Source organism: Pseudomonas sp. GW821-FHT10B02, from assembly GCF_059415665.1.
Map to the genome: position 1 here is coordinate 112,776 of NZ_JBWKNR010000005.1, position 54,825 is coordinate 167,600.

General features: G+C 61.9%; 57 protein-coding genes, 1 pseudogene and 3 riboswitches (2 of these 61 running past the window's edge). Of the genes and pseudogenes, 27 read left to right on the forward strand and 31 right to left on the reverse strand.

Annotated features, from left to right (window positions below; genetic code table 11):
• A protein-coding gene (locus tag AC07OF_RS10105) for an MFS transporter (protein WP_157192759.1) crosses the window boundary here: on the forward strand, positions 1–220 show its 3' portion. 971 nt of this gene lie to the left of the window's left edge; the window shows 220 of its 1,191 coding nt (coding positions 972–1,191); its start codon lies beyond the left edge, outside the window; the stop codon is at positions 218–220.
• On the opposite strand, the gene AC07OF_RS10110 is transcribed toward AC07OF_RS10105, so the two are convergent.
• Entirely contained in the window at positions 214–1,245 is a 1,032-nt protein-coding gene (locus AC07OF_RS10110; protein WP_157192760.1) for an alpha/beta hydrolase family protein, read from the reverse strand. The two genes, AC07OF_RS10105 and AC07OF_RS10110, sit on opposite strands and share 7 nt — an antisense overlap.
• A 141-nt stretch (positions 1,246–1,386) precedes the next feature.
• Complete coding sequence (locus AC07OF_RS10115) at positions 1,387–1,998, reverse strand: FMN-dependent NADH-azoreductase (RefSeq protein ID WP_038611233.1); 612 nt, start codon at positions 1,996–1,998, stop codon at positions 1,387–1,389.
• A 128-nt stretch (positions 1,999–2,126) separates the two neighbouring features.
• Between AC07OF_RS10115 and AC07OF_RS10120 the strand changes: the two genes are divergently transcribed.
• Both AC07OF_RS10120 and AC07OF_RS10125 read left to right on the forward strand, forming a co-directional pair.
• Positions 2,127–3,035, forward strand: coding sequence for a LysR substrate-binding domain-containing protein (locus AC07OF_RS10120; protein ID WP_157192761.1), 909 nt, complete (start codon positions 2,127–2,129; stop codon positions 3,033–3,035).
• Complete coding sequence (locus AC07OF_RS10125; RefSeq protein WP_157192762.1) at positions 3,028–3,387, forward strand: MmcQ/YjbR family DNA-binding protein; 360 nt, start codon at positions 3,028–3,030, stop codon at positions 3,385–3,387. Before AC07OF_RS10120 ends, AC07OF_RS10125 begins: the two co-directional genes overlap by 8 nt.
• Here AC07OF_RS10125 and AC07OF_RS10130 read toward each other — a convergent pair.
• Both AC07OF_RS10130 and AC07OF_RS10135 read right to left on the reverse strand, forming a co-directional pair.
• On the reverse strand, positions 3,380–3,826 hold the full coding sequence (locus tag AC07OF_RS10130) for a DUF1294 domain-containing protein (protein ID WP_495072837.1): 447 nt from the start codon (positions 3,824–3,826) through the stop codon (positions 3,380–3,382). The two genes, AC07OF_RS10125 and AC07OF_RS10130, sit on opposite strands and share 8 nt — an antisense overlap.
• 5 nt (positions 3,827–3,831) lie before the next feature.
• Entirely contained in the window at positions 3,832–4,662 is an 831-nt protein-coding gene (locus AC07OF_RS10135; protein WP_157192764.1) for an undecaprenyl-diphosphate phosphatase, read from the reverse strand.
• Positions 4,663–5,052: 390 nt separating this feature from the next.
• Between AC07OF_RS10135 and AC07OF_RS10140 the strand changes: the two are divergent.
• The 4 genes and pseudogenes from AC07OF_RS10140 to AC07OF_RS10155 all read left to right on the forward strand — a co-directional run.
• Positions 5,053–5,739, forward strand: a pseudogene (locus AC07OF_RS10140) (cache domain-containing protein); the annotation flags it as partial.
• 123 nt (positions 5,740–5,862) lie between these two features.
• On the forward strand, positions 5,863–6,597 hold the full coding sequence (locus AC07OF_RS10145) for a methyl-accepting chemotaxis protein (protein WP_408635425.1): 735 nt from the start codon (positions 5,863–5,865) through the stop codon (positions 6,595–6,597).
• A gap of 170 nt (positions 6,598–6,767) precedes the next feature.
• Positions 6,768–7,334: a nicotinamide riboside transporter PnuC gene (gene pnuC / locus AC07OF_RS10150; protein ID WP_495072838.1), complete on the forward strand. Its 567-nt coding sequence runs from the start codon at positions 6,768–6,770 to the stop codon at positions 7,332–7,334.
• Positions 7,331–7,882, forward strand: coding sequence for an AAA family ATPase (locus AC07OF_RS10155; RefSeq protein ID WP_495072839.1), 552 nt, complete (start codon positions 7,331–7,333; stop codon positions 7,880–7,882). The genes pnuC and AC07OF_RS10155 overlap by 4 nt, the downstream gene beginning before the upstream one ends.
• Before the next feature lie 22 nt (positions 7,883–7,904).
• Here AC07OF_RS10155 and AC07OF_RS10160 read toward each other — a convergent pair whose 3' ends face one another.
• The gene (locus AC07OF_RS10160) at positions 7,905–8,201 is read right to left on the reverse strand and encodes a hypothetical protein (RefSeq protein ID WP_157192768.1); all 297 of its coding nucleotides are present in this window, start codon (positions 8,199–8,201) and stop codon (positions 7,905–7,907) included.
• Here AC07OF_RS10160 and fapA point away from each other — a divergent pair.
• The 6 genes from fapA (at position 8,200) to fapF (ending at position 13,652) form a co-directional block, all read left to right on the forward strand.
• Positions 8,200–8,616, forward strand: coding sequence for a functional amyloid chaperone FapA (fapA, locus tag AC07OF_RS10165; protein ID WP_408635426.1), 417 nt, complete (start codon positions 8,200–8,202; stop codon positions 8,614–8,616). The two genes, AC07OF_RS10160 and fapA, sit on opposite strands and share 2 nt — an antisense overlap.
• Before the next feature lies 1 nt (position 8,617).
• The gene (gene fapB, locus AC07OF_RS10170) at positions 8,618–9,190 is read left to right on the forward strand and encodes a fibril amyloid subunit FapB (protein WP_157192770.1); all 573 of its coding nucleotides are present in this window, start codon (positions 8,618–8,620) and stop codon (positions 9,188–9,190) included.
• A 52-nt stretch (positions 9,191–9,242) separates the two neighbouring features.
• Positions 9,243–10,787, forward strand: coding sequence for an amyloid-like fimbrin subunit FapC (gene fapC, locus AC07OF_RS10175; RefSeq protein WP_157192771.1), 1,545 nt, complete (start codon positions 9,243–9,245; stop codon positions 10,785–10,787).
• Positions 10,788–10,851: 64 nt separating this feature from the next.
• Complete coding sequence (gene fapD / locus AC07OF_RS10180) at positions 10,852–11,532, forward strand: fibril amyloid maturation endopeptidase FapD (protein WP_157192772.1); 681 nt, start codon at positions 10,852–10,854, stop codon at positions 11,530–11,532.
• 45 nt (positions 11,533–11,577) lie between these two features.
• Positions 11,578–12,324: a fibril amyloid subunit FapE gene (gene fapE / locus AC07OF_RS10185; RefSeq protein WP_157192773.1), complete on the forward strand. Its 747-nt coding sequence runs from the start codon at positions 11,578–11,580 to the stop codon at positions 12,322–12,324.
• A gap of 47 nt (positions 12,325–12,371) precedes the next feature.
• Positions 12,372–13,652: a fibril amyloid transporter FapF gene (fapF, locus tag AC07OF_RS10190; protein ID WP_157192774.1), complete on the forward strand. Its 1,281-nt coding sequence runs from the start codon at positions 12,372–12,374 to the stop codon at positions 13,650–13,652.
• 60 nt (positions 13,653–13,712) lie between these two features.
• Here the strand turns inward: fapF and AC07OF_RS10195 are convergent, their stop codons facing one another.
• Positions 13,713–15,038, reverse strand: a complete 1,326-nt coding sequence (locus AC07OF_RS10195; protein WP_157192775.1) for a sigma-54 dependent transcriptional regulator — start codon at positions 15,036–15,038, stop codon at positions 13,713–13,715.
• A gap of 313 nt (positions 15,039–15,351) precedes the next feature.
• Here AC07OF_RS10195 and AC07OF_RS10200 point away from each other — a divergent pair, with 313 nt between their 5' ends.
• The gene (locus AC07OF_RS10200; RefSeq protein WP_038611268.1) at positions 15,352–15,618 is read left to right on the forward strand and encodes a DUF1652 domain-containing protein; all 267 of its coding nucleotides are present in this window, start codon (positions 15,352–15,354) and stop codon (positions 15,616–15,618) included.
• A gap of 134 nt (positions 15,619–15,752) precedes the next feature.
• Here AC07OF_RS10200 and AC07OF_RS10205 read toward each other — a convergent pair whose 3' ends face one another.
• The 4 genes from AC07OF_RS10205 to cobW all read right to left on the reverse strand — a co-directional run bounded on the left by AC07OF_RS10205 (position 15,753) and on the right by cobW (position 22,256).
• Positions 15,753–16,319 carry a vWA domain-containing protein gene (locus tag AC07OF_RS10205; protein WP_495072840.1) on the reverse strand — a complete coding sequence of 189 codons (567 nt, stop codon included), beginning with the start codon at positions 16,317–16,319 and terminating at the stop codon, positions 15,753–15,755.
• Between the two features lie 98 nt (positions 16,320–16,417).
• Positions 16,418–17,422, reverse strand: coding sequence for a magnesium chelatase ATPase subunit I (locus tag AC07OF_RS10210; RefSeq protein WP_495072841.1), 1,005 nt, complete (start codon positions 17,420–17,422; stop codon positions 16,418–16,420).
• Between the two features lies 1 nt (position 17,423).
• Positions 17,424–21,185 (reverse strand): cobaltochelatase subunit CobN, encoded by a 3,762-nt coding sequence (gene cobN, locus AC07OF_RS10215; RefSeq protein ID WP_495072842.1) that lies wholly within the window; start codon positions 21,183–21,185, stop codon positions 17,424–17,426.
• A 3-nt stretch (positions 21,186–21,188) separates the two neighbouring features.
• Positions 21,189–22,256: a cobalamin biosynthesis protein CobW gene (cobW, locus tag AC07OF_RS10220; protein ID WP_038616639.1), complete on the reverse strand. Its 1,068-nt coding sequence runs from the start codon at positions 22,254–22,256 to the stop codon at positions 21,189–21,191.
• A 95-nt stretch (positions 22,257–22,351) separates the two neighbouring features.
• Positions 22,352–22,564: riboswitch (cobalamin riboswitch) on the reverse strand.
• Positions 22,565–22,907: 343 nt separating this feature from the next.
• Between cobW and AC07OF_RS10225 the strand changes: the two genes are divergently transcribed.
• The 9 genes from AC07OF_RS10225 to AC07OF_RS10265 all read left to right on the forward strand — a co-directional run bounded on the left by AC07OF_RS10225 (position 22,908) and on the right by AC07OF_RS10265 (position 28,567).
• Entirely contained in the window at positions 22,908–23,660 is a 753-nt protein-coding gene (locus AC07OF_RS10225; protein ID WP_157192779.1) for a 2OG-Fe dioxygenase family protein, read from the forward strand.
• Between the two features lie 285 nt (positions 23,661–23,945).
• The gene (locus AC07OF_RS10230; protein ID WP_157192782.1) at positions 23,946–24,863 is read left to right on the forward strand and encodes a sugar phosphate isomerase/epimerase family protein; all 918 of its coding nucleotides are present in this window, start codon (positions 23,946–23,948) and stop codon (positions 24,861–24,863) included.
• Positions 24,853–25,551 (forward strand): AzlC family ABC transporter permease, encoded by a 699-nt coding sequence (locus AC07OF_RS10235; protein ID WP_157192783.1) that lies wholly within the window; start codon positions 24,853–24,855, stop codon positions 25,549–25,551. The genes AC07OF_RS10230 and AC07OF_RS10235 overlap by 11 nt, the downstream gene beginning before the upstream one ends.
• Positions 25,538–25,864, forward strand: a complete 327-nt coding sequence (locus tag AC07OF_RS10240) for an AzlD domain-containing protein (protein WP_476446969.1) — start codon at positions 25,538–25,540, stop codon at positions 25,862–25,864. Before AC07OF_RS10235 ends, AC07OF_RS10240 begins: the two co-directional genes overlap by 14 nt.
• Positions 25,865–25,898: 34 nt before the next feature.
• Positions 25,899–26,120: riboswitch (cobalamin riboswitch) on the forward strand.
• A gap of 121 nt (positions 26,121–26,241) precedes the next feature.
• Positions 26,242–26,427, forward strand: coding sequence for a CbtB domain-containing protein (locus AC07OF_RS10245; protein ID WP_038611292.1), 186 nt, complete (start codon positions 26,242–26,244; stop codon positions 26,425–26,427).
• 10 nt (positions 26,428–26,437) lie between these two features.
• Positions 26,438–27,130, forward strand: a complete 693-nt coding sequence (locus tag AC07OF_RS10250) for a CbtA family protein (RefSeq protein ID WP_495072843.1) — start codon at positions 26,438–26,440, stop codon at positions 27,128–27,130.
• Between the two features lies 1 nt (position 27,131).
• The gene (locus tag AC07OF_RS10255) at positions 27,132–27,533 is read left to right on the forward strand and encodes a cobalamin biosynthesis protein (RefSeq protein ID WP_495072844.1); all 402 of its coding nucleotides are present in this window, start codon (positions 27,132–27,134) and stop codon (positions 27,531–27,533) included.
• Between the two features lie 27 nt (positions 27,534–27,560).
• Positions 27,561–28,307 (forward strand): precorrin-4 C(11)-methyltransferase, encoded by a 747-nt coding sequence (cobM, locus tag AC07OF_RS10260; RefSeq protein WP_157192787.1) that lies wholly within the window; start codon positions 27,561–27,563, stop codon positions 28,305–28,307.
• A 14-nt stretch (positions 28,308–28,321) separates the two neighbouring features.
• A complete protein-coding gene (locus AC07OF_RS10265; protein WP_157192788.1) occupies positions 28,322–28,567 on the forward strand; it encodes a DUF1272 domain-containing protein in 246 nt (81 codons plus the stop codon).
• 121 nt (positions 28,568–28,688) lie between these two features.
• Here the strand turns inward: AC07OF_RS10265 and AC07OF_RS10270 are convergent, their stop codons facing one another.
• The 20 genes from AC07OF_RS10270 to AC07OF_RS10365 all read right to left on the reverse strand — a co-directional run bounded on the left by AC07OF_RS10270 (position 28,689) and on the right by AC07OF_RS10365 (position 50,573).
• On the reverse strand, positions 28,689–29,531 hold the full coding sequence (locus AC07OF_RS10270; protein WP_157192789.1) for a CsgG/HfaB family protein: 843 nt from the start codon (positions 29,529–29,531) through the stop codon (positions 28,689–28,691).
• 27 nt (positions 29,532–29,558) lie between these two features.
• Entirely contained in the window at positions 29,559–29,978 is a 420-nt protein-coding gene (locus tag AC07OF_RS10275) for a curli assembly protein CsgF (protein ID WP_157192790.1), read from the reverse strand.
• The gene (gene csgE, locus AC07OF_RS10280; RefSeq protein WP_157192791.1) at positions 29,975–30,370 is read right to left on the reverse strand and encodes a curli production assembly/transport protein CsgE; all 396 of its coding nucleotides are present in this window, start codon (positions 30,368–30,370) and stop codon (positions 29,975–29,977) included. Before csgE ends, AC07OF_RS10275 begins: the two co-directional genes overlap by 4 nt.
• Entirely contained in the window at positions 30,367–30,897 is a 531-nt protein-coding gene (locus tag AC07OF_RS10285) for a type II secretion system protein (protein WP_495072845.1), read from the reverse strand. Before AC07OF_RS10285 ends, csgE begins: the two co-directional genes overlap by 4 nt.
• Entirely contained in the window at positions 30,872–31,246 is a 375-nt protein-coding gene (locus tag AC07OF_RS10290) for a type II secretion system protein (RefSeq protein WP_038616643.1), read from the reverse strand. The genes AC07OF_RS10285 and AC07OF_RS10290 overlap by 26 nt, the downstream gene beginning before the upstream one ends.
• 5 nt (positions 31,247–31,251) lie before the next feature.
• A complete protein-coding gene (locus AC07OF_RS10295; RefSeq protein ID WP_495072846.1) occupies positions 31,252–31,725 on the reverse strand; it encodes a type II secretion system protein in 474 nt (157 codons plus the stop codon).
• A gap of 3 nt (positions 31,726–31,728) precedes the next feature.
• Positions 31,729–33,552, reverse strand: a complete 1,824-nt coding sequence (locus AC07OF_RS10300) for a secretin GspD/PilQ domain-containing protein (protein ID WP_157192794.1) — start codon at positions 33,550–33,552, stop codon at positions 31,729–31,731.
• Entirely contained in the window at positions 33,549–34,049 is a 501-nt protein-coding gene (locus AC07OF_RS10305) for a hypothetical protein (RefSeq protein ID WP_495072847.1), read from the reverse strand. Before AC07OF_RS10305 ends, AC07OF_RS10300 begins: the two co-directional genes overlap by 4 nt.
• Positions 34,049–34,597 (reverse strand): GspMb/PilO family protein, encoded by a 549-nt coding sequence (locus AC07OF_RS10310; RefSeq protein WP_191832618.1) that lies wholly within the window; start codon positions 34,595–34,597, stop codon positions 34,049–34,051. Before AC07OF_RS10310 ends, AC07OF_RS10305 begins: the two co-directional genes overlap by 1 nt.
• Positions 34,584–35,126 carry a PilN domain-containing protein gene (locus tag AC07OF_RS10315; protein WP_495072848.1) on the reverse strand — a complete coding sequence of 181 codons (543 nt, stop codon included), beginning with the start codon at positions 35,124–35,126 and terminating at the stop codon, positions 34,584–34,586. Before AC07OF_RS10315 ends, AC07OF_RS10310 begins: the two co-directional genes overlap by 14 nt.
• A 1-nt stretch (position 35,127) precedes the next feature.
• Positions 35,128–35,916, reverse strand: a complete 789-nt coding sequence (locus AC07OF_RS10320) for a hypothetical protein (protein ID WP_157192798.1) — start codon at positions 35,914–35,916, stop codon at positions 35,128–35,130.
• Complete coding sequence (locus AC07OF_RS10325; RefSeq protein WP_476446966.1) at positions 35,897–37,600, reverse strand: GspE/PulE family protein; 1,704 nt, start codon at positions 37,598–37,600, stop codon at positions 35,897–35,899. Before AC07OF_RS10325 ends, AC07OF_RS10320 begins: the two co-directional genes overlap by 20 nt.
• 53 nt (positions 37,601–37,653) lie before the next feature.
• Entirely contained in the window at positions 37,654–38,187 is a 534-nt protein-coding gene (locus AC07OF_RS10330) for a response regulator (RefSeq protein ID WP_038611340.1), read from the reverse strand.
• 229 nt (positions 38,188–38,416) lie between these two features.
• A complete protein-coding gene (locus tag AC07OF_RS10335) occupies positions 38,417–39,061 on the reverse strand; it encodes a SurA N-terminal domain-containing protein (protein ID WP_476446965.1) in 645 nt (214 codons plus the stop codon).
• Positions 39,058–40,593 carry a cytochrome c/ABC transporter substrate-binding protein gene (locus tag AC07OF_RS10340; protein WP_495072849.1) on the reverse strand — a complete coding sequence of 512 codons (1,536 nt, stop codon included), beginning with the start codon at positions 40,591–40,593 and terminating at the stop codon, positions 39,058–39,060. Before AC07OF_RS10340 ends, AC07OF_RS10335 begins: the two co-directional genes overlap by 4 nt.
• 5 nt (positions 40,594–40,598) lie before the next feature.
• Entirely contained in the window at positions 40,599–41,273 is a 675-nt protein-coding gene (locus AC07OF_RS10345; RefSeq protein ID WP_476446963.1) for an SCO family protein, read from the reverse strand.
• Positions 41,270–41,929, reverse strand: coding sequence for an SCO family protein (locus AC07OF_RS10350; RefSeq protein ID WP_157194748.1), 660 nt, complete (start codon positions 41,927–41,929; stop codon positions 41,270–41,272). The genes AC07OF_RS10345 and AC07OF_RS10350 overlap by 4 nt, the downstream gene beginning before the upstream one ends.
• Before the next feature lie 2 nt (positions 41,930–41,931).
• Complete coding sequence (locus tag AC07OF_RS10355) at positions 41,932–43,920, reverse strand: cytochrome D1 domain-containing protein (protein ID WP_157192802.1); 1,989 nt, start codon at positions 43,918–43,920, stop codon at positions 41,932–41,934.
• Between the two features lie 17 nt (positions 43,921–43,937).
• Positions 43,938–49,811 carry a manganese-oxidizing multicopper oxidase MnxG gene (mnxG, locus tag AC07OF_RS10360; protein ID WP_495072850.1) on the reverse strand — a complete coding sequence of 1,958 codons (5,874 nt, stop codon included), beginning with the start codon at positions 49,809–49,811 and terminating at the stop codon, positions 43,938–43,940.
• 156 nt (positions 49,812–49,967) lie between these two features.
• Positions 49,968–50,573, reverse strand: coding sequence for a lytic transglycosylase domain-containing protein (locus AC07OF_RS10365; protein WP_495072851.1), 606 nt, complete (start codon positions 50,571–50,573; stop codon positions 49,968–49,970).
• Between the two features lie 177 nt (positions 50,574–50,750).
• Between AC07OF_RS10365 and gspG the strand changes: the two genes are divergently transcribed.
• From gspG to AC07OF_RS10385, 4 genes are all read left to right on the forward strand, one after another.
• Positions 50,751–51,173, forward strand: a complete 423-nt coding sequence (gene gspG, locus AC07OF_RS10370; protein WP_157192805.1) for a type II secretion system major pseudopilin GspG — start codon at positions 50,751–50,753, stop codon at positions 51,171–51,173.
• 15 nt (positions 51,174–51,188) lie between these two features.
• Positions 51,189–52,376, forward strand: coding sequence for a type II secretion system F family protein (locus AC07OF_RS10375; protein ID WP_157192806.1), 1,188 nt, complete (start codon positions 51,189–51,191; stop codon positions 52,374–52,376).
• Between the two features lie 38 nt (positions 52,377–52,414).
• Positions 52,415–52,529, forward strand: a riboswitch (TPP riboswitch).
• Between the two features lie 79 nt (positions 52,530–52,608).
• On the forward strand, positions 52,609–53,256 hold the full coding sequence (locus AC07OF_RS10380; RefSeq protein WP_495072852.1) for a TenA family protein: 648 nt from the start codon (positions 52,609–52,611) through the stop codon (positions 53,254–53,256).
• A 3-nt stretch (positions 53,257–53,259) separates the two neighbouring features.
• Positions 53,260–53,919 carry a TenA family protein gene (locus tag AC07OF_RS10385; RefSeq protein WP_157192808.1) on the forward strand — a complete coding sequence of 220 codons (660 nt, stop codon included), beginning with the start codon at positions 53,260–53,262 and terminating at the stop codon, positions 53,917–53,919.
• A gap of 670 nt (positions 53,920–54,589) precedes the next feature.
• On the opposite strand, the gene AC07OF_RS10390 is transcribed toward AC07OF_RS10385, so the two are convergent.
• Positions 54,590–54,825, reverse strand: the 3' end of a protein-coding gene (locus AC07OF_RS10390; protein ID WP_495072853.1) for a hypothetical protein. Its footprint extends 1,258 nt past the window's final position; the window shows 236 of its 1,494 coding nt (coding positions 1,259–1,494); its start codon lies off the right edge, out of view — the gene reads right to left on this strand; the stop codon is at positions 54,590–54,592.

The window sequence follows — 54,825 nt, forward strand, 5'->3', positions numbered from 1 at the left end:
GGGCGTGGAAGCCATCAAGCAAGTGCCGGTGGCCAGCCGCGGTGCAGGCCTGGGTGCCTATGCGGTGTTCTTCGACCTGGCCCTGGCCATCGCCGGACCGTTGATGGGCGCGGTGGCCCTGCACCTGGGCTATGCCTGGATTTTCTGCATCGCCGCCCTGCTGTCACTGGCCGGGGTCGGCCTGACGCTGGTGCTGTCACATCGTGCCCGCAGTTACTGATCGGCAGTATTGAGGCCAACCCGGCCGGCACGACCCAGGGTGCGGCTGAAAAAGTGCGCGGCTTCGGCCTGCAATGACAAGTGAATACCTTCACGGTCGACGCCGTCGGGGTCATTGCACAGCGCCGCCATGTGCTCACGCTGTTCATCGTCGCACGGTGCCATGAAGACGAAATGCCCGGCCCCGGCCAACAGCCGGTAGTTGGGTGTCACCGGTAGTTTGCGCGCCAGTGCCTGGGCATTCTTGTCGATGGCCAGCAGCTGGTCTTTGTCGCCACTGTAGATCAATGCAGGGACCTTCACCTGGGCCAAGGCATGACGGCCGAACATCAAGCTCAACGGTGCCATCAGCAACAATGCATGGATGCGCGGGTCGGCCTCGGCGCTCAGGTCGGCGCGGTCGGCGATCAGCACACCGTTGGTCTTGCAGGCATCGGCGTCCAGCGGCCGCTCCAGGCAATAACGGCGCAGGCGCTCAAGATCGGGCTGGGCGCCGGACAGTATCAAGGCGGTTTCACCCCCCGCCGAGTAACCGATCATGCCCACCTGGTCGCCACTGACATAGGGAGCCAGCAAAGGATCGGCAAGGCTTGCGGTAATCGCGGCACTGATTTGCAGCGGTCGCCCATAAAGGTTGCTCAAGGTGCCCAGGCGACTGTGATCGTGGGCGTTGTCGCCCGGATGGGTGACCGCCACCACCACAAAACCGCGACGCGCCAGTGCACTGGCCAGGTCATGCAAGGCCAGCGGCGTACCGGTATTGCCGTGAGACAGCATCAACAGTGGGTAGCGGCCAATGGCAATCGGCGCACCTTCACTGCCATCTACCCGATAACCGTCGATGCGACTAGTGCGCTCAGGGCCGCTGGAAGGATAGAACGCCAGTGCGTGCATCGCTCGCCCATCCAGCGGGTCGGCGAAGACCAGACGGTGCAAGCCGACACTCCTGTGTTGCGCTGGTTCAGCCTGCGCCATGCCTGCAATGCCAAGCCAGCACAGCAGCCACAACAGCGCGATTTTGCCCATCTGCTTTCACCCTTCCCGGCGGGTCAACTGCCAGGTACCGATCCAGCATAGAGCGAGGCATGACGGCGCGGATGAAAGCTCAATGAAAAAACCGACAGCAGACTTAGCCTGCTGTCGGTTCGGGTCACGCGCTGGTACTGATCAGGCGGCAGCGAACAGCTCGTTGCTGATCTGTGCCTGGGCGGCGCTCAGGGCATTGGCGCGATGCTCTTCGCCGTAGGCCAGGCCGTGGGCACGCACGATTTCCAGGTCGGTGATACCGATGAAGCCGAGGAACACCTTGAGGAAGTCTTCGTGACCAGCACCGGTCGGTTGACCTGCGTGCAGACCACCGGCAGTGGACACCAGGATCACCTTCTTGTCGCCGCACAGGCCTTCAGGGCCGGCTTCGGTGTAGCGGAAGGTCTGACCGGCTACCGCAACGCGGTCGATCCAGGCCTTGAGCTGAGTCGGGACGGTGAAGTTGTACATCGGCGCAGCAATCACCACTGCGTCGGCAGCCAGAAACTCCTGCAGGGTTTCGCTGCTCAGCTGGGCTTCGTGCTGCTGTGCAGCATCACGCAGTGCTTCCGGGGTACCGGCAGCAACCAGGGTGGCGGCAGAGAAGTGGCTGATGGCGTCGGCAGCCAGATCACGGTAAACCACTTCCAGCGATGGATCGGCGGCTTTCCAGGCGTCAACCACGCTGCGGCTCAGCTGACGGGAGGCGGAATTGTCGCCCAGGATGCTCGAATCGATATGCAACAGTTTCATGGGACTCTCCTGATTGAAGACCGCATCTGGGCGATCACGATGGGGAGAATCCTACCTGGGCGGCGAATAGCTGATAAGTCAGCAAAAATGCGTTAGTTTGTCCTACTGACAGGACAATGGTGCTCGCCATGCAAGACCTCAACGATCTCTTCTACTTCGCCAGGGTGGTCGAAGCCGGTGGTTTTGCCGCCGCCGGACGCTTGCTCGGGATCCCCAAATCGCGGCTGTCACGGCGTATCGCCGAGCTGGAAGAACGCCTGGGCACGCGCCTGCTGCAGCGCACCACCCGCCAGCTCAAGTTGACGGCGGTGGGCGAGCGCTACCTGCGTCATTGTCAGGCCATGCTGCTGGAAGCGGAGATGGCCGACGAGGCGGTAGCCAGCATGACCAGCGAACCCCGAGGCCGCCTGCGGGTGTCGTGCCCGGTGGGTTTGGCGCACTCGCTTTTGCCGCAGGTGATCAGCGAATTTCTCGAGCTGTATCCGCAGGTGCAACTGGACATGGTCCTGCTCAATCGCCGCGTTGACCTGATCACCGAAGGCATCGACGTGGCCCTGCGTGTACGCGACCTGGGCGATGAAGACCCGGCCCTGGTCACCCGCCGCCTGCGCCAGGCACAAATGTACCTGGTGGCAGCGCCGGCGTTTGCTGCTCGCCATGCCCCGGTTACACCCGAAGACCTCAGCGGCCTGCCGATGCTCGGTGCCGTGGACGCCGACCGCCTGGTTCACCTGCGCCTGCTCGACAGCCGTGGCCACAAGCACGAACTGGCCATGGAAGCACGCCTGGCGATTGACGACTTTCTCGTGCGCAAGGCGGCAGCAGTGGCTGGCCTGGGCTTTACCGCCCTGCCGATCATGCACTGTGAGGAGGAACTGGCCCGTGGCGAGCTGGTGCGGCTGCTGCCAGACTGGTCACTGCCCGGGGGCTATCTGCAAGCGGTCTATCCTCATCGGCGCGGCCTGCTGCCTGCTGTGCGGGTATGGATCGACCATCTGGTGGCGGCGTTTGCCGACTGTGGGGAACGTTATGTCTAAGGGCAAGATGAGTGAAGCGCAGGTGGCGGACTTTTGCCTGAGCCTGCCCGGTGCACGGGAAGACTACAAATGGGGCGGTGTGCGGGTGTTCTCGATCGCCGGCAACAAGATGTTTGCGGTACTGGATCTGGCCGGCGCCGGCTTGTCATTCAAAGTCGACAGTGACCTGTTCCTTGGTTACGCCGACCGCCCCGGCGTGCGCCCGGCGCCGTACCTGGCGAGGGCTCACTGGATCAGTATGACGCCCCCCTACCCTATGGGCCGCGAGGAACTCTGCGACCTGCTGCAGCGCTCCCACCAACTGGTAGTCAGGCGCCTGCCAAAGCGCCTGCAGCCAGGCCTGCTTATCTGAGCAGCGGCGCCAGGGCGCTGCCCAGCCAACGACCACCGAGCAACAGGTGGTCAACCCAGAACAACTGATGCAAGGCGACAATGGCCCAGAAACTCAGCTGAAACGACAATTTGCGGGTTTTATGCCGAAAAGCCTGCTGAGCCAGCAGTGCTCCGGGCCAGCCGCCGCACAACTCGCTGGCATGCAGCACCTTTTCCGGGGTGCGCCAGCCCTGAGTGCGTGCCTGCTGCTTGTCACGCCAGTACAGCGCAAAACTCACCAGGCTGGCCAGCGGATAAGCCACCGCAGGCAGCCAGGACTGCCCACTGATCAGCATCTGCAACGCCCCACCCAGTGGCAACAGGCACAGACCGACGAAGACCAACAGTTTGCTACGCCGGTGCTGGACAGTGGAACTTGCGCTACTCGCACGCCGGACGGTGGGTTGTGAGCGGCTCATCGGACTCAACCTTGCGCCGTGGCCCAGTCGACCCAGCCGAACTGCCAGGTCGCCAGGATGATCAGGCCGAAGACAATCCGGTACCAGGCGAACATGGCATAGCTATGGTTGGCAATGAAACGCAGCAATGCGCGTACAGCGATCATGGCGAAGATGAACGAGACTACGAAGCCAATGGCAAATACCGGAAAGTCGCCAGGCTGGAACAGCTCGTGATACTTGTAGCCCGAATACACCGCTGCACCGACCATGGTCGGCATGGCCAGGAAGAACGAGAACTCGGTCGCGGCTTTGCGCGACAAACCGAACAGCAGGCCGCCAATGATCGTCGAACCGGAACGCGAAGTCCCCGGGATCATCGCCAGGCACTGGACAAAACCGATCTTCAGCGCGTCGGACCAGCGCATGTCATCGACCTGGTCGACCTTGATCACATGCTGACGGCGCTCGGCCCAAAGCATGATCACCCCACCCACTACCAGGGCGGCAGCTACAGTGATGGGGTTGAACAGGTAATGGTGAATCAGGTCGGCAAACAGCACCCCCAAGACCACCGCCGGAGTAAAGGCGATCAACAGATTGACCGTAAAGCGTTGCGCTTGCTGCTCTTTGGGCAAGCCCAGCACTACGTCGAAGATCTTGCGGCGAAACTCCCAGACCACGGCAAGGATCGCGCCCAGCTGAATGATGATGTTGAAGGCCATCGCCCGCTCACCACCGAAGTTGATCAGGTCCGCGACAATGATCTGGTGACCGGTACTGGAAATCGGCAAGAACTCGGTCAAGCCTTCGATAACACCCAAAATGACGGCCTGCAAGCCAGTCCAAAGATCCATTATTCCCCCACGAAGCGATGCCGATGGCATGCCCCCGTTGTAGTTTGCATAAGCCAGAGCCGATTCGAATGCCCGGTGGTTTTACCGCGACAGTTGGTGGCGCAGTCGACAGAAAAGTTCAGTCACCCTTCAGGAATGTCCCGACCGGGCCGAAATCCTATCAGACCTCTTGTATAAACGCTGCTGGTTGGCACTACACACCTTGCTGGACAAGGCACTTAGTCCTTGGTCGAGTAGGTGGTTGGCAAAAAGCATGCTGGGATGCGCTAGACAATAAAAAGAATCCGGGGTGACCGTTGCATGAAGACTCTACGAAATATGTCTATCAGCCGCCGCTTGTGGCTGATTCTGGTACTGGCCGTGGTGATGTTGCTGACCTTGGGCTTGCTGATGCTCAGGCAGATCCACGGCGACCTGTATCAGGCCAAGGCCGAAAAGACCCAACATGTGGTAGAAACCGCCGCGGGCGTACTGGCCTACTATCAAGGCCTCGAGGCGGCCGGCACCCTGACCCGCGAAGCTGCCCAGCAGCAAGCCTTGAGCGCCGTGCGCAGCTTGCGCTACGACCAGAACGACTACTTCTGGATCAACGACCTGGGGCCGAGGATGATCATGCATCCGACCAACCCCAAACTCGATGGCCAGGACCTCTCCGCGATCCGTGATCCGGACGGCTTTGCCGTTTTCAACGAAATGGCCGCGCTGGCCAAAGCCCGCGGGGCTGGCAGCATCGACTACCGCTGGCCCAAGCCCGGCGCCAGCGAGCCGGTCGAGAAAACTTCCTACATCCAGTTGTTCAAACCTTGGGGCTGGGTGATTGGCTCGGGGATCTATATCGATGACATGCAAAGCGAATTCATGCGCCAGTTGCGCGATGCCTCGCTGCTGGGGCTTGGCATTGCCCTGGTCATGACCCTGCTGGTGCTGCTGATTGCCCGCAGCATCGCTCGTCCTTTGCAGGAAGCGGTGGACGCCATGGCCATGATCGCCAGCGGCGAGAGCGACCTGACCCGCCGGCTGGACACCCATGGCCGCGATGAAGTGACCCAGCTGGGCGAACACTTCAACCGCTTTACCGGCAAGTTGCAGGGGGTGATCGGCCAACTGCAGGGCGCAGCGCATGCCTTGGGGCAATCGGCTGTGGATGTCGGCAGCAACGCCAACCAGGCTCAACAGCACAGCGAACAGCAGTCTGCGCAGATGGAGCAAGTAGCCACTGCAATCAATGAAGTGACCTACGCCGTGCAGGATGTCGCCAGGAATGCAGAACAGGCCTCCAACGAAATGCGCGACGCCCAGCACCGTGCCGAACAGGGCCAGCAAAGTATCCATGGCAGCCTGCAGCAGATCGATCAGCTGTCAGGCACCATTGATGAAGCGGTCAGGGTGATCCAGACCCTGGCAAGCCAGAGCACCCGGATCGGCAGCGTCCTGGAGGTGATTCGTTCGATTGCCGAACAGACCAATTTGCTGGCCCTGAACGCGGCCATCGAGGCAGCCCGCGCCGGCGAACAAGGCCGTGGCTTTGCCGTGGTAGCCGATGAAGTACGCCTGCTGGCCCAGCGCACCCAGCAGTCGACAGCCGAAATCCAGAGCATGATCGAGCATTTGCAGGGGCAGTCGGAGGCGGCGGTCAAGGCTATCGATGCCAGCAGCACGGCTTCACGCCAGACCATCGAACAGGCCAATGAGGCAGGTGTCAGTCTGGATGCTATCAGCCAGGCCCTGCACAACCTCACCGCCCTCAACGCCTCGATTGCCAGTGCCACCCTGCAGCAGTCGCATGTGGTCGAAGAGATCAACCGCAACGTCACTGAAACTGCTGACCTGTCGCGCCAGACCGCAACAGCGGCGCAGCAGTCGAGCAGCGCCGGGGTGGCGCTGAACCAGTTGCGTGAGCAGCTGGACCGGTTGCTGGGGCAGTTCCGGGTGTAATGCAAACCAGTGGGAGCGGGCTTGCCCCGCGATTGCGATCTGTCAGGTACATCGCATCGCGGGGCAAGCCGGCTCCCACCGTAAGTCCCCTCTCACTGCCAGAGCTGTGGCATCTGCCGTGCCACAAGGTACAATCCCCGCCCTCTTCCCGAACCTGCCAAGGAACGCCGATGTCCGGCCTCGAACTGTTCGCCGCCGTGCTCGGCGTTATCGCCGTGTGGCTCACGACCAAACAGAACCCCTGGTGCTGGCCTATCGGTCTGGTGATGGTGCTGCTCTACAGCTGGATCTTCTTTGAAGTGCGCCTGTACTCGGACATGCTCCTGCAACTGGTCTATGCCGTGCTGCAGCTCTATGGCTGGTGGCAATGGACGCGCCCGGACAGCCAGCGCGAAGCCCGTCAGGTAACCCAACTGGATACCCAGGCGGTGCTGTTCGGCCTCGGCCTGGGGTTGCTGGGCAGTCTGGCGCTGGGCGCAGCCATGGCCAGCTGGACCGATGCCGCGCAACCTTGGCTGGATGCGGCGCTGACCGCTTTCAGCCTGGTCGCGCAGTTGTGGATGGCACAGAAGCGCGTGCAGTGCTGGCCGCTATGGATCGTGCTGGACGTGATTTTCGTCGGCCTGTTCCTCTACAAAGCGCTCTACCTGACTGCAGCACTCTATGCCCTGTTCACCTTGATCGCCGTGCAGGGCTGGCGTGAATGGCGCCGCGATCCGGCGCTGGTCAACGCATGAAGGTCCTGGTCCTGAGTGGTCCCGAGTCCAGCGGCAAGAGCTGGTTGAGCCATGAAATCCAGGCCCACTTCGGTGGGGAACTGGTCAGTGAGTATGTTCGTCACTTTATCGACGAACAGCGCCGCGACACCTGTTATGCCGATATTCCGGCAATCGCTCGCGGCCAGCTGGCCTGGGAAGACGCCGCCCGTGCCCGCCAGCCCGAGCTGTTGATCCTCGACACACACCTGTTGAGCAACCTGCTCTGGAGCCGGGTACTGTTCGGTGATTGCCCGGCCTGGATAGAACAGGCCCTGCTTGCGCGCCGCTATGACCTACACTTGCTGCTCGACCCTGCCGGTGTCAGCTGGGTCGGCGATGGTCAGCGCTGCCAACCCGCCCTGGAACAACGTCAGGGATTTTTTGCTGACAGCCTCGATTGGCTGCAGCGCAATCGCCAGCCTGTGCAGGTCATTGGCGGTGACTGGGCCCAGCGCAGCGCGGCAGCCCTCAATGCCGTGCAGCATTTACTCAGTGGCAAACCCCCGGCATGCGCCACCGAGTGTTAGAGCACTGATACACCCCACTGGGTCAAATGCCCCGTATTTGCGCGACATCCCCCAAAATCGGTGGTGGTGTTAATCCGCTGATACAACCCACGAAAAACCCTTCCGGCGCAGCCAGCGGCCTGCCAAGCGAGCGATTGGCAAGCTTGTGTCTCATGATTGATACAGCAAAATTCCGACGCGCGCCGATTACGCCTTCAACCTGTTGATTCCTAATCAATAACAAAAACCGGCACACCTTCTGCTGTCTTCCACGCAACGCTGAAAAGCGCCAGCACACAGAAGAAGGAATTGCCGCCGTGGAGAAATTCAATAAAGGCATGTATCGCATCCTGCTGCTCGGGTGCGCGCTGGGATCAAGCTTCAGCCTGCCTGTTCAGGCCGAGAACGGGATCGTCGTCATTACCCGAGATGTGCAGCCGCGCATGGCAATCCGCGCACCGCTGGTTCCCGATCCTAACCCGGTCACCGTCAACACCAACCCATCCGCCCATATCCTCAAGCAAACAAACGAATTGAGCGATGGTGATTTCGCCGGCATCAGCAGCGGCGCAGGCATTAGCTCACTGGTCACGCAACAGACCAACAACCTGGGCGGTCATATCAGCAACCAGACTCAATTGCCCAATCTCGCCGGTGGACGTTCCACAGGCGGCGGCAACGGCATCTCCAACATGGTCAACTCAAGTGTCCAGAAAGGCCTGGCACCCCTGCAAATCCTGACAGGAGGCAAGTGAGATGAGGCACTCGCTGCTGATTCTGGCCACCTTTTGCAGTGCACCGGCCTTCGCCCAATCCCCAGTGATCGACAACGCCACCATCGACAGCTCCGGCAAGCAGTACCAGGGCAACCTCAGCGTCAACCAGGCTGCCGGTGATCTACAGCAACAGGTCAACGTGCGGGCCTTCGCCGTTGGCCATGGCGCCAGCGCGACCACCGAGGTTCGCCAACGCCTGCGCACCCGTGTCGACCCCGCCATCGATGCCCACTCCAGCATCCAGGGCGACGCCTTCAGCAACGGCAATGGTGCGCTGGGCGTCAACCAGAGCACCGGCACCAGCAACCAGCAAGCCAACGCACTGCGTATCAGCCTCAGTACTCAGCCGCAAAGTCTCGACGACAGCGTCCTCATGCAACAGAACGTGACGCTGATCAATGGCTCCGATCCAACTGACTCTGCACCCGGCCATCGCCAGGTCACTACCAGTGACCAGGCATTCACCGGTAGCCGTGGGGTGATTCAGTTGAATCAGAGCGCCGGGGTGGGAAACCGAATGGCCAACACCCTGAGCGTACGGGTCGTGGACTGACCCAAACAGGTAAGAACAACACTTAACCTAAAATAAAGTACGGAGAATCACCATGAAACCCTCGATGGCACTCAAGCCTCTGGTTTTCGCAATTGCTGCGGTCATGGCTGTTGCTGTACAAGCTGATCAAAATGATCGACGTGGCAATGGCCACCATCACGGTGGCAGCAACCACACCCCTCCTCCAAAAGCGTTCTATGTCGACGCCACTGCCAATGCGCACGACAGGCAAACCAGCACCGGTAACAAAATCCGTAACGAAGGTACTATCAACGAAGCCGAAATGAACGAGTCCGCTTCCGGCACCAGCGGCAACGTCGGCGTCAACGTGGCTGCCGGTGCAGGCAACCAGCAAGACAACGCGGCCGCCATCGCCAACGCCGGCGCTGACTCCAGTGCCATCGACAACAGCTTCGTGTTCGGCACATCCGAAGCTACCGCCAGAGTCAACCAGTACAGCAACAACAACAAGGTCTACAACTTCGGCACCCAGAACTCTGCGGTAATGAACGGATCGGGTAGCGAAGGTAGCGGCAACATGGGCATCAACATTGCTGGTGGCGACCTCAACCAGCAGAAAAACACCATGGCAATTGCCAACACCAATGCTCCGCTGGGTAACGCAACCGCCACCGCCTCTGCCAACCAGAACGGCCCTGGCCTGGAAGTGGTCAACAGTGCCGATCGGACCTATCGTATCGATACACTGACGTTCACCACCACCAAGAGCGGGTCGTCCTCCCGTGAAGGGACCTTTGACGCAAGCATAGATAAGAGCTCTTCTGCGAGCTCAAGCGAAAGCGGCTCGTGGAGCGCTGATGCCAGTGGTTCCAACAGCTGGAATGCCAGCGGATCCAAAAGCTCATCTGCCAGTGGTTCCAACAGCTCGTCGGCCAGCGGCTCCAACAGCTCGTCTTCCAGCGCTTCTCTCAGCGCGTCTGCCAGTGGTACTAACAGCTCGTCTGCAAGTGGCACCAACAGCCGCGATCACAGCTCTAGCTCGAACACCACGCTGAGCGCTTCGCTGGACGCTTCTGTAGAAGCCAACCAGTCCTCTACCCGTACCTTCAACGATAACGAGTTCACCCGCAGCCGGAGTGCGGACGCTTCTCTTACTGCAAGCCTGGATGCATCAATCGATAAATCGCACGAATCCTCGTCGAACTCTTCGTACGACAGGACCCGCGACTCTTCGTTTGATCGGTCGCTGGACGTCTCGTTCGACAAGTCTCGCGAGTCTTCGTACGACAAATCGCGCGAGTCTGCCTACGACAAGTCGCGCGAATCGGCGTGGGACAAGTCTTTCGAATCTTCGTTCGAAAAATCGGCCTCCGCCTCGTATGAAAAAGCCAAAGAATCTGCTTCCGAGTCTTCGGACAGCATTTCGAAAAGCTACAGCGAAGCCGACTCGTTTGAGCTGAGCAACAGCATCTCGTTCCAGGTGCTGACCCCAACTGGCTGGGCTAACCCTGTGACCAACACTGCAACCCTCAATGGTTCGGTGAATGGCAACAGCGGCAACCTCGGCGTCAACGTGGCTGCCGGTGTCGGCAACCAACAAAGCAACTCGCTGGCCATCTCCAACCAATCGTTCTGATTGTTGTGGCCTGGAGGCCCCCTTCGGGGGGCCTTTTCTCAACCGAACCAGAAGGCGTCCAACTATGCGCATCATCGCCTTGGCGTTTTTGCTTTGCCTGGCCAGCCAGAGTGAAGCGGCCCAGATGCCACTTGCCGTGTTACCGGGTGGTGCGGTGATATTCAAGCCGATCCAGAGTGTACGTGAGCGCAAGTTCGCCGACCTGGTGCAACAGAAAACCGACTTCAGTTGCGGCGCTGCGTCGCTGGCAACGATATTGCGTCAGGCCTACTGGCTGGACGTGAATGAAGAACAGATCATCGAAGGCATGCTGGCACACGCCGATCAGGACCTTGTACGGGTTCAGGGCTTCTCCATGCTCGACATGAAGCGTTACGTGGAAAGCCTGGGCATGCGTGCCCGCGGTTACCGGGTGGCCCCCGAGACCTTGCACAGTATCCGCATTCCGGTGGTGGTACTGATGGACGTGCGTGGCTACAAACATTTTGTGGTCTTGCAACGCGTCGACAAAGGCTGGGCGTACGTCGGTGATCCAGTGCTCGGTCATAAACGCTACAAAGTCGACGACTTTATCAAAGGCTGGAACGGCATCATCTTCGCCGTTATCGGCAAGGGTTACGACAAAACCAATGCCCTGCTCGATCCCCCCATGCCGCTGACCGCCAAGAACCGCATCAACGGCTTCAGCCCAGTGCAAGACACAGAGTTGATGGATTTCGGCTTCATCCAAAGCGACTTCTTCTAATGACTCTTCTAATGATAAAGGAGCACGAGGCTCCAGGAGCATCCAATGAAGACTCCAATCTGGCTAGTCGTGGTTTGTCTGGCCGCCAGCCTGCCAAGCCAGGCCCAGACTTTCAAACCCATCGAACTTAAGGATCAGGAACTGGCGAACCTGCGCGGCCGCTATGTCATGCCGGGGCGGATCATCAGTTTCGGCGTTGTCATGACCAGCACCTGGCAAAATGCCAATGGTGAAGTGATCGGGGCAACCTCCTCGATGCAGATTCAACAATCGACCATCAAGCCCCAGTTCTATGTGTCGATGATCGACGAAAAAGGCAGCGGCACGGCGCGTTCGCAAACACCCGGCACCGGCACTGTCACCGGTGGCAGCGGTCTCAACAGCACCGAAGGCGTCACACAAGTGGTGCGGGCCGCTGGCGACAACAACACTGCCTACAATGCCGTGGATATAAACGTCACCAAGGCCAACCAGGCGCCAGCTACACAACAACGGGGCGAGGCACTGGCCGCAGGTTCGACGTTAGTCGGCGCCAATGGTGCAGGCTCGCTGAGCGTTTCCTCGACCGGTACTGGTGTACAACTGAACATCATGGCCAACAACAACCAGGGCAGCACTGTGCAACGCCTGGCCCAGGGTGGGCTGATGCAGAACACGACGTTGCTCGGCGGCGGCAATCAGGTCAGAAACCTCACCTCCCTCAATGTCGTGCTGCGTGACAACGTGCCGACAGCCGAGTCGCTGAACGGCAGCCTGGACCAGCTCAAAGGAATTCGCACTCTCGGATTCTGATCTACGCTCAGTCTCATCAAATGTAGTCAGAAGGGACGGCTAACCCCATGCACCGATCGTTAACGTTCAGAGCTATCGTCTGTTTGAGTAGCCTGACCCCGGCGACATTGCTCTACGCAGCCCCGGACCCTCAGGTCGAAGCATTAAAACAAGAACTCATGGAGTTGAAACAGCGTTACGAAGCACAACAACAAGCGCTGATGGTACTTGAGCAGCGTGTGCGCCAGGTCGAAGAAACACCCGTGACACCGGCTCCCAAACGCCTGACCAAATCCCCCGCCGAAACCGTCAGGGGCGGCCAGACAGTGGCCGCAGGCGCGCCAGGAACCACCGGCAGTTCCTACGGCCAATCGCTGAAAGAAGATTCGGAACCGGCACAAAGCGTTTCCAACCTGTATGACGAAGCCAGCGGCTTCTTCGGTGGCGGCAAGTTCAGCGTCGAAACCGGCCTGACCTATACCCACTACGATACCCGTGCCTTGGTACTCAACGGCTTCCTGGCCCTGGATTCGATCTTCCTCGGTAACATCAACCTCGACCGGATCAAGGCCGATAACTGGACCCTGGACCTGACGGCCCGCTACAACCTTGACCAACGCTGGCAGTTCGATATCAACGTCCCGGTGGTCTACCGTCAATCCACCTACTCCTCTGGTGGCGCTGGTGGCGCCGGCCCGGTGACCTCCGACGCTACCGTCACCCGCGACCCGACCATCGGCGATATCAACGTCGGTGTCGCCTACAAATTCCTCGATGAATCGGAGAACCTGCCTGACGCAGTCGTCACGTTGCGGGTCAAGGCCCCGACCGGTGATGACCCCTATGGCATCAAGCTGGTCAATGACCCCAGCAACGACAACCTGTCGGTACCTGAAGATCTACCAACCGGTAACGGTGTCTGGGCGATCACGCCGGGTATATCGCTGGTCAAGACCTTTGACCCGGCCGTGCTGTTCGGCAGTCTGTCGTACACCTACAACATGGAAGATTCGTTCAGCGACATCAGCCCCACGGTCAACAGCAAAGTGCCGGGCGACGTAAAACTCGGCAACTCCTGGCAGGTCGGAGCCGGTATTGCATTTGCCTTGAACGAGAAAATGAGTATGTCGTTTTCGTTCACCGACCAATTTGCCAGCAAAAGCAAAATCAAGCCCGATGGTGGCGACTGGCAGTCGATCACCAACAGCGACTACAACTCGGCGAACTTCAACATCGGCATGACCCTTGCCGCCACCGACAACCTGACAATCGTCCCGAACCTCGCCATTGGCCTGACCGAAGACTCGCCAGACTTCTCCTTCAGCCTGAAGTTTCCGTACTACTTCTGATGTTGGCGCCCATGAAAAAGCCCGCTTCGGCGGGCTTGATGCATTGTGGGCCGGTGCTGCTCAGCGAATCTGATGCTTATGCAGCAAGCGGTAGAAGGTAGGCCGGGAAATCCCGAGTACTTTGGCGGCAATACTCAGGTTATCGCTGTGCCGATTGAGCACATCGCATAACGCCTGGTGCTCGGCCCGATGTTTGTAATCCTCGAGGGTACCCATGCTCGAGGTGAAAGCATGCTGGCTGAGCAACCCCAGATCCTGCGCCTCGATCTGCCGGCCTTCGGCCAGCACCAGGCCACGCCTGACGCGGTTGGCCAGTTCGCGCACATTGCCTGGCCAGTCGTGTTTGCCCATCGCCACCAGGGCGTCCTCGCTGAAACTGCGCGGGCGTCGTCCGGTTTCCAGGCTGTAGAAATGGGCAAAGTGGTTGGCCAGCATCGACAGGTCGCCATGCCGGTCACGCAATGGCGCAGTGACCACTTGCAGGACATTGAGCCGGTAATACAGGTCCTCACGAAAGCGCCCGCGGGCGATAGCGTTTTCCAGGTCGACGTGGGTTGCCGCCAGTACCCGCACATCGACGCTGATCGGCTGGCCGCCGCCGACCCGTTCAATGTGTTTTTCCTGGAGGAAACGCAGCAGGTTGGCCTGCAACTCCAGTGGCAGGTCACCAATTTCGTCGAGAAACAGGGTGCCGCCGTTGGCAGCTTCGATGCGGCCTATCTTGCGCTGGTGCGCCCCGGTAAACGCGCCCTTTTCATGACCGAACAGCTCGGACTGTATCAGGTGCTCCGGAATCGCCCCGCAGTTGATCGGCACAAAAGGTTTGTCATGGCGCTGTGACTGGCGGTGCAGGGTTCGCGCCACCAGCTCCTTGCCTGTGCCACTCTCGCCACGAATCAGCACCGGCGACTCGGTGGGCGCCAGTTTGCTGAGCAGTTTGCGCAACTCGCGAATCGGACGGCTGTCACCCAGCAACTCGTGCGCAAGTTCAGCTGCATGAACGTTGCCCTTGCCACGCAGGCGCGCCATACCGAAGGCCCGGCCAATGGTGACCTGCACCCGCGAGACATCGAACGGCAGGGTATGGAAATCGAAAAACCATTCGCAGACAAAGTCACCGACATTCTGCATGCGCAGTTCTTCGGGGCTGAGCACCGCAATCCATTCGGTATTGCTGCGGCTGATGAGGTCTTTGACCGCATCCGGGCGCTGCAGGTGCATGGCCTGCAGGCGAAGCAGGCCGACATCACAAGGATGTTCCGGGGCCGAAGACAAGGTACAACTGTGAACGTCCCAGCCAACATTACGCAGGCCAGGCAACAAACGGTGACAATCATCGCAAGGATCGACGATCAGCAGGCGGCGGTTGGATGCAGGTTCAAGCATGACCTTTCCTTGGCGCCAATTGTTGGAAATTTATGTAGAAACAGCAAGTTGGCGGGCCCGTCTGTAACAGTAGCAACGATGCGTCAAACGCCCACTACCGTCTGTCCGCAAAGTGTCAAGACTTGGGCGCGCCAGGGAATTTCCTTGAACTTTCAGCGTCTCACCCGGCACTTGTCAGCGCTTTTTTTGCACTCAATCAAAAAAACTTCAAAATACGTGTGACTCAACCCTGTACTGCGTGCATCAGTACAAGTAACTCACCGCTAATGCGGTTGTTTATTATCTTGTTTGGGCCCACAGAGAGACCGAACCCATGAACGCCCCGCTCCGTGTCAACGAAGCACTGCTGATTGCCGACCACGCCTTCGAACCCTTCCAGTGTGTTGCCTGGGATTCGCCTAACGGTACAGGTGAACTGAGCCTGGCAGTGATCGACCGGACCAGCACCCGCATTGGTGGCAAGCAGGTGCCGTGCAGCACCTATTCCGACCCCGACCAACTGGCCAGCCTGATTGAAGAGATGCGCGCCGAGTTGCAAAAACAAGGTTGCCACCTGCAACCCTGGTCGATGCCGAAGTAAGTATCAGCGGTACCTGCTTACTATGATGGCCGCGCATCTTCATGATGCGCGGCAAGCAAGTTAACTGTTTCAAAAGTTATACTGCGACATCAAGTCGCAGCGACACTTCCGTACAGTTTCTGTACGCGCCTTATTTATCCAAGCACCTTGAAACTTTCAATCGACCGGTAGTCGGCCTGTAACTGCTGCGCCAATAAACGCGCGCGTCCCAAACGCACTGGCGAACGCTCGATATCCACTAACAGGCTCGGGCATGGCAACGGTTGCAACGGCTCCCAGGCGTTAAGCCGACCGTCGGTCAGCACCAGGCAGTGCTGCTGTTCATGCGGATACTGACGCTGGCGTGCCTGTAGCCAGTGCCGCGCCTGCTCCAAAGCGGCCAGCAAGGGCGTCCCGCCCCCTGCACCGAGGCTGTCGAGCCAAGGCTGCAAAGCCGCCGAGGCTTTCAGGCCATGGCGCTGCCAGCGTGGCGCATGGCCACTGGCAGTGAGCAGGGTCAGGCGCGCACGTTGCCGGTAAGCCTGATCGAACAATCCGGCCAGCAGGCCCTTGGCCTGGCTCAAGGCCTGATACCGCCGGGTCGAGGCCGAAGCATCGACAATCACCAACCACAGCTCATGAGCACTGGCCGTGCGTTGCTGCCAGCACAGGTCACGGCGTTGACGCGGACGGCCTTTGAGCAAGGTAGCCGGCCAGGCCACGGTTGTGCCCTGTGCTGCCTCGCGGACACGCCCGCGTGGTCCTTGCTTGATCGCACCCTGGCGGGGTTTGGCATCCGCCGTCCGGGGGCGACGGATGCTCAGGGCTTTTTTGCCCAGTTCGGCACCTCACGGCGGGCACCGGTCGCTGTCGCTTGCGGCGGCATTTCGCCCCAGGCGCCCTGCCCTTGCCGGGTGTTCGAGCCGTGGCCACCTTGAGGTTCCGGTGCCGGGCTGTGCACTGGCGGTTGTGGCGCCTCGCGACGGCGATGGCGCAAGGCAAACTCGGCCACTGCCTCTATATCCTCTGCCTCGATCTGCCCGGCACCGCGCCAGGCGGTATGCGCGCGGGCGGCGCGCAGCCACACCAGGTCGGCGCGCAAGCCATCGACCCCGGCAGCAAAGCAGCGCTCGGTGATCTGCGCCAGGGCCTGATCGTCCAGGGCAATCTGCGTCAACTGCTCACGGGCGGCCTGACAACGGGCGCGCAATTGCGCTTGCGCTTCGGCCCACTGCAGGCAAAAAGCCTCAGGGTCGGCGTCGAAGTCCAGCCGCCGGCGGATAATCTGCCCACGGGCCTCGGGCGCCGGTTGGCCGTCGAGGGCGACGTTCAGACCAAAGCGATCGAGCAACTGCGGGCGCAGTTCGCCCTCTTCCGGGTTCATTGTGCCGATCAGCACGAACCGTGCACTGTGGCGGTGGGAGATGCCATCGCGCTCGACCCGGTTGGTACCGCTGGCCGCAACGTCCAGCAGCAGGTCGACCAGGTGATCGGCCAGCAGGTTGACCTCATCGACATACAGCACACCACCATCGGCCTTGGCCAGTACGCCTGGAGAGAACTGCGCCTTGCCCTGGGCCAGCGCGGCGTCCAGGTCAAGCGTACCGATCAGGCGCTCTTCACTGGCGCCCAATGGCAAGGTCACGAACGGCCCTTCACCGAGCAGATCGGCCAGGCCGCGAGCCAGCGTACTCTTGGCCATACCGCGCGGGCCTTCGATCAATACGCCACCGATTTTCGGATCGATGGCGGTCAGGCACAGCGCGAGCTTCAACGCTTCGGCGCCGACCACCGCAGACAGCGGAAAATGTGCAGGTTCAGTCATCTCAAGTCTCTTCTTCACCGTCCAGCAATTGCTCTTCGAGGGCCTCTCGGTAGTCCCCCGGTTGCTCCCACAGGCCACGCTGCTGGGCTTCGAGCAGGCGTTCGGTGATGTCGCGCAAGGCCTGGGGGTTGTGCTGACGGATAAAGTCACGGGTCGCCGCGTCAAGCACATAGGCCTCGGCCAGCGACTGGTAATGGTGATCGTCAATCAGGTGCGTGGTGGCATCGAAGGCGAACAGGTTATCGACGGTGGCCGCCAGCTCGAAGGCACCTTTGTAGCCGTGACGCTTGACCCCGTCTATCCATTTCGGATTGAGCGCACGGGCGCGGATTACCCGGTTGAGCTCTTCTTTCAAGGTGCGGATACGCGGGCGGTCCGGCTGACTGTGGTCACCGTGGTAGCTCGCCGCTGGCTTGCCGCCCAGGCTTTCCACCGCCGCCAGCATGCCACCTTGAAACTGGTAATAATCGTTGGAATCGAGCAAGTCGTGCTCGTGATTATCCTGGTTCTGAATCACCGCCTGCACCTGGCTCAAGCGCCGGGCAAAGTCGGCGCGCGCCGGTGTGCCTTCATCTGCGGCGCCGTAGGCATAACCGCCGTGGTTGAGGTAAACCTCGGCGAGGTCCTTGCGCTCGTGCCACAAGTGCCCGTCGATTGCGTTCTGCACGCCGGCGCCATAGGCCCCGGGCTTGGCGCCGAAAATCCGCCAGCCGGCCTGCCGCGCCGCCTGCTCCTGGCTCATGCCCTGACGCTCGAATTCGGCACGCTCGCTGCGCACCCTGGCGGCGAGCGGGTTGAGGTCATCAGGTTCGTCCAGCGCGGCCACCGCCTGCACCGCCGCATCGAACAGCTTGATGAGGTTGCCGAAGGCATCGCGGAAGAACCCCGACACACGCAAGGTCACATCCACCCGTGGCCGATCCAGCAGGCTCAACGGCAGGATCTCGAAGTCGTCGACCCGCTGGCTGCCGCTGGCCCATACCGGGCGCACGCCGAGCAGGGCCATGGCCTGGGCGATATCGTCGCCGCCGGTACGCATGGTCGCCGTGCCCCACACCGACAGGCCGAGCTGGCGCAAGTGATCGCCGTGGTCCTGCAGGTGACGTTCGAGTATCAGGTTGGCCGAGGCAAAACCGATACGCCACGCCGTGGTGGTCGGCAGGTTACGCACATCGACGGTATAGAAGTTGCGCCCGGTCGGCAGCACATCAAGGCGCCCGCGACTGGGGGCGCCACTGGGGCCGGCCGGAACGAAGCGGCCTTGCAAGGCGGCCAGCAGCCCTTGCAGTTCAGCCGGGCCACAGGCATCCAGTTGCGGCGCCACGGTTTGCTGCAGCGCCTCGAGCACGGCGCGCACGTCTGACCACTGCGACTCCTGCGGCACCTGAGCGCTACCAGCCAGCGTGTGTGCAATGTAATGGGCGGCGAGCAGTTCAAGGCGTTCACGGGTATCTCCCGTGGTACGCCACAGCGCCTCATCCTGCGCCTGCAACAGCACCGGACGCGGGCCGTTCCAGGGCTCGCCAAGGTCGCAATCGAGTGGATCGAACCCCAGCGCCAGCGCTCTGGCCAGGGCCCGCAGCAGACTGGCATTGGCACCGCGGCCATCACCACGCTCGACCCGCAACAGTGCCAGCAAGGTATCGATGCGCAAGCGCCCGCTCGGCGACTCGCCAAATACATGCAGGCCATCGCGGATCTGCGATTCCTTGAGGTCGCACAAGTAGGTGTCCAGACGCGGCAACCACACGGCAGCATCGTCCAGTGCGCCTTCCAGTTGCAGCTCGCGGTCAATATGGTTGTCGCGCACCAGCTCGAGAATATCCCGCTGCAACTCGCGGGCTCGACGTGGATCGAGCAATTGCGCTTCGTAATATTCGTCAGCCAGTGCTTCAAGGTGACGCAACGGCCCGTAGGTTTCAGCGCGGGTCAGCGGCGGCATCAGATGATCGATAATCACCGCCTGGGTCCGACGCTTGGCCTGGGCGCCCTCACCCGGGTCGTTGACGATGAACGGATAGATATTGGGCAGCGGCCCGAGCAACGCGTCCGGCCAGCAACTGGCGGACAAGCCGACGCCCTTGCCCGGCAGCCACTCGAGGTTGCCGTGCTTGCCGACATGGATCAAGGCGTCGGCGGCAAAGCCGTGGCGCAGCCAGAAATAGAACGCCAGGTAGCCGTGCGGCGGCACCAGATCGGGATCGTGGTACACCGCGCTCTGATCCAGTTGATAGCCACGGGCCGGCTGGATGCCGACAAAGGTCAGGCCAAAGCGCAGACCGGCGACCATCATCCGCCCGCTGCGGAACATCGGGTCCTGCTCCGGCTCGCCCCAACGCTCGCGCACGGCGTCCTGATTGGCCTGGGGCAAGGCGGCAAAGGCGGCACGATAGTCTTCCAGCGCCATGCTTTGCAGGCAGGGGCGCTGGTCCAGGCTGTCCAGATCGTTGCTGACGCCGCCGAGCAGTGCCTGGATCAGCGCCGTGCCGCTGTCGGGCAAGGCGCTCAGCGGATAGCCTTGGGCTTGCAGGGCGCGAAGGATGTTCAAGGCTGCCGCTGGCGTGTCCAGACCGACGCCGTTGCCGATGCGCCCGTCACGGGTCGGGTAGTTGGCCAGGATCAGGGCGACGCGCTTGTCCTGATTGGGCAACTGCGCCAGCGCGCACCAGCGCCGCGCCAGTTCAGCGACAAAGTCCATGCGCTCGGCATGCGGGCGATAACAGACTACATCCGACTGGCTGCGCTCGCTGCGCCAGGCCAGGTCCTTGAAGCTGATCGGCCGGGTAATGATGCGCCCGTCCAGCTCCGGCAAGACGATGTGCATGGCCAGGTCGCGGGCGCCCAGGCCTTGCTCGCTGGCCTGCCAGCCCGGCTCGTTGTCCTGGGCGCAGATCGCCTGCAGCACCGGAATATCCCGGCGAAACGGGCGCAAGTGCGGCTGCTCGGGGCTGGACTGGGCAAAGCCGGTGGTATTGATGATCAATGCGGCGTCGACCTGATCGAGCCAGTCTTCGACCTGACTCAGGCAACCGGCCTCTTTAAGGCTGGCCACTGCAATCGGCAAAGGATTGAGCCCGGCCAGTTGCAAGCGCTCGCAGAAGGTATCGATAAAGGCAGTGTTGGCCGCCTGCAGGTGCGAGCGATAGAACAGGATCGGCACCACCGGCTGTTCGACCTGCCACGCGGAAAACCAGTCAGCCAGATCGGCACTGGCTTTGCGCGGGTGATACACCGCCGTGCGTGGCAGCTGTTGCGGCTCGCTCCAGGGGTAATCGCGCTGCAGCCACTGGCTGGCCAGGCAATTGAACAGGTTCAGGGCATTGGCCTTGCCGCCCTGGCGCAAGAAGTGCCAGAGCCGCTCGGCCTGCTCTGCCGACACGGTACTCAGGCTGGTAAGTTCCGGGTCGGGGCGATCATCACCCGGCACCAGGATCAGCTGCACGCCACGGGCCGCCAGCTCCAGCAGTTGCTCGACACCGTAGCGCCAATAGCCGACGCCACCGTGCAGCGACACCAGAATCACCTTGGCGTAGCGTAATACCTCGTCGACATACAGGTCGACCGAGGCATGGTTCTGCACCTGCATCGGGTTGGCCAGACGCAGGCTGGGGAAATCCTCGGGCAGCTGCTGGGCGGTTTCGGCCAGCAGCGCCAGGTGTGAGTCACCGCTGCAGAGAATGACCAGTTCGGCCGGAGTCTGGCCGAGATCGGCAATACTGTCGTCCGGTACAAAACCACCGGGCTGGGTCCGCAGCAGGTGCATGGATCAGACGCTCAAGGCGGCGCGCAGGCCCGCTTCCAGTTGGGCCGCATCCAGTTCCTGGCCGATCAGCACCAGGCGCGTGGTGCGCGGCTCTTCACTGCGCCAGGCGCGGTCGAAGTGTTTGTCGAAGCGGGTGCCCACGCCCTGAATCAGCAAACGCATCGGCTTGCCGGGGATCGCCGCAAAGCCTTTGACCCGCAGGATGCCGTGCTGCACCACCAGTTGGGTCAGGGCGTCGAGCAGCAGGCTTTCGTCGGCTTCCGGCAGCTCGATGGAGATCGAGTCGAAGGCATCGTGGTCATGATCGTCGTGGTCATCGCCGTCATGGTGCGAGTCGTGGTGAGTACGCCGGCCATCGATATGCGCTTCCGATTCAGCGCCCAGGCCCAGCAGCACTTCCAGTGGCAGACGGCCGCTGCTGGCTTCGATCACCTTGACCGCTGGCGGCAGCTCTTCCTGCACTTCGGCGCGGACCTTGGCCAGGTCATCGGCGGCGATCAGGTCAGCCTTGTTCAACACCACCAGGTCGGCACTGGCCAACTGGTCGGCGAACAGTTCGTGCAGCGGCGACTCGTGATCCAGGTTCGGGTCGAGTTTGCGCTGGGCATCGACCTGGTCCGGGTAGGCGGCAAAGGTGCCTGCGGCCACGGCCGGGCTGTCAACCACGGTGATCACCGCGTCAACCGTGCAGGCGTTGCGGATCTCTGGCCACTGGAAGGCTTGCACCAGTGGCTTGGGCAGGGCCAGGCCGCTGGTTTCGATGAGGATATGATCGAGATCGCCGCGACGGGCAACCAGCTCACGCATCACCGGGAAGAACTCTTCCTGCACGGTGCAGCACAGGCAGCCGTTGGCCAGTTCATAGACGCGGCCGCTGGCCTCTTCTTCAGTGCAACCGATGCTGCATTGCTTGAGGATCTCGCCGTCGATGCCCAGCTCGCCGAACTCGTTGACGATCACCGCGATGCGCCGCCCCTGAGCGTTGTCGAGCATATGCCGCAGCAGCGTGGTTTTGCCCGAGCCGAGGAAGCCGGTAACGATGGTGACGGGGAGTTTGGCCAGTGTTTTCATGTCGATGCCCTTGGCAGGATGGCGGGCATGCGGGACGAGAGCCACAGGTATCACTACCTGGGCGCGTTCGCCACCGGATCACCCCGCCCGGTTTATGTCGGAAACTGTTCGAGGCAGGTCTCCTGGCTGACGGTGTTCAGGCCTTGGGCCTGGCATTCGCTGCGCCTTCCCGCTAGCGCCTTCGACAGCGCTGGCAGTGGCGTGGCAGTAAACATCACCGTTCACAGTTGCGGGGGCAGCCGCGGCTTGAACCGCGTTCCCTTCTTAGCTTCGGCACGCGCCGAAGAACCTCGAAAGCGCAAGGCTACGCATGCTTGGGAGGCGGGTCAATGTTTGTCGCATTATCGTTGTAGCGACATTGTTTACTCATGCATTTTCCGCAGACACTCATTATTTAAAATTCTACTTGTAAGTTACCTCCTACAATTTAACACCCCATAACAACACCTGCTCAACAGTCACAGAATAGCGACCTTAACCCGCAAACTTACATCTTCTTACAAAAACCGAATTGATAAATAAAAACAACAAATGAACCATGAGCCAACAACAGGAAGAGTCAACCACACCAGAAAGGAACTCTTGCATGATCGGCCACCATCAAAGTCCGCTGCGAGCTTTTTCCTCAAACGCCAAAAGCGTGTTCGCAGCATGAGTTCCAGTACTGCAATACGGTATTCGGACGAAAGCACGCTGTATGAACTTTCCGAATCACTAAATAGCCACCACTACGCCAGCAGCGCTCATTATCCAGCGTTTCTGGTTGCTCAACTGGGTAACGAAGCGTGTCACGCATTCAATGCAACCTGGAACAACCTGCAGCCGGACAGCTATCTGAGCGTCGGCAACGGCACTCGCGAGCGTTGCATCTGCAAGTTCGAGTACCGCCAGCGGGACAGGCGCTGGAAGACGCTCGAAAACTGCCACTTCTTTCAGACCCAGGCCCATAACCCGCTGCTGGGTGGCATTCAGCGCACCTATGCGCGCAGCGAAACGTCCTTTATCGGCTCGCCCGTGCTGCAAACGCTACTGGCAGCCGACCTGGCGCTCCTGGATCTGACCGTCGGCCATCGCGACTGGCTGGTCACCTGCCACCAGTTCCGGATCCTGTGCGATGAGCACAATGCGGGCCAGGCCACACCCGAAGGCCGACACCGCGACGGGCATGACTTTGTCTTTCAACACCTGATTCAACGCCAGTTAGTCATTGGCGGAGAAAGTCGGGTGTTTCACGAAAATGGCGAAACCGTATTCAGTGCAACCCTGACAGATTACATGGAAACCATCGTTTTGAATGACCGGACACTTCTGCACGAAGTTTCTCCGTTGCAAAAGCCTCATACCAGTTCAAATCCAGGCACTCGTGACATGTTGATTATTGACTTCGACTTGACGGAGCACTAATGAATCATTCCACTCACGCACTTCCTGCCGCCACTCTCAATATACAAAACTACATTATCGAGCAGTTTGAGCAGGCACGCGCACGACGGACTTCCACATTATCCCTGACCGCCAATGAGAATGTATTGTCCGAGACCGCTCGCACACTTGGACAAAACCGCAGCCCATCCACCGCTCTTGCGACCGGCACGGTTATGTATTGCTGGCCTGTGGCGCCGATGACAACCGAAAAGCCTTCAACGCCGCCATCTCCCATCCATTGTTCAACACCCAAGGACAGGCGCAATGACCACGAAAGAGACCCTGTATCACATCGATGGCCCGATCAGTGCGGATTTCCCGCAGATCTCCTTTTCCACAAATGTATACGACAACCCCGCGGACATTCTTGGCTCGATCACCGACCTGGCCAGGCACTTCAAGGCGGTCGAGTTCGAAATCGGTGAAGACGCCGAAGCTGTGTTCTGGTCCTTGAGCAACGATGGACGACAGACGCTGGCCCGGCAGATCCGTCAGTTTACCGAGCAAAATGAGATCACCCTGACGGTTCATGCTGGTTGGTGGGGGCGTCAGTACAACCTCTGCGCCAGTAATCTGGATGAGCGTGCACAAGCAGTGGAGTGTTTGAGCGCGGCGGTGGACTTTTCCCGTCAAGCCGGCGCGACCAGCGTCACATTTCATCCCGGCTACAAGGACCAGTTGGACAACGACGTGCTGATGACGAACCTGATCGAGGCCATCAAACAGGTCACGGCGCGTTGTGACACAGGGGATATGGCGCTGTGTCTGGAGAACATGGGGGGCCAGCGTCCGAAGTTTCCGGTGTTCACAGTCGAAGAGCATGTGTACTTCCATCAGCAGACCGGCTGCTACGTGACCATCGATGTAACCCATTTATGTTCCTTGCTGCCTTATGGACAGAGCCTGTTTGAGGCCATCGCGACACTGGCGCCGGTCACCCGCCACCTGCACATTGCCGACCTCAACGACACCCACCACCAGCACTTGCCAATTGGCGAAGGCAATTTGCCCTTGAGCGATGTATTGAACCGCTTCGCGCTCAACGGCTATCGCGGTGTGGCAGTGGTAGAAGAGTTCATTCCGCGCTTCTCCACCGCGTACTACCTGGAAAAAGCCTTAGCCTACCAAGCCGGCATGCAACATCTGCGCGCCAGCGTTCAGCAAAACATCCATGCCGGTTGAGCCTGCACGACTCGAACTTGCGCCACACAGCGAGATTGCGTCTGGCATCCGCGATGCGTTGCCGTTCGTGTTCTCACTATTGCTGACGTTCACCCTGATCGGCATGCTCGGGCGGCGCCATGGCCTGGATCTACCGGCGATGGTGGTGTTCAGCGGCACGGTGATGGCCTCGCCGCTGCAGCTCACTTTGCTGGAGACACCCGCGCATCTGTTGAACGCGTTTGGCGTTCTGGTATCGGCGCTGAGCATCAATCTGCGGTTTCTGATCTTCACCCTGAGCCTGAAGTCCAGCCTCAAAGGTGCAAAAGCAGCGTTCATTCCGGCACTGGCGGTGATGGCCAATGCGGCCTTCACCCTCATGTCGATACGCAAGGAACAGCAGCCGATCAGCCGCCTCTACGCGAACACTGTGTGCTTCACGCTGTACGCCGCCGCGGTACTTGGCACCATGGCCGGTTATTGCTTCGCCAGTCTGGCCGGCAGTGCGCTGATGGATGATGTCAGCGTAGTGATCGCGATCTTCATCAGCGCCTCGCTGGGCAAGATGGCCCGCGAGCGCCACAGCTTCCACGCCCAATGGATCGCCGGGCTGACCACTGCCGCGAGTCTGCTGTGGCTGGGGCAGATCAGTCTGATGCTGGTCCTCGCCGTTACCATGGTGGCGAGTTATGCCTATGACCGAACCTAATACGTTCTGGCTGTATGTGCTGATCTGCGCGCTGGTATCGGCCGTCTGCCGGCTGTTGCCGCTGGCGGTGGAAATCGAGCGGCTGCCCAGCGGCGTTCGCGCCTTCATCGACCGCCTCGGTAAGTACACCTCGGTTGCGATGCTGATCAGTCTGCTGGCGGGATCACTTTATCCGCTGGCCAGTCAGCAGACCCCGTCGACGCTGTGGATCTGGCCTGTGGCCCTGGCCTGGCTACTGAGCCGCATGCGGCTCAAGTCCTACTACGCCTTTCTCATCGCGCTGGGCGTGTACGTTCTGCTAGCAATGCGTTAGTCGTCGATTGACTCAAGTCCTGCGCCCATGCTCTCCTACACAGATTGTTACGGGTGCCCTTCACAGGGTGAAACGGGAAGCCGGTGAACCATGTGCTTTACTCTAAAGCCATGTCAGTCCGGTGCTGCCCCCGCAACGGTAAGCGAGTGAAGCGTCAGATCCACTGTGCCAGTGCGGCATGGGAAGGTGATGCTTGCAGGTCGGTTAAGGCCAACCCCTCGCGAGCCCGGAGACCGGCCCGCAACTTACAGTGCGCGAATGCGCTGCTGAACCTGACAAACCCGCGGTGGGCGGGCGCTGTTGCAACCCCTGGGCGAGTTCCGTGCAGGGGTTTCTTGCGCTTGCCTGTTGCCGAACAACACCAAGAGGAAAGCGCCATGCCTATCAGTACCGCCAGTCACTCCGCCGTTACCCCGTCAAGCCTCAGTCAGCGTCTGCTGGTTGCCGTCGGTGCCTCGCTGCTGGGCCTGTGCCTGGTCTACTTCGCCGGTTTCTCGCACATCGAAGCGGTGCACAATGCCGCCCACGATACCCGCCACAGCGCCGCCTTCCCTTGCCACTGAGTGCCCTGCGATGATCAAGCGTATTGCCAGTACCGCAGGGTTTGCCGGCCTGCTGGCCGCCCTGCTGTTGACCCTGCTGCAAAGCTTCTGGGTCGCGCCGCTGATTCTCCAGGCGGAAACCTATGAAAGCGCAGCGCCTGCGGTTGAAGCGCATGAACACGCCCCTGGTGTGGCTGCCGATCACCACCACGACAGCGAAGCCTGGGCACCGGAGGACGGCTGGCAGCGGGTACTGTCGACCACGGGCGGTAACCTGGTGGTCGCCGTCGGCTTTGCCCTGATCCTCGCTGCGCTGTATACCCTGCGCGCGCCAAACAGCGTGGTCAGTGGCGCACTGTGGGGCCTGGGTGGCTTTGCCGTATTCTGCCTGGCACCTACTCTGGGCCTGCCACCAGAACTGCCAGGTACCGCCGCAGCCGATCTGGCCCAGCGCCAGACCTGGTGGGTAGGTACCGCAGCGGCCACCGCCGTCGGGCTTGGCTTGATCGTGTTCGCCCACAACTGGCTGCTTAAAACGCTGGGCGTGGTACTGCTGGTGGTACCTCATGTGATTGGTGCACCACAACCTGAAGTGCACGAAATGCTTGCCCCAGAAGCGCTGGAAGCCGAGTTCAAGATCGCTTCCCTAGTGACCAACGCCGCGTTCTGGTTGGCCCTGGGCCTGATCAGTGCCTGGCTGTTCCGTCGCCCGAACCAGGCCTGACATGCAAGTGTTCGTCGGCCTGGGTTGCCGACGGGGTTGCCCCGCCGACACCCTGGGCCACCTGCTGGAACAGACCCTCAAGGCCCACGACTTGCCGCTGAGCGCAGTCACGGGCCTTGCCAGTATCGACCTCAAGCACGATGAACCCGGGCTGCAACAACTGGCCCGGCGCCTCAAGGTGCCTCTGCTATTTTTTTCCGCCACACAACTGGCCGCCTTCGAGCCGCGCCTGAGCCATCGCTCGGCCGTCGCCTACCAGCACAGCGGTTGCTATGGCGTCGCCGAAAGCGCGGCGCTGGCACTGGCCGAACACCTCGCAGGCCCGGCACAGCTGCGCGTTACCCGTACCCTGCTGGCCGACGCCAGCCTGGCATTGGCTACAACCACAGGCTTTGGCGGATAATCCGCGCTTTCTCTTCAAGGACTCCGCATGACCGTCTATTTCATCGGTGCCGGCCCCGGCGATCCCGAGCTGATCACCGTCAAGGGCCAGCGCCTGATCCATCGCTGCCCGGTAATCATCTATGCCGGCTCCCTGGTACCGGCGGCGGTGCTCGAAGGGCATCGCGCCGAGACAGTCATCAACAGTGCCGAGCTGCATCTGGCCGAGATCATCGAGGCAATCAAGCAGGCGCACGAGCGGGGCCAGGATGTGGCCCGGGTCCACAGCGGCGACCCCAGCCTGTACGGCGCCATCGGTGAACAGATCCGCTACCTGCGCGAACTGGGTATTCCCTACGAGATCATCCCGGGTGTTACCGCCGTGGCCGCCAGCGCCGCCCTGCTCGGCTGCGAACTGACGCTGCCGGACATCGCCCAGACCGTGATTCTCACCCGCTACGGCGACAAATCGCCAATGCCCGCAGGTGAGCAACTGGCCGACCTCGCCCGCCATCGCAGCACCCTGGCGATTCACCTGGGGGTCAAGCATCTGCAGAAGATCGTCGAGGAACTGCGCCCGCATTACGGCGGGGATTGCCCAATTGCGGTGGTCCATCGCGCTACCTGGCCGGACCAGGACTGGGTGCTCGATACCCTTGATGGTATTGTCCAACAGGTACAGGCCAAGGGTTTTCGCCGTACCGCACTGATCCTGGTCGGCCGGGTACTGGCCAGTGACAGCTTTTCCGAGTCGGCGCTGTACCGCGCCAGCCATGCCCATCTCTATCGCCCCTGACAGAGGACCTGACCATGCTCGAATTGCGCCCCAACTGTGAATGCTGCGGCGGTGACCTGCCCGGCGACAGCCAGGATGCACTGATCTGCTCGTTCGAATGCACGTTTTGCAAGGACTGCAATGAGCGTCAACTCAAGGGCCAGTGCCCCAACTGTGGTGGTGAGCTGGTGAAGCGACCGCCACGGGCGGCGGCGAAGCTGGCGAAGTATCCGGCGTCGACCACGCGGATCGTCAAGGAACAAGGCTGCGCAACGCACTAGGTTGGCTGTATTTGGCAAGGCTTGCGCCTTGCATCGCTGGCAATGCCAGCTCCCACAGGATCGGTGTGCACCAGAACGTTGTGGGAGCCGGCCTTGCCGGCGATGGGGTGCAACGCAGACCTCATGGGTTTTGATTTTGGCTCAGGTACTTGTCCAGGGTCGCATTGTCGCCGCTGCTATCGCCCGCCACCTGCCACAAGCGCCGCTCGATACCTTGGGCCAGCAGATGCCCCACCGCCGATTCGATGGCCGACAGCACACACAGCTGCGCCGGTTCGTTGGTGGTGTAGCCGACCTCGGCTTCAAGCAGTTTCTTGAACTCGATGAACTTGAACACCCCGGCACTGCGGCCGACCGAGTAGATGGTCTTGCTGGTCATCACGTTGGCCAGCACCTGACCGCTGCGCACATCCACGGCCCGCAGGTTGACCGACACCTGATCGACCCGGTACTCGCGGGAGATATCGATACCCAGGTAGCGCGCCCCCTCGCCACCACTGCGCACGTTGGTGTCGTAGGCGATGATACCGCCTTCAAGCATCAGGTTGGCCGCCTGCAGCGGTGGCAATTCGCCCTGGATGTTCACCGGCGTGTCCGGTTTTTTCTGCGACGCACGGATGATCTTGCGCTCGGTCAGCAGGTTCTGCAGCCCTTCGCGCTCCAGCACCACAAACCAGCCGCTGGCCTGCAGGGCGTCCATCAGCATGCTCGCCGCGCCCTGGGTGACGCTGGTCGAGAACGAGCTGGCCGGGGTTGGCTTGTATTGCCCGGTCTGGTCGCGGAAACCATACACCACCGCCATCAGCCGGCCTTTGGGCCGCGGCATGTTGAGCAGGTCGTAGTAGGTCGAAGCCCGCGGGGTCAGCGTCGGGCTTTCGCCGTCCTGCTCGGCCGGCATCGGTTTGCGCAGGTTGCAGCCTTGCAGGACGGCAAAGATCAGCAGTGCGGTCAGAATTCTTTTCATGATTGTCACTCCCCATTACCCGCCCCTTCAAGGGTTCAGGCCGTTCACCAGAACTTCTGAAATTTCGCCTGTTGCACGGTCGGTGATCTCGATGGTCAAGGCCCCGGAATCATCGAGCACGTTGATAATGAAGGCGTCTGTCTGCAGGCTGCCGGTGGTGCCGTTATTGATGTTGTTGAGCAATTGCGACAGCAGCCGCGACTCGAGCTGGCTGGTGAAGCGCTCCAGGGCCGAAGTGCCCGCCAGTGCCGAGGCACGGTCCTTGATCGCCGGGTCTTCGTGGTCGTTCTGTGCCTGGGCGTTGTTGAGCAACCAGGTGCCGTTCAACGGGTTGCCGCCAAACGCGGGGTTGATGGGGGTGTACACAAGTTCGGTGGCACCGGCCTGGCTGCCCAGGGCAGTCAGCAGGACCAGGGAGGCCAGCCGGCGGGTATTGTTGTTATTCATAGCTCGTCCCTCTCAAGATCGGTGGTGTCCTGCAGCAGCATCTGCAGCTTGCGCTGGATGATCTGCTCCTTGACCAGGTCAGCCGCCTCATAAGCGGCGTCCTTCAGCTCTGTGGTGTTGGGTGGCAGAAAGCGCCGGTAGATCACACGTTGCTCGTACTCGACCGTTACCAGGCTGCCCCAGCGTGCGTCCGGCCGTTCCCGTACCACCAGGTTGAAATCCAGACGGCTGGTGGCACGCAGCCGCTCGGCAAAGCTGTAATAGAAGTCGTGGCCGATGTGCGAGATGGTGTTGTCGACGATAAAGCCCATCATCTCGTCCTCGGCGCCGCCCCGGGCAGTGCCGGCCAGCAGCACCAGAGCCAGGGCGCAGGCGGTCAGTTGGCGGTTCATTGCCCTGCTCCCTGGGTCAGGCCCTTGCGACCACCGGCGGCGGATTCGGAGAAGGCTTTCTCAGCCACGAACTGCCAGTCGGAATAGTGTTCCAGGCCTTCGAAGTCCGACCACTGAGCGGCAAAGCCGGTCTGTTTCAGCGGCGTCAGATCAGACTGGCTGTACACCCCGGTGATACGCCCGTCGATGGAGCGCAGCAATCCCCAGTCGTCGCTGCCAGTGACCGGATCGGGGTACAGGCGGCGCAGGTGGCGCTTGAGGTTGGGATAGCGCGGGTCCTCAAGCAGCTCGTCCAGGGTCTGTGGGTACTGGGCCAGGCCTGGCGAATCGCGATAGTAGCTGCGCAGCGCCTGGGCATACTGGGTGCCGACCCAGAGCAGGTCGCGTTCACGTTCGCGCAGGGCCTGGGTCGACCACAGGGTGACGGTCGAGCCCAGCGCGATGCCGGTCACAGCAATCAGCAACAGCACTCCCAGGTAAGTGAAGCCCGCCTCGGCGGCGCTACCACTCGGCATATAAGCTGCCATCACGCGCCCTCCCGGTTGCACCGCTCTTGATATCAGCCACCGAACCGCCCACACCTTCCGGCGGCGCTACCACCTGCCAGCCGTCACGGCGCTCGGTGATCGGGTCCAGCGGGGCGTTGCGCAGGTAGCGCTGTTCGACCAGTTGCTCCAGCGACTCGGGATATCGCCCGGTGTCGCCGTAGTAGTGATCCAGGGCTTCGCGCATCACCGCCAGGCTTTGACGCAGGGTGGCCTCGCGCGAGGTTTCCAGGCTCTGGAAGTAGCGCGGCATGGCAATGGTCATCAGCGTGGCGATGATCGCCATCACCACCAGCAACTCGATCAGGGTAAAGCCTTGGTTGCGTCGCATGCTGGTCACCATTGTCCGTAGGCGATGCCGTTAAGGCCCTTGCCCGGTGCCTTGGAGTAAACGTCGAAGACGTCCTCCCCTTCACGCGGGCTTTGCGCCGAACTGTCGTAAGCACGCAGCCCCCAACCCCCTTCGTCGTCTTTTTTGTGGCTGAGCAACGGGTCGTGGGGGATGCGCCGCAGGAAATAGAACTTGGCACCTTTGGCGCTACGCACATCGCGCACACCTTCCACCAGCACCTGCAGGCTGGGTGGGTAACCTGTGGCATTCAGCGATTTCTCGATGTAGCCGGCGTCGAAGGCGCGTTTGTAGGCGTCGATGGCATCGCGGATCTGATACAGCGCGGTTTTCAGCTCCTGCTCCTTGCCCCGGCGTACCAGGGTTTCGGTCAGTGGTGCGGCAATCGAGGCGAGCAACCCGAGCAGCGCCAGGGTCAGCATCACTTCGATCAGGCTGAAACCTGCCATCGAGCGTTTCATGATTTAAGGCCTCACCGCGGTAGGCGCAGCGGCCAGCGGCTGCTCGTCGTCGACCTCGATCGGGCGATTGAGGTTGCGGATCTGCATGCTGGTTTCGGTGCCGGATGGGAACTCCATGTCCGACGGGCTCTGGTACGGCAGGTTGCGCACGATGCGCGGGGTAATCGACAGCACCAGCTCCGACTGGCTCTTGTCATTACGGTTGCTGCCAAACAGCCGTCCCAGCCCGGGGATGTCGCCGAGCAACGGAATCTTGTTGCCGCTGGCACCGTCGTCATTGCGTACCAGCCCCGCCAGCACCTGGGTTTCGCCGTCATGCAGACGCAGGCTGGTCTGGGCGTTGCGGGTGTCGACCTGAACCGGAATGGTGCCCTGGCGAGTCGGTTCCAGTGGCTTGGCGTTGCTGACTTCCAGGGATACCTTGATCGCCACTTCGTTGTTCAGGTGCACCACCGGGGTGACTTCGAGTTTGAGACCGACATCCAGGTAGGTGATGCTCTCGGTGATCACCGGTCCTTGCGTCGAAGGGACCGACGTGGCGCTGACGATCGGCACCCGCTGACCGATGTGGATACGCGCCTGCTCGCGGTTGCTGACGCGGATCACCGGGCTGGCCAGGGTGTTGATGTCGTTGTCCTGGGCGTTGATCTTGGCCTGCGGCGATGGCGAGATAGTGATCCGTGAGGAGTCGATACCGCGCAATTGATCGAGGGTTTCCACGGACTTGCCGTCTTCGGTGAGCACCCCGAACGTGTTGGGCCACTGCAGGCCAAGCTCGAGGATCCGCGAGCGGGCCACCTCCATCACTTCCACTTCCAGCACCACTTCCGGGTTGGACTGATCCTGCGACTGCAGCAGTTTCTCAGCCATGCGCACGGCGTCGGGGGTATCGCGCATGGTCAGGGTATTGAGGCGCTCATCGACGAACACGTCGCGGGTCTTGAGCATGGTCTTGACCAAGTTCAGCGCGGTGTTGGAATCGATACTGGTCAGGTAGAAGGTGCGCATCACCAGTTCCTGGTAATCCTTGGTCTTCTGCGGCGAGTCCGGGTAGATCAGCAAGGTGTTGTCGTTCACCACTTTCTGGTGCAGCTGGTTCTGCTCCAGCAACAGCGCCACGGCATCTTCAATGCGCACATCGCGCACGAAGATGGTGGCCTTCATGTCCGGACGCATGTCCTTGTCGAAGATGAAGTTGAGCCCGGCCACCTGCGACAGCACCTCGAAGATGGTTTTCAGGTTGGCGTCACGAAACTCCAGGGTTACCGGGCGTTCCATCTTGGTCCGCAGTTGCGGGTTGGGCTGCGCGGTGCGGCTCTGTACCAGCTCGATGTCCTTGCGCAGGGCCAGGCCATCCTGGTTCTGCGGATCGAGCAGGAGCACTTCGCGCATGTGCCGCTCGGCGCCGAACAGATCGCCTTGACGCAACGCCGCCTGGCCGAGGGCCACGCGCTCATTGATGTTGCCGATCTGTTCGATCTGGCGTACCGCTTCCTGGGCGCGGCGGTTGTTGGGTTCCAGGGTCAGCACCCGCCCATAGCCCATCCGCGCGCCCTGAAAGTCATGGCGGCTGCGGTCGCTGTCGGCCTGGGTCAACAACGCTTCAACCGACTGACGACGGCCCTGGATCACGGCGATGTTCAGCTCGGTGTCGCGTGGATTCTCCTTGAGTGCCTCCTCAAGCATGGAGATACCTGCTTCGTATTGCCCTTCCGCGATCAACGCCTGGCCATCCTTGCGCACGCCACTGGTGCCGCAACCGGCCAGGGCAACGCAAAGTGCAAGCATCAGGTATGGCGCCTTGTTGCAGTGCCTGGACGAAATCATGGTGCGCTCCCTACAGACAATGTCTGGGACAAGTGCAACGGCAGGTAGACCAGGCTCAGCTCCGTGGCGGAGATGTGCTCGATCCGGTAAATGTCATCAATCACGTCGCCGCGGCGCACGACGTAGAGTTTCTCGCCGCTTTGCAGGAACACTTGTTGATCGTCGCGATCGTCCAGACGGCCAACAAACTGAAAAGGCAGCGCCGGTGCGGCTGGAGGCAAGGCCACTGGCGCGACGGCAACGGGTTGTTCGGTGACCGTGGCCATCTGTGCCGCCGGCTTCCAGCTCTTGCTCGGGAACAGGTCGCGCAGCTTGAGTGCCGCAGGCTTGGCCGCCTGGGCAGCGGCTTCGCTGGCAGCGACCGAGGTCTTGTCGGCGGCGGCGACTGCGGTTTGGCTGTCGGCCGACTCGTCGTCGAAGAAGTATCCCGGTGCCCAGGCCAGTACGGCGGCAGCTCCGAGAAAGGCCAGCCAGGCCAGACGGCGTTGAGTATTCATCATGACCTCGACAGATAAAGGGTCATACGCAGGCGACCTGTCAGCTCGCTGTCGCCGATCTTCTTGCGCTGCAGGTCGACGTCTTCAAGCACCAGGGCCGGCAACTGGCCGAGCAAGGCATGCACGAAGCGGCGGATCTGCGGGTAGCTGCCGCGTACCGGCAAGAGAATCTGGTAGCGCGCCAGCTGGGTTTTCGGGTCGACGCCCAGGGCGTACTCGCCGCGGGCCAGGCTGATCCGTTCGGCCTTGGCCAGGCTGTAGATGCGGTCGATGGCCACGGTGGCCTGAGGCTGGGCCGGCAGCTGTTTGTGGAAGTCTTCCAGTTCACGCTGAGGCACCTGCGGCAGTTTCAGGTCACCACGTTTGAACTGCTGCAACTGCGCCTGGGCGTCTTCGCTACGCAGCTGCTGCTGTTGCAACTGTTGCCATTGCGGCAGCAGCACCGCCGCGCCATACAGCAAGGCCAGCAGGACCAGCGCACCGCCCGCCAGGCCAACCACACCCAGCTGCCGTGCACGCTCATGAAGAATCAGGCTATGGATGCGCATTGCCGATCTCCCAGGTGGCGGACAGGTTGAACTGCACAGGATGCTCGGCCTGCTTGGCCATGATTTCGTGATTGAGCAACGACACATCGCGCAGCTCGCCGCTGGCTTCCAGGCGCTTGTGGAAGGTCAGCATGGCTTCCAGGTCGCGGGCCTCGGCGCTGATGCGGACCTGGCCCTTACGTGCATCGGGGGTCAGGGTCAGTAGCGCCACGTCGTCCTGCGGCAGGGCTTCAAGCATGTCGAACAGGCGTTCCCAGGGCCGCTGCAGTTGCTGCGAGACACTGCGCATCTGCGCCAGCTTCTCGGCTTGCTCGCGGCTCTGCGCCGGGGTCAGCGACGCAACGTGCTCAGGGCGCTTGCCCAGTTGCCGCTCGAACGCCTCCAGTTGTTGATCGAGCGCCGCCTGCTGCTGGCCGAAACCTTGTGCCAGGGCCAGGGCGCCAGCCAGCAGGCCGACACCGGCCGCCAGCAGCACCCAGGCCGAGAGCGCCGTGCGCCGTGGCTGAAAGTCCAGCTCCAGGCGGCGCATTTCAGGCCACCGCCCGGGTCATGCGGCACAGCACATCGGCTGTGTCGCCGCCCAGCTCGCACAAGTGCACACCGTCCAGTGCCGGCGGTTGTTCCTGACGGCCCGGCGCATGCAGGAACACCGGCAGTTCGCGGTCCTGGGCATTGAGCTCGCACTGGCGGGCGATCAGTGCTTGCAGGGCGGCGTCACTGTCACAGCCACCCTGGGTACTGATCTGTTGCCAGACACCGTTCTGGGCCAGCAGGCACACGGTGCGCTGAGGCTCGGCGAGCACGAAGAGGAAGTCGCTCTGCCCCAGTTGTTCGGCAAAGCGGTTGTAGGCCGCCATCAGATACGGACGTACCGAGCGCAGGCGCAAACCAAGCTCACGGCAGTGCTCATGCAGCCGTTGCAACAACGCTTCCGGCACCGCCGTGGCGATCCGCGCAGCGCCGGCGGCCTCCGGCGACACCACCAGACGCCAGCCGTCCAGGCTCTGCCCGTAGTGGGCCTCGAAGCAGGCACGGGCGTAGTGGTGCAGCTCATCAGGGCGGCCGATGGCAGCGCTCCAGGGCACCAGGCAGAAGCGGCAGTACTGCGCCGACAGCAACAGCTGCAGTTCGCCGCCCTTGCACGAATGGTCAGCCAGCAGGTTGCGCAGTGTATCCAGGGCCAGGGTGGCGGCCTGGCTGCGTTCGGCGATAAAGCCCAGGCTGCCCAGCCAGTGTTGTTCCGTTCCCAGGCGTTGGCACAAGCCGACCCCCTGGGCGCCGAGCACGGCGATAAAACGATCAGGCGACAAATGTGACACGATTGATCTCCTCCAGAGTGGTCCGGCCATCGCGCACCAGTTCCAGTGCCGAGCTGCGCAGCAGGCGCAGGCCGCGTTGACAGGCCAGGGCCCTGATCTGCGCCAGGGGCCGACGTTCAACAATCATTTGCCGCAGTTCATCGTCCAGGTGCAGCAGTTCGGCAATCGCCGTACGTCCGCGATAACCGCTGCCGCGGCACTGGCCGCAACCGCTGCCGTGGACGAACCGGTAGTGGTCCACCTGCCCCGCTTCCAGGCCGGAAAGGCTGAGCTCTTCATCACTGGGCTGGTGGGGGCTGGCGCAGTGTGGGCAGACCAGACGAATCAGGCGCTGGGCCAGCACCGCGTTGAGGGCGGAGACGAAGCTGTAGGGGTCGACCTGCATCTGGCTGAAGCGGCCGATCACATCGAAGACGTTGTTGGCGTGGATGGTGGTGAACACCAGGTGCCCGGTCAGTGCCGACTGCACAGCGATCTGTGCGGTGTCCGGGTCGCGGATCTCGCCGACCATGATCTTGTCCGGGTCATGGCGCAGGATCGAGCGCAGGCCGCGGGCGAAGGTCAGGCCTTTTTTCTCGTTGACCGGAATCTGCAGCACCCCCGGCAGTTGATATTCAACCGGGTCTTCGATGGTGATGATCTTGTCCACGCCATGGTTGATCTCGCTGATCATGGCGTAGAGGGTGGTGGTCTTGCCGCTGCCGGTGGGGCCGGTGACCAGGATCATGCCGTAGGGCTCGTTGGCCAGGCGGCGCAGGCTGCGCAGGGTCTGATCCTCAAAGCCCAGGGCTTGCAGCTGGACGCCGCTGACGCGATCGGCCAGGTCCTGTTTGTCGAGCACCCGCAGCACCGCGTCTTCGCCGAAAATGCTCGGCATGATCGATACACGAAAGTCGATCTGGCGGGCGCTGATACCGATCTTGAAGCGACCGTCCTGAGGGACGCGCTTCTCACCGATGTCCAGCTCGGCCATGACCTTGATCCGCGAGATCACCTGTTCGGCGAACTCGCTGCCGCTGACCTTGCTGATGCTGTTGAGCACACCGTCGATGCGGTATTTGATCACCAGGCCAGTGCCGGTCACCCCCAGGTGGATGTCGCTGGCGTGCATCTTCAGGGCGTCATAGAGGGTCGAGTTGACCAGCTTGACCACCCGGCTCTGGTCTTCGCTGATGCTGGCCAGCGACAGGCTTTGCAGGGTGTCGAGTTCGTTGACGGCCTCGCTTTCGGTGTCCAGCGAATCGACGGCGTTAAAGCTTTCTTCGTGACGGGCAAGGAAGCCGGCCAGGTCGGCGGCCTCGACCAGGTACAGCGGTGCACCTTGCAGGCAGTCATCGATCCAGGCCAGGCGTGCAGTGTCGAAGGGGTCGGCGAACACGCCCAGGGCCTGGCCGTCATGTTCGAGGAAGAGGAATTCGCGCTTCAGGCACTGGGCCAGGCTGACCCGGTCGAACAGCGGCGTGGCGGCGAACAGCGCCTGGCTGTCCAGTACGGGGTAATGCAGGGTGGCGCCCAGACGGCAGACAAACTCGGCAGGGCTCAGGCCACTCAAACGTTGCAGGGTATCGAGCAGGCGCTCTGCGCTCTGTTCGGCGGTGGCGCGTGCCTGGGCCAGCAATTCACGCCCGAGGGCTGCGGGGACGCATTCCTGGGTGGAGACAACAGCGAGCGACACGGTTTCCATGACTTGCTCTCCAGCGCGGGGCGCGGCAAGCCATGTTCAGGTTTGCTCGCGCGTTATTCCCCGGTGAGCAGTTGATCGTCGTCTGGTTCCGCCTGCCTCTCGCCTTTACGTCGGCGATCTGCCAGGACCCAACTACCGTCGAACAACTGCAGGGGGAAACTCTCACTCCTGCTCTGGCGCCGTTCGACGAACCCTGTGTCCGTGTTGCCCTCGCTCCCGGTCTCTCGCTTGATGCCCATCAGGTCGTTGACTGCACGGGCCAGTTCCGCCAGCGGAAAAGGCTTGAACAGGATATGACTGACGCCCAGCTGGTTGGCACGCTCACGGACCTCGGCGGTCGGGTGGGCAGTGATCAGCACGAAATGACAGTTCCTGTTCTTGCGCACAGCCTCCAGTACCTGAAACCCCTCCATGTCGGGCAAGCGATAATCGAGCACTATCACGTCGGGCTGGGTGCGCTCGGCTTCACCGATGGCACTGACTCCGTCGTAGGCAACATGGACGTTCAGGCCTTGCGCATCCAGGTAAGCCTGGATATTGCCCGCAAGGGTCTGTTCGTCATCGACTACCAATACTGTGTTAACCAAGATCGACTCCTTCAAGCACCACAGGCCCGGTTTCCCGGTCTGGCGAAGTGCGACCTTGTATAGGCTTACGCATGCTTCGTGCCAGACCCGAGACACCGCTTATCAATGTGCTATGTCGTTGATTCTTTAAGAGTAGACGCAAATGGGCCATGGCCCCTCCCCCAATCCTGGGGGCCGGCTGGCGTTTTGCCTCCACTGGTATCCCCAACATTGGGGGGCAGATGAGTCGTCAGTCAAGTCGCTGCACCTGCCCGGCGTCACGCAGACGCTGCAGCAAGGCGTGACGCGCTTGCGACTGTTGCTGATCGATCAGTAGACGTTTTGCCAGTTCCAGCCCCTGCTCATCTTCGACAGAGGTAGTAGCACTTTGGTTCTGTGCCTGTTGAAAAGAATTCGCATTTGCCAGGTAGAAAGCGCGGACTTCGGCCGTATCGGGCTCCGGCACCTGGGAGGCCTGCATGAATACCTGCTGCGCAGCCAGTTCATGGCGGGTGTAGTCGGCAAAGCTGTTGCTGTCGAAACCGGCATCGGCCAGGCGCTGCTCAAAGCTTTTGCCCGTACCCAGCGCCTGGCGCAATTGATCGATCTGCGCGTCCACCTCACTGTCACTGATCTTGATGCCCTGGCGCTGGGCTTCCTGCCAGAGCAGTTCCTTGTCGATCAGGTCATTGAGCGCCTGCTCACGCAAGCGTTTGTACACGCTGGGGTTGCGTATGCTGGTCAGGGCCCGGCCCTGGGCTTGCAGGTAGTCGGTAAAATAGCGCTCCAGACGCATCTGGCTGATCGCCACGCCGTTGACCTGGGCTGCCGGCGGTCCCTCCTGGGCCTGCACCTGCAACGCTACCAGGCATAGCAATAGAGTGAGCAGCTTCATGGCGCAATCACCTCCGCGACAGGACGATAGGCAGCCACCGGATAAAACACCGGGCCGGGCATTTCCAGGGTCACCACATGAGCCCCGGCCAGCCCCTGGCGACGGCCTGGACCAAAGCTCAGGGGCGGTGTGAGGCCAGTCTGCACATCGTGCAGGCCCTCCAGCGCCTGGATCAGCTTTTCGCGACTGGCATCGCGGCCGACGCGCTTGAGCGCGTCACCGAGCAGTTGCACGGCACACCAGGTGCTGACCTGTAAAACGCCCTGACGGCCGTCCAGCCCTTGGCGTCGGCGCATGTCGCTGAGCGTTTGGCGCCCCGTTGGTGTCCAGTCATCGGGTACGAAGGGATAGGCCAGGAACACCCGCCGCGACCAGGCCTCAGGCACTTGCGGCAACTGGCTGGAGACCTGATTGGCGGCAGCAAACAGGTAGGGCGTGCGACCGACCTGTTGCAGCTGAGTGGTCAGGCGGGCGAAGTCTTCGCCCTGGCCAAGAAAGAACAACGCCTGCCCCTCTGGCGCCTGCTCGCTCAGGGCCTGGGCTTTGACCTCACGCCAGCCGCGGTTTTGCAGTTGCTGCTCAAGGTGCCGGGCGAAGCTCGCCTGAGCCGGGTCGGCATAGACAATCTGCGTGCTGGCCTGCTGCAGCATCAGGTTGCTCTGGGCATAGTCGGCCAGGCTGAGCAATTGATCATCCAGCCCCGGTAACGGGTCGAAGATCTGGGTACTGCCGGTCGGTAGCGGCGCCGTACCAATCATCGGCATGCGTGCCTGCTCCAGGCGGGAGGCCAGCGTCGCATCCAGCGCAGGTGCCAGCGGCGCAATCAAGGCGAACACCTGCTCCTGTTCGAGCATCTGTGTGAGCGCCCGCTCGGCGCTGGCCAGATCGGGCCCGGGATCGACGTTGATCAACTGCAACTGACGGCCATGAATACCGCCTTGCTGGTTGAGTTGCTTGATCTGGTCCTCAAGCACTGCCGCCACCACCCGTGCAGGCCCTGCCAGGGCACCTTCGCCCGGCAGCAACGTACCCAGGCGCAGGGTCTGCGCCTCCACGCCCGGATCGCGTTCATCGGCCAGACGCTTGAGGTAGGCCGTGAGGTTGCGTTGGTCGGCCATGCTCAAAACGAAGCGTGGCATCGCTGGATCCAGACGGTTGCCCGCCGGGTCGCGGCCTTGCTGAATCGCTCGTGCCAGGCTCGACTCGGTGTAAGCCGGATAGGTCCGGCCATTGCTGCTGCGTAATCCCTGTCCGAGCGCCAGGCGTTGCCAGTTCAGCGGCGGTGGACGTACCCCGCCCTCGGCGCGCCCCAATCCATCGGCACCGTGACAACTGCCACAGGGCACAACGCTGGCCGGCACCAGCATGTCGGCGGCACCGACCCGCGCCGACACCTGGGCGTCGCTGCTCGACAGGCCCTCGCGGTACAAACGTTTGCCTGCCAGTTCCGCCGGTGTCAGCTCCAGGGCCTGGGCAAGGCTGCTGGCGATCAGCATCAGCAGCACGGTCCCGGTACGCAGGGCACTCGTCATGATGTTCAACGCCCGGCCATCGGTTCAGACAGCAGTTGCAGGCGCTGGGCAATAGCCACGGGCGGTGCGTCGGGGCGGATCTTGCTCCAGCGTTTGTTGGCCACGTCGCCAGCGATCAGTTGAGTGGAATGTTGCTCGGGGCTGGGGATCAGGTGACCAAGACGCATCAGCACCAGGTCCATCTGTGCCTTGTCACCGGTCAGGAACAGCCAGTTGGGGCCGTCAACACCCTGCTTTTCGGCGAATGCCTTGAGCACTTGCGGTGTGTCGTTGGTAGGGTCGCTGCTCAAGGAAACGAAGGTCACTTTGCTCGCCGCCTCCTCCCCCATGGCTTCGCGCACCTCGCGCAGCTTGCGGGTGATCAATGGGCAGGCATCGTTGCAGTGGGTGAAGATGACATTGAGCAGCACCACCCGGTCCTTCAGCACATCGCTGTAGAAGCGCAAGGTGCGGCCGTTCTGGTCTTGTACCAGGCTGTCGGTGAAGTAGGTCTGGGCGTCATGGGTGCCAGCGGTCGGTGTGACGGCGCTGGCGCCAGGGCTGGGACTGGGGCTTGGGCTGGCCTGAGGTGCATGCCCTTCATGGGCAAACGCCACCGAGCTCAAGATCCACAGGCAGGCCACCAGTGCCAGCCAGTCGACCGAGCGCATCGGCGATTTGCGTGCAGTAGCGGCGCTCATGGTTGCACCTCCTGGGCGATGGCCGTGTGCTTGGCATGCACCCGACGGGCACTGAGACGGTCGATTTCGCTGACCAGCAGCGCCGGATCGGTAAAGCCGTAGAACCGCGTCCACTTGCCGCTACGGCCGTCGCCGACAAGAATCAGCGGCGGATGCTCGCTGAGGTTGGCGCTGAAACTGCCCAGGCCCTTGAGGGTTTCATTGACCGCGTACGGCGAGCCAGTCAGCCAGCTCCAGCCCGGCCCGACCTGGAAGGCCTTGGCGTAGTCCTGCAGGCGCTTGGAGTCGTCGCGCTGCGGGTCAACGCTGATCGACACCAACTGCACTTCATCGCCGACCCGCCCGCCCAATTGTTTTTGCACCTTGGCCATGATCGAGGACACCACCGGGCACACCGTGGTGCAACTGGTGTAGATAAAGCCCATGACGACCAGGCGGTCGGCCACCAGGTCCTTCTCCAGGCGTACCGGCATGCCGTTCTGGTCCAGCAGCTGGACATCGGCAAAGCGCACCGAGGTCTTTTCCTGGTGAGCGGCGGGTGCGGTATGGCCACTGTGGTCGTCATGGCCGCTGTGATCGACACCGCCATGGGCCTGGGCGAAACCACAACCGGCGGCCAACAGGCAGAGGCTGAACAGTCTGCAGCGATCGAGCATTTTCATCGCACACTCCTTGATCCCGAATCGGACGCTTGTTGAGCCGCGGCAGGCAGTACCCGCAGACTGGTGTAGTTTTTCTCGGCAAAGGCACTGCCCAGCGACGGCGCCTGCACATGCAGATACCAGGCACCAGCCTCGGCCAGCTCCAGCGGTGCCTCATAGACGCCATCGCCAACCTCATGCACGCGGCTGTCACGGGCCCGTGATGACGGTGCGAGGAAGTAGCGCACACTCAGATCCTTGATGCCGTTGCGCGGGCTGCCATTGCCTTCGACGATCCGAAAGCGCGCGGTGAACGGGCTGCCCTGCACCACCACCTTGGGTTCAAGCATGAACTCCACCTGCGGCAGCAACCGGTGCGGTGCGGTGGATGAAGCGGCCACCTCGGTGCTGAAGCAGTGAATGATCTGCGGCTGGTTGAGCAGGAAAGCCACATCGAAGGTGCCGGCAGCAGGCAGTTTGATGGTCGAGCTGTAGACCCCCGGCGCCACTTCGCGCAGGCTGCGGTCGACGACCAGGGCCGCGCGGGCATTGTGGCCGCGGTTGGCGTAACCGGACATCGGTGCGTTCATGCCCTCGGCATAGAAGTAAGTAGTGTTGTCCACCGGGTTGACCACGAACACCGAGTTCTCGTCACGGGCCACGGTCAGGCCCTGCGCCAGCGGCAGGTCGCCCGCCTGGCGCGGTGCAGCCGCGCCGGCCTCGAAGCCCTGGACGATCGGCTGGCGGCCCTCGCCGAGGCTGCTGAGGTTGACCATGGTGACTTTCGGCGAAGCCAGCCCGCGGATGTAGGCATAGGCCTTGGTAAAGGTCAGCTGGTAGGGTTCGGCGGCCACCGGCAGGCTGTGGATCAGCCGGTCGGTACTGGCGTCGATCACCAGTGCCTGGCTTTCCAGGGTGTTGAGGACGATGCCGAAGCGCCCGTCGCTGCTGAAGCGCATCGGCCCCAGGCCCTGCTTGCCCTCGATCCGGTGCCGCAGCTCATGGTTGCGCGCATCGATCACACTGATGCTGCCGTCACGTCCATCGGCCACATAAACCGCCTGCGACAGCGCCGAATAGGCCACTGACAGTGGATGCGAGCCGACCTTGAGGGTTTTCACCAGGCGCATTTCGCTGGCATCGATCACACTCAGGGTGCCGCTGTCGCGGTTGCTGACAAAGGCGTAACGCGAGTCGGCACTGAAGGCGATCTCGTGATGGCCGCTACCGGTGGCGAAGAACTTCATGGCCTTGCGGCTGCTGACATCAATCACCGTGACGCCACTGTGTGCCGGATCGCTGGCGTTGTTGCCGACCCACAGCAGGCGCTGGTCCGGCTGCAAGGCCACCCGCAACGGCTGCTTGCCGGCAGCGATGTTGCCCACACGCTGGAAGGTCTCGGTGTCGATCAACGCTACTTCATCGCGCTCAGGCATCGACACGAACACCTGTTTGTCGTCGTTGCTGGCCACCCAGTCCATGGGCACGCCAGGCAGTTCGATGCGCGCCAGGGTGCTGGTGACCCCGCCGACCGAGACCGACGGATCGATCACGGTCAGGCTGGCATCCTTGTTCAGCACCAGCAGGAAGTAGCTGTTGAGGTCGAGCAACGGCCGCGCGCCGATGCTGCTTTTGAGAAACAGCGCCACCCGTGCCTTGCAGCTTTTGTTGCGGTCCTTGGCGGCGTCGCCGGTCAGAGCCGGGTCCAGCCAGGCGCCAGGGGACACGCCCGACAGCGGCTGGCCACTGTTCTGGTCGGTGACTTTGAAACGCACACTGGCAAACGCCCCCTCGGTAAGCACCTCATCGCTGCCCAATGGCCGGGCTTCGAACTCGACGGTGACACCGTCGCGGCTGAGCCGGTGCAGTGCCTGCGGATCGCTCTCGGCCACGGCGCCCAACTCGCTGCGCGGGTCGCACCACAAGCTCTCGTAACTGACCCCCAGGCCGATGAGAGTCAAACCTGCCATCAGGCCCAGGTACAACGGTCTATTTTTCTTGTTCATGACCTCTCCCCTTTCCCTTACTGCGCTGGCGGTGTAGTCGGTGGTGCTTCTTCGCTGACCCGCAGCAGCCCCCACAGTCCCGAGGCGTTGCCGTAGGCAGCATAGTCGCGGAACAGGTAGTCACCGGGCACGGCGTTGCTGCCCCCGGCACTGGGCACCATGAAGCTGAAGTGCGCAGCCGGCAGTACGCTTTCCTGGGCACCGATGAACATCGCCTGCGGGTTGTAGCCGAAGCGCACCGAGCCGATACCTGGCAAGTTCAAAGGGTAGCCGCTGACATCAGACTTCTCAGCCTGGTAGTTATGCAGCGGCCACAGGTGGCCATCGAGCTGGTAAGTAATGCCGCGGCTGCCACCGGTAGGCATCAGCACATGGTTGCGGAACGGCTGGCCCGGCTTGGCCCACAGCACCGGGGTTTGCGGGTCGCCGCCAACCAGGGCGTTGCTGTAAGCCATGTGGGCGTTGGGTACATCCGCCCAGCCGTTGCCATCGGCATGCCCGAACGGTGCATCCGGGGCCAGGCCGAAGCGGAACCACAGTGGCTCGGTCTTGTAGTTGATGGCCATGTTGGAGTTGTCTTTCGGGTCCCCCGGTACGCCATTGCCTTCAGTGGCGATACCTTCCACCGGCCGGCCATCGGCCCAGCGCATGTTCAGCGCCCGCTGCCAGAGGGTGGCGAAGTCGCGATAGGCCGGCTGCCCGGGCACCTGCACGGTGGCCGAGGCACGGCTGGCGCTGTCTTCGGTCCAGGTAGCGGTCTGCGGCAGGATGCTCATGCCACCGATCAGGCCCTTCTGCCCCTGTTTGATGACGTCGGCCGGAGTGATGTTGAGGCCGCCGAACTCGATGGCCGTGGTGTTGATGTTGTCCACCGAACGTCCCATCTGCATCACCGGCTTGCCTTCACGCTCCAGGTGCCCGGCGTAGTACTGGAACACCTTGCTCGGGTACGCACCGCTGCTGCCGGTGCGTGGCGGTACGGTCTGCACCGGGTTCTGGCCGACGTTGACGCCGTCCGACTTGGTGATGTCATAGGCCAGCAGTTGCGTATGCAGGCCGACATGGCTGGACGGACGCATCAGGTTGTTGTTGAAGGCGGTCGAACCTTCGCTGCCCTGACGGTCACGCTTGACCACGTTCTGCATCACCGCAGTGCTCGGCAGATCCGGCATCACCATTGGCAGGCGGTTTTCCAGGGTGACTTTCAGGCAGTCGCCGGCAGCGGCCCGCAGTACCAGCGGCTCGATCGGCACGCCGGGCTTGAGTTTGCCGCTGACCGGGTCGAGGTCGGCCTTGCGCACATAAAGGATCGCGGTCGGGTCATGCAGCGGACCGGCGTGGCCACCGATGGTGAAAGTCTCGCCATCTTCGGGGTCGGTCACCGTCACCTGCGGGATGCTGGTATTCCGGCTGTTGTAGACCAGGGTGCCGCCATTGGCCTTCAGCGGGCCACCGACGTGCTGACCAACGCCACTTGGGTCATTGATGCTCACTCCAAGCGGATTGCCGAGGATGTCGTTGGCCAGGGCCGCGACTATTTCATAGCTGCGCTGCACGGTTGGCCGGGTGCCAATACCGTTGGCGTTGGTGGTGTAGCGCGGGCAGATACCGTCAAACGCCACGGTGTTGCGCGCCGCCATGGGCATCGGGTTGTTCGGCAAGGCGAACAGGTCGTTGCGGCTGCTGGTGTAGTTGCGCATCACCCCCCAGATACCGTTCCAGTAGCCTTCGTGGGCGGCATCGAGCGAGTACAGGTAATCACCGTTGGGCGCCGCCGAACTGGAGATCATCGATACCGGCGCCATGAAGCCCAGCTGCTCGGAAATACCCACCATCTGCGAGGCTTTCCACCCCGAGTTGGAGCTGTTGCCGAAGCCCGAGCCGTTCTGCAGCCATTTGACGCCATGCAGGGTCACGTTGTGTTCCTCTTCATGACCACCGGCATGCATGCGCAGACGCACGTTGTCACCGGAGTAAGTGCGCAACATCGGCGTGAACGGATCCCCAGGTTCGGCGCCCGCCTTGTTGATGTGCGGCGGGAACAGCGTAGTGCCGCCAGTGGGGCCAACCGCCGAGGTGATTGCCGCTGGCGACATGTTCATCGCCGGGATGGCACGGTCGGTACGGCTTTGCATGGCGAACGCCAGGTCACCACCGTAGCCGTCGGCCTGCATGCCGCGCTTGCCGTCCGGTGCAACCTTGTAGGGGTCGTATACGCGCAGGGCCAGCGGTTCGTTACGGTAGTTGACGACGAACATGCCCGGGTCATCCACCGAGATCGCTTGCGGGCAAGGCCGCGACGGGCATCCCGGGAACAGGCCACCGCGGGACTCGACCACCGCTTCTAGCAGGTTCGAGGCTTTCTGCCGCACAGGCGGGTTGATCGCGTAGCGGAAGGTATCGGCGGTTGCCGGGAAAGCCTGGCCATTGGGAATACCGTCAGGACCGGCACCGACATACACCCCGGCCTCGTAGGCATGCTGGAAGTCGCTGTACTCCAGGAAGAACTCGCGATAGCTGTCGTTGCGACCGTCACCGTCATGGTCGCCGGTTTTCACCACTGCTTGCCACGAGGTCGGACCGCCGTCTTCACGCAGCGCCGGGTTGTACAGTTGCTCGCCGGTCTCGGCGTGGAACCAGGTCGAACCGGCTGGCTCGGCCAGTACGGTGGCGTACAGGCCCAGTTGCTGGTGCGTCGATGGGCCGAGGTGGTCGTGGGTGAAAATGGTCCCCAGGCCACGGTCGACGTTGTGCACATTGACCACAGGGTCGGCGAACCAGCGTTGCATCGCAGTGCGTGCGCCCATCCAGTCGGCGCGCCCGTAGCGGCCGAAGTACGGATGCGGTTTGGCCACCGGGCACTCGGCGCTGCCTTCGCGCAGGTCACCGCTGGAGCATTTGTTGTACTCGCGAATGGCGTGGATGCGTTCGACCACGGTGCCGGGCGAGAGAATGCCGTCTTCGTAGTTCCAGCCGTTGGCCGAACCATCCGCCGCAGTCAGGTCCCATTTTGGCAGGTGGATATGCTGGCCGATCACATCGGTCGGCGTGCGCACCTGATAGTCATCCATCTCGTAGAACGATGGAATCAGGTTGGTGTGCTGGTACATCACACAGTCAAAGGTGTTCATGCGCATCACCAGTGGCTCTGGTGGGCGCTGCTTGTTGATCACCGGCCAGGCGTCTTCCCAGAGGGCAATGATGCGCGCCTGCGGGAAGTGGTAGCCGACCTTGTTGTAGACCGCGTCGAACTGGATGTTGGCGCCCTTGTAGATCCGTGGGCGGTCGGCGGTAAAGGTCGAGGAGCCGGTGAAGCTCATGCCATCGAGGCGCTCGCCGCTGTTGAACTCGCCGACGCCGGCGGCCAGGGTCAGGCGCTTGGCACGGTCATCCATGCACGGTTCGAAGAACGGCGCGCCGGCAGTAGGCGCCGCGCCATTGGTGCGGAAGTTGCGCGCCACGGTCTGGTTGCCCGGCAATACCGCGTAGCTGGGGTGTTCGAGCTTGGAATGGAAGCTCATCGCGGCCTGTTCGACATCGGTGCCCTCTTCCGGCAGGAACACCGCTTTGGCCTTGGTGATCTGCTTGGTGAAGTCCAGCGCGGTGGTGGTCACGTCAGCTTCACCACCGGCCGAGATACCGTCCAGGGCATGGCGTGGCAAGCCGCCGTCCCAACCGCCGACCTGGGCCGGATCAAGGTTGGCCCACAGGGCCTTGCCGGTTTTTTTCAGCTCTCGTGCCTTGTCCGGGTCGAGCATATCCAGCGGCGGGGTCGGCGGACGTTGGCCCACGGTGCTTTCAATGCCGCCAATCCAGAACGGATAGCCGGGGTTTTTCAGGCTGCCATCGAGGTTACGGTTGGCGTCGGTACGGTCAACCAATGCCACCGAACCGACCGCCCGAGGTGCAGCATCAGGCTGGCCGGAATCGTCATCGCCTTCCTCCTCGTCGTCATCATCGTTTGCAGCGACCAGGGTTTCGGCCAGTTTCGGAATCACCGCAACTTTACCGGGCATCGGCGCCATGGCCTTGCCTGGCAGCGGCACAATCGCCGGAATCGGCGTGCCGGCGATGATTTCGCCGTCTGGCAAGGCACGAGCGCCAGCGGCGGGTTTGCCGCTACGCAGGGCATACGGCTCGGTGTGATAACCGTCCGCGCCCTGGTTGGAGACTTCAAGCCGGGTGCCCTCTTCGAACACGTCATGCACCCGCCACATGCTCCACATACCCTGGGCGAAGTGCGGATAGAAGTGGCAGTGATAGATCGCATCGCCCGCTACGCGGTTGCGGTTGCCCGAGCCGCCGTTGGCGATTTCATAGGTGTAACCGACGCCTGGGCCAATGCCCTGGGCATCGACATAGTCGGAGTTGTCGTCGTTGGGGTTGAACAGCCACTGGTGCCCGTGCAGGTGGAAGATGTGCTGTTCATGACCATTGTGGGTATTGCGGAATTTGACGAAGTCACCGATGTAGCTGTGGTTGACGTTGGCAGGTTCCGCCGGGAACAGCGCCATGCTGGCCTTGACCCCGACCTGGTCGGCGCTCGGCGTTTGCCCTGGGCGAATATTCTCCAGGCCGACGTTGGCTGGCACGTCCACCAGCATGGCCACGTCGCCCACCGTGTGCGAACTGAGGAAAAACTCTTCGTAGGCGCACGACAGGCAGTCGTGCATCGGGCCCACGCCCAGGCGGTTGGCCACCACTTCAGCGCCCATACCACCAGAACCGTAGTTGATCATGAACGAGTCGCGGGTCGGCTCCAGCACATGCCCCATTACCGGGTCAGCCCAATAACCGGGGAACGCCTGGGTGGCGGCGGCCTCATCGGTGAACTGCGCGGCAAAGTCGCGGAACGGCTCCAGGCGATTGGGTATCGCCGGGTTGCGTTTGCCGATGCTTTCCAGCGGGTAAGTCGAGGGCGGGAAACTGCCATCGGCATTCGGGCCCATGACCACGGCGTCGGTTTCGCTGTTGATGATCTCGTTGCCATCGACCATGGCAATGATCGGCGAACCGGCCTTGCCTTCGCGGATCCAGGGTTCGCGCTGTGGATAGCGCGCCTGGTAATCGACGACCGGCTGACCGGTCGGTGCACGGCCGGTGGTGGCCAGGCGCATCTCTTCTTCGGTCAGGGTGTTGCGGTAGGTGCGGGCATATTTCGGCAGCACCACCACCTGGCCAAACAAGCCGTTGGCGACGTTGCCGGCACCGCCCTGACCACCGAAAGTGGCGCCCTGGCTGGTGGCGGCGAACGCGCCTTCGCGCTCGGCGTACAAGGTGTAGCTGCGGGTGCCGCCGGGAGCGATCAGAAAGTTGCCGTTACGGCCGGTGTTGGCGGCAATGTCGCCGATGCTGTTGACCGCCTGCATGCCATTGACCTGAAAACCGACATGGCGGTCGGTGACCTGGTCATCGACCACGAAACCGTGCTCGCCACCGGCTTCATTACCTTCGGCGCCTTCGTTCTCCTCGGCCTCATTCTCCTCGCCTTCGATTTCTTCTTCATGATCGATACCGTGCTTGTTCGGGTTGGCCTGGTAGGCCAGCAGGTTCTGCAGGTTCACGGTAAGACAGTCACCGGCCGCTACCCGCAGCACGATCGGCCGCGGCCGCTTGTCCGGGCGCAGGGTGACCTTGCCCGGCACCGCGGCGCCGCCGTTGTCCAGCGACACCTGATTAACGTCGACCACATCACGGCGCAGGGCAAACATCATGCCGTTGGCATTTTGCGCACCGAGGCGGTTGAACATCAGTGGCTGATCGAGCGCCACCACGTTGGCCACCAGATTGCGCTCGCAGCGCACGGCGGCTTCGCTGACGGTGTGCCAGCCAAAGGTGGCGGCGGTGATCAGCAGTGAAGTCAGGACTGAGCCTTTGATCGGAGTCATCATGGCGTGCCTCGGGTGGTGCAAGTGGACTCTGGAGAGGCTTGAGCAAGCCTCGTGCCATTGTTTTTTATTGTTGTTTTTCAGTCACTTAAACTACTGAATGAATCTCAATTGGGGGTTATCCCCCGCTATTCCCCACTATTCGGGGGTGCCACAGGTTCACAACGGCGCGTCGATGGCCAGGCCCTGCAAGCGCCGGTACTGACGCAGCACTTTCGGCACATAACGCTGGGTCTCGGCATAAGGCGGCACCACCCGCCCACGACGCATCACCGCATCAGGGCCAGCGTTATAGGCGGCCACAGCGAGGGTGATGTCGTTATCGAAGAGGTTCAGCATGCGTTTGAGGTAGCGTGCCCCACCCTGCAGGTTCGAGGCCGGGTCCAGCGAATTCTTCACCCCTAATTCCCGCGCGGTGTCAGGCATCAGTTGCATCAGCCCGACCGCGCCACTGGGCGAGCGTGCATTGGGGTTGTAGCGCGACTCGGCCTGGATCACCGCATGCAGCAGTGCCGCCGGCAAGTCGTTGGCCTCGGCCGCTGCCGCCACCAGCTCGGCATAGGGCATACCGGTGATCAGTTGCGCCTGGCCGCTGCCGGCCAGGCTCGCCCCGGGTTCACTGATCACCCGTTCATAGGTGCGACCCGGTCGGTGAACGTTGGACAGCACGTAGCTGCCGTCGGTCTTGATGGAGATATACACATCGGCCTGGACCTGGTGGGTCCACGCCAGCCATACAAAGAGTCCTGCTGTGAGCCAGTGCATCGTCACGCCCTCCCCGTTGCGTTCCCCGAAAAGTGGGGGATATGCCCCGATTGCCGAGGCTTTTATCCACTGACGCAAGCACTGTGCCGCCTTGCCGGCCCCGTGGCGCAAAGGCTCGGCGCAGACGCGCACGGCAATTGCATAAGCCCTTGCAGGCGCACAACGGAGGGCCTTGTCATGAACAAAAAAAAGTACGCGCAACAAGGGTTCACCCTGCTCGAACTGCTGGTGGTGTTGGTGGTACTGGGTCTGCTTGCCGGCATCGTCGCCCCCAAGTACTTCAGTCAGTTGGGACGCTCGGAGGCCAAGGTGGCCAGGGCGCAGATTGAAGGCTTGAGCAAGGCGCTGGACCTGTATCGCCTGGAAGTGGGGCATTACCCCAATTCCGAGCAAGGCCTGCAGGCGCTGGTCATCGCGCCCAGCGACGAGAGCCGCTGGTCTGGCCCTTACCTGCAGAAAAAAGTCCCTCAGGACCCTTGGGGGCGCAATTACATCTACCGCCAACCCGGTGAAAACGGCGAGTACGATCTGCTCTCCATGGGCAAGGACGGCCAGCCTGGCGGCGACGGCGAGAACGCCGAGATCACCAGCTGGCAGTAAGCGGAGGATCGACACATGCGCTACGAGCTCAAGGCATTGGGCAAATCCGGCGTGGTCCTGCTCACGCTGGACGCCCAGGACGCCGGCCAGGCCCGCCTGCAGGCCGAGCAACAAGGCTTGCGGGTGGTCAGCGTGCGTAACTGCGAGCGCTTTACGAAGTTGCGTTGGCGCCGCGCAGAAACCTTCGACCTGGTGCTGTTCAGCCAGGAGCTGACCACCCTGCTCAATGCCGGCCTGCCGCTGATTGACGCGCTGGAAAGCCTGGCGGAAAAAGAGTCGGCGCCACAGGCGCGCAAGACCCTCGGCGAGTTGGTGCGCCTGCTCTATGAAGGCAAATCCTTCTCCCAGGCTTTGGGGCAATTACCCAGCGTGTTCCCGGCGCTGTACATCGCCCTGGTGCAGTCGAGCGAGAAGACCGGCGCGCTGGGCGATGCCCTGGGGCGCTACGTCGCTTATCGCAAGCGCATGGACGAAGTGCGGCAAAAGATTGTCAGCGCCTCGATCTATCCATTGCTGCTGTTGCTGGTCGGCGGTGGCGTGGTGCTGTTTCTGCTCGGCTATGTGGTGCCGCGCTTCAGCCTGGTATTCGAAGGCCTGGGCACCGAACTGCCGTGGCTGTCGCGCTGGCTGATGCAGGCCGGGATGTTCCTGCATGCCCACCAGGCTCCGCTGGGCCTGGGCTTTCTTGGCGTGATGGTGGGCTCGTTTGTACTGCGCCGTGATCCCCGGGTGCGGCGCTGGCTGAACCGCCAGATGGAGCGCCTGCCTGCCCTGCACCGGCGCCTGGTGATGTATGAACTGGCGCGTTTCTACCGCTCGCTGGGGATCCTGCTGCAAGGCGGCATCCCGATTCTCACCGCCATGGAAATGGCCCGCGGCCTGCTCGGTGTCGCGGCCAAGCAACGCCTGGAACATGCCTGTGAGCGGGTGCGCGAAGGCCTGTCATTGTCGGCGGCGCTGGAGGCCGGGCAACTGGTGACGCCGGTGTCCCTGCGCTTGCTGCGGGCTGGCGAGCAATCGGGCAATCTCGGGCAGATGATGGAGCGCAGCGCCGACTTCTACGACGAAGAAATCAGCCGCTGGATCGAGTGGTTCGTGCGTCTGTTCGAACCCTTGCTGATGACCTTCATCGGCCTGTTGATCGGCTTGATCGTGATCCTGATGTACATGCCAATCTTCGAGCTGGCCTCCAGCATTCACTAGCAGCCAACGTGACAATCCTGCCCGCTTGCTGTATAGATTCGGCCACCAAGGGGAGCCCGGCAACGGGCTGAGAAACCGCTGACAGCTGCAGCGCGGTGACCCTTCGAACCTGATCCGGATCATGCCGGCGAAGGGATGGGGATTGCCAACCTGCCTTTTTGCCGGTCTCACTGCGAGGCCGCCCATGTCAGCTTTACCCGGTCTCGCTGTCGCCAGCTTTGAGGACAGCCCAATGACCGAACGCTTCACCGATACCCTTCGCCGCCAGAGCGAGCCGAGCTGGACGCAATCGATCGAGCACCGTTTCGTTAACGAACTGCTCGACGGCACCCTCGACGATGCGGTGCTGATCAATTACCTGATCCAGGACCACCGCTTCATTGACGCCTTCCTGACCTTGCTCGGCGCGGCCATCGCCACTGCCGACACCTTCGAGGCGCGCATCCGCCTGGGGCGCTTCACCGGGGTGATTTCGGGTGAGGAGAACACCTACTTCTTGCGCGCCTTCGAGGCACTCGGGGTCACTGAGGCGCAACGTCTTGAGGCAGCCGATTCGGTGCCGACCGCGGGCTTCAAGGCGATCATGCGCGAGGCGGCGGCCACCCGTTCCTATGCCGCGGCACTGGCGGTGCTGAACGTTGCCGAAGGCATGTATCTGGATTGGGCCCTGCGCGCGCCAAAGCAACTGCCTCCGCGTTTCGAACATGCCGAGTGGATCACCCTGCACGACAATCCGGACTTCCAGAGCTTCGTGGCGTTTCTGCGTGCGGAACTGGACCGGGTGGGGCCGGCGCAAGCGCAGATCAGTACCGATTTCTTCCTGCGCGCCGTTGCGCTGGAGCACGCCTTTTTCGACGCTGCTTACGATATCAAGGGATAAGCCATGGACATCTTTGACCGCCTGAAACAGGCCGCCGCTGCCGACTGGAACAGTTACGTCGACCACGACTTCGTCCGTCAGATGGGCGCGGGCACCCTCGCCCAGCCGGCGTTTCGCAAATACCTGGTGCAGGATTATCTGTTCCTGATCCAGTTCGCCCGTTCCTGGGCGCTGGCCGCCTACAAGAGCCGCACGCTGGACGATATCCGCGCGGCGCAGGCGGGGTTGGCGGCGATTCTCGATGAGACCGAGCTGCATGTGCGTTTGTGCCAGCGTTGGGGGTTGGCGCCTGAGGACCTGGCCGCGACGCCTGAGCATCAGGCGACGGTTGCCTATACGCGCTTTGTGCTGGACTGCGGGGCGGCTGGGGATCTGCTGGATCTGCATGTGGCGTTGGCGCCCTGTGTGATCGGGTATGCCGAGATTGGGCGGAATCTGACGCCGCAAGGGGTCGATGCGCTGGGGGATCATCCGTATCGGGACTGGATTGCCGAGTATGCCGGGGCTGGGTATCAGGGTGTTGCCAGGGCAGCGCGGGCGCACCTGGATGATCTGGCCGCGCGGACGATGACTGAGCGGCGGTTTGCTGAGCTGGTCAAGGTGTTTGCCCAGGCTTCGCGGCTGGAAGCGGATTTTTGGCAGATGGGGTTGGATGCGGCTTAAGCTTTGGGTGGGAGCGGGCTTGCCCCGCGATGAGGCCCTCGGATTTGTGAGCATATCCATTAGCGGTGGTGGCGCTAAGTCACCTTTCCGCCCTTACGGCGGGTCCCTTTGGCAAACGCCCCAAAGGAACACAAAGGGCTCGCCCCACCAGGGGCCCTACGCTGCGCTTCGGGTCCCTTCGCTCCGGTGCCGCTACGGGGCATTGCGAGCTACGAGTTGCACGCAACTCTACGCTTCGCAACTTCGGCTAACGCCGAAGGCGCTGCGCGCTAGCCCCTCCACGACACCTCCACTCAGCCCTACTGGTTAACGGGGCCGGTAGATCAAGATCAAGAGCACAATTCGCTGCGCTCTTGCTTTGGTGCGCGGTATATCAAATTGCTTCGAAAGATTTTAAATCTGGTCATTTCAGGTCCTAGGAAATAACCTACGCGGTCTGTCGATGCCCTTCTGATTGCCTTGGGAAACCAGTCCTTCTAGTCTCCTCGGGTCACTGTCGGTTCAGCGATCGGGTGTGGAAACCTGAACAGTTCGAATGGGTTGCCGTTATGGTAGCTGTGCGCGGGAGGCCGTCTGGCTTAACACACGATTACTCCTCCACAAGCACCCCAATTACAGAGGGATATACACCAGCACACCTTGCGAAGTTAGCCCTGCAGCCCTTGATGCTTCACCCCACTTTAATGTTATCCACCAAAAAGTTCCCAAACTCAGGTGTTATAGCGTTAATCTGGACACTCTTGATATCTACAGATGAGTGGACATACGTAACAATATTATCAAAAGACATACGCTGCCTGTGATGCAGCACACCGCGCTCCGACAAAAATAATATCTCCCCTGAGCCGTAAGCAGCGATTTCTACTTTTATGACCGCTTCTTTCAACTCTAGACTTATAATCGTCT

What these genes read in the sequence shown, in the direction of transcription:
- AC07OF_RS10110 (WP_157192760.1), bottom strand. Translation starts at nt 1,245, where the DNA reads ATGGGCAAAATCGCGCTGTTGTGGCTGCTGTGCTGGCTTGGCATTGCA.
- AC07OF_RS10115 (WP_038611233.1), bottom strand. Translation starts at nt 1,998, where the DNA reads ATGAAACTGTTGCATATCGATTCGAGCATCCTGGGCGACAATTCCGCC.
- AC07OF_RS10120 (WP_157192761.1), top strand. Translation starts at nt 2,127, where the DNA reads ATGCAAGACCTCAACGATCTCTTCTACTTCGCCAGGGTGGTCGAAGCC.
- AC07OF_RS10125 (WP_157192762.1), top strand. Translation starts at nt 3,028, where the DNA reads ATGTCTAAGGGCAAGATGAGTGAAGCGCAGGTGGCGGACTTTTGCCTG.
- AC07OF_RS10130 (WP_495072837.1), bottom strand. Translation starts at nt 3,826, where the DNA reads ATGAGCCGCTCACAACCCACCGTCCGGCGTGCGAGTAGCGCAAGTTCC.
- AC07OF_RS10135 (WP_157192764.1), bottom strand. Translation starts at nt 4,662, where the DNA reads ATGGATCTTTGGACTGGCTTGCAGGCCGTCATTTTGGGTGTTATCGAA.
- AC07OF_RS10145 (WP_408635425.1), top strand. Translation starts at nt 5,863, where the DNA reads ATGGAGCAAGTAGCCACTGCAATCAATGAAGTGACCTACGCCGTGCAG.
- pnuC (WP_495072838.1), top strand. Translation starts at nt 6,768, where the DNA reads ATGTCCGGCCTCGAACTGTTCGCCGCCGTGCTCGGCGTTATCGCCGTG.
- AC07OF_RS10155 (WP_495072839.1), top strand. Translation starts at nt 7,331, where the DNA reads ATGAAGGTCCTGGTCCTGAGTGGTCCCGAGTCCAGCGGCAAGAGCTGG.
- fapA (WP_408635426.1), top strand. Translation starts at nt 8,200, where the DNA reads ATGTATCGCATCCTGCTGCTCGGGTGCGCGCTGGGATCAAGCTTCAGC.
- AC07OF_RS10160 (WP_157192768.1), bottom strand. Translation starts at nt 8,201, where the DNA reads ATGCCTTTATTGAATTTCTCCACGGCGGCAATTCCTTCTTCTGTGTGC.
- fapB (WP_157192770.1), top strand. Translation starts at nt 8,618, where the DNA reads ATGAGGCACTCGCTGCTGATTCTGGCCACCTTTTGCAGTGCACCGGCC.
- fapC (WP_157192771.1), top strand. Translation starts at nt 9,243, where the DNA reads ATGAAACCCTCGATGGCACTCAAGCCTCTGGTTTTCGCAATTGCTGCG.
- fapD (WP_157192772.1), top strand. Translation starts at nt 10,852, where the DNA reads ATGCGCATCATCGCCTTGGCGTTTTTGCTTTGCCTGGCCAGCCAGAGT.
- fapE (WP_157192773.1), top strand. Translation starts at nt 11,578, where the DNA reads ATGAAGACTCCAATCTGGCTAGTCGTGGTTTGTCTGGCCGCCAGCCTG.
- fapF (WP_157192774.1), top strand. Translation starts at nt 12,372, where the DNA reads ATGCACCGATCGTTAACGTTCAGAGCTATCGTCTGTTTGAGTAGCCTG.
- AC07OF_RS10195 (WP_157192775.1), bottom strand. Translation starts at nt 15,038, where the DNA reads ATGCTTGAACCTGCATCCAACCGCCGCCTGCTGATCGTCGATCCTTGC.
- AC07OF_RS10200 (WP_038611268.1), top strand. Translation starts at nt 15,352, where the DNA reads ATGAACGCCCCGCTCCGTGTCAACGAAGCACTGCTGATTGCCGACCAC.
- AC07OF_RS10210 (WP_495072841.1), bottom strand. Translation starts at nt 17,422, where the DNA reads ATGACTGAACCTGCACATTTTCCGCTGTCTGCGGTGGTCGGCGCCGAA.
- cobN (WP_495072842.1), bottom strand. Translation starts at nt 21,185, where the DNA reads ATGCACCTGCTGCGGACCCAGCCCGGTGGTTTTGTACCGGACGACAGT.
- cobW (WP_038616639.1), bottom strand. Translation starts at nt 22,256, where the DNA reads ATGAAAACACTGGCCAAACTCCCCGTCACCATCGTTACCGGCTTCCTC.
- AC07OF_RS10225 (WP_157192779.1), top strand. Translation starts at nt 22,908, where the DNA reads ATGAGTTCCAGTACTGCAATACGGTATTCGGACGAAAGCACGCTGTAT.
- AC07OF_RS10230 (WP_157192782.1), top strand. Translation starts at nt 23,946, where the DNA reads ATGACCACGAAAGAGACCCTGTATCACATCGATGGCCCGATCAGTGCG.
- AC07OF_RS10235 (WP_157192783.1), top strand. Translation starts at nt 24,853, where the DNA reads ATGCCGGTTGAGCCTGCACGACTCGAACTTGCGCCACACAGCGAGATT.
- AC07OF_RS10240 (WP_476446969.1), top strand. Translation starts at nt 25,538, where the DNA reads ATGACCGAACCTAATACGTTCTGGCTGTATGTGCTGATCTGCGCGCTG.
- AC07OF_RS10245 (WP_038611292.1), top strand. Translation starts at nt 26,242, where the DNA reads ATGCCTATCAGTACCGCCAGTCACTCCGCCGTTACCCCGTCAAGCCTC.
- AC07OF_RS10250 (WP_495072843.1), top strand. Translation starts at nt 26,438, where the DNA reads ATGATCAAGCGTATTGCCAGTACCGCAGGGTTTGCCGGCCTGCTGGCC.
- AC07OF_RS10255 (WP_495072844.1), top strand. Translation starts at nt 27,132, where the DNA reads ATGCAAGTGTTCGTCGGCCTGGGTTGCCGACGGGGTTGCCCCGCCGAC.
- cobM (WP_157192787.1), top strand. Translation starts at nt 27,561, where the DNA reads ATGACCGTCTATTTCATCGGTGCCGGCCCCGGCGATCCCGAGCTGATC.
- AC07OF_RS10265 (WP_157192788.1), top strand. Translation starts at nt 28,322, where the DNA reads ATGCTCGAATTGCGCCCCAACTGTGAATGCTGCGGCGGTGACCTGCCC.
- AC07OF_RS10270 (WP_157192789.1), bottom strand. Translation starts at nt 29,531, where the DNA reads ATGAAAAGAATTCTGACCGCACTGCTGATCTTTGCCGTCCTGCAAGGC.
- AC07OF_RS10275 (WP_157192790.1), bottom strand. Translation starts at nt 29,978, where the DNA reads ATGAATAACAACAATACCCGCCGGCTGGCCTCCCTGGTCCTGCTGACT.
- csgE (WP_157192791.1), bottom strand. Translation starts at nt 30,370, where the DNA reads ATGAACCGCCAACTGACCGCCTGCGCCCTGGCTCTGGTGCTGCTGGCC.
- AC07OF_RS10285 (WP_495072845.1), bottom strand. Translation starts at nt 30,897, where the DNA reads ATGGCAGCTTATATGCCGAGTGGTAGCGCCGCCGAGGCGGGCTTCACT.
- AC07OF_RS10290 (WP_038616643.1), bottom strand. Translation starts at nt 31,246, where the DNA reads ATGCGACGCAACCAAGGCTTTACCCTGATCGAGTTGCTGGTGGTGATG.
- AC07OF_RS10295 (WP_495072846.1), bottom strand. Translation starts at nt 31,725, where the DNA reads ATGAAACGCTCGATGGCAGGTTTCAGCCTGATCGAAGTGATGCTGACC.
- AC07OF_RS10300 (WP_157192794.1), bottom strand. Translation starts at nt 33,552, where the DNA reads ATGATTTCGTCCAGGCACTGCAACAAGGCGCCATACCTGATGCTTGCA.
- AC07OF_RS10305 (WP_495072847.1), bottom strand. Translation starts at nt 34,049, where the DNA reads ATGAATACTCAACGCCGTCTGGCCTGGCTGGCCTTTCTCGGAGCTGCC.
- AC07OF_RS10310 (WP_191832618.1), bottom strand. Translation starts at nt 34,597, where the DNA reads ATGCGCATCCATAGCCTGATTCTTCATGAGCGTGCACGGCAGCTGGGT.
- AC07OF_RS10315 (WP_495072848.1), bottom strand. Translation starts at nt 35,126, where the DNA reads ATGCGCCGCCTGGAGCTGGACTTTCAGCCACGGCGCACGGCGCTCTCG.
- AC07OF_RS10325 (WP_476446966.1), bottom strand. Translation starts at nt 37,600, where the DNA reads ATGGAAACCGTGTCGCTCGCTGTTGTCTCCACCCAGGAATGCGTCCCC.
- AC07OF_RS10335 (WP_476446965.1), bottom strand. Translation starts at nt 39,061, where the DNA reads ATGAAGCTGCTCACTCTATTGCTATGCCTGGTAGCGTTGCAGGTGCAG.
- AC07OF_RS10340 (WP_495072849.1), bottom strand. Translation starts at nt 40,593, where the DNA reads ATGACGAGTGCCCTGCGTACCGGGACCGTGCTGCTGATGCTGATCGCC.
- AC07OF_RS10345 (WP_476446963.1), bottom strand. Translation starts at nt 41,273, where the DNA reads ATGAGCGCCGCTACTGCACGCAAATCGCCGATGCGCTCGGTCGACTGG.
- AC07OF_RS10350 (WP_157194748.1), bottom strand. Translation starts at nt 41,929, where the DNA reads ATGCTCGATCGCTGCAGACTGTTCAGCCTCTGCCTGTTGGCCGCCGGT.
- AC07OF_RS10355 (WP_157192802.1), bottom strand. Translation starts at nt 43,920, where the DNA reads ATGAACAAGAAAAATAGACCGTTGTACCTGGGCCTGATGGCAGGTTTG.
- mnxG (WP_495072850.1), bottom strand. Translation starts at nt 49,811, where the DNA reads ATGATGACTCCGATCAAAGGCTCAGTCCTGACTTCACTGCTGATCACC.
- AC07OF_RS10365 (WP_495072851.1), bottom strand. Translation starts at nt 50,573, where the DNA reads ATGCACTGGCTCACAGCAGGACTCTTTGTATGGCTGGCGTGGACCCAC.
- gspG (WP_157192805.1), top strand. Translation starts at nt 50,751, where the DNA reads ATGAACAAAAAAAAGTACGCGCAACAAGGGTTCACCCTGCTCGAACTG.
- AC07OF_RS10375 (WP_157192806.1), top strand. Translation starts at nt 51,189, where the DNA reads ATGCGCTACGAGCTCAAGGCATTGGGCAAATCCGGCGTGGTCCTGCTC.
- AC07OF_RS10380 (WP_495072852.1), top strand. Translation starts at nt 52,609, where the DNA reads ATGACCGAACGCTTCACCGATACCCTTCGCCGCCAGAGCGAGCCGAGC.
- AC07OF_RS10385 (WP_157192808.1), top strand. Translation starts at nt 53,260, where the DNA reads ATGGACATCTTTGACCGCCTGAAACAGGCCGCCGCTGCCGACTGGAAC.